Source organism: Streptomyces sp. MAR4 CNX-425 (assembly GCF_048656465.1).
Taxonomy (GTDB): Bacteria; Actinomycetota; Actinomycetes; order Streptomycetales; family Streptomycetaceae; genus Streptomyces.
The window spans coordinates 344,713-400,811 of sequence record NZ_JBMDLF010000004.1 but is presented as its reverse complement, the minus strand read 5'-3'; the positions used below and the strand labels follow the sequence as shown (position 1 = coordinate 400,811).

Genomic DNA, 56,099 nt, shown 5'->3' with positions numbered 1-56,099 from the left:
TCGCCGCGATGAGCAGTTCGCGGGCCGAGCCCTCGACGACGCTGCGCTCGACCGGCACGTCCGGGTACGCCGTCCCGGCCGCCGCCAGCGCCTCGGTCAGCACGCGCTCGCCCTCCGCGCCCGGTGCGGCCGGGGTTCCGGGCGCGCCCCGGCCGTCCGGCGGGTGCCGGGCCCACGCGCTGCTCACGTGCAGGGCGACGAGGCCGACCTGCCGCCGGGACGCCTCGGCGAAGGCGAAGCCGACCGCGTCGGCCCCGGCCGCGGAGCCGTCGACCGCCAGCAGCACCGGGCCGCCGGGGCCGGGGCCGCCGCCGCGTACGACCAGCACCGGGCAGTGGCCGTACGCGCACAGGTCGACGGCCGTGGAGCCGACGAGCAGCCGGGTGAAGGTGCCGAGCCCGCGGGTGCCGACCACCGCCAGCGGGGCCTTCTCCGACTCGTCGATCATGACCTGCGTCGTCTCGCCGGTGACGACCTCCCCGTCGGCGGGTACGTCCGGCGCCGCCTTCCGGGCGTGCGCCACGGCGTCGTCGACGATCTTCCTGGCCTCCCGGCGGAGTTCGTCGTCCCCCGGGAGCACCGCGGCGACGCCGGGGTAGACGCCGAAGGCCGGCCAGAGGAACGCGTGCACCACCCGCAGCCCGGACCCGCGCAGCTGCGCCTCCCGCGCGGCGGCCGCGACCGCCTCCAGGCTCCCCGCGGAGCCGTCCACACCCACGACGACCGGGGCACTCTCCATCCCGCCACTCTCCGTTCCGCGAGCCGCACACCTCCCGCGGGCGGGGCCGCGCCCGGGGTCCGTCTCCGAGCCTGTGCCACGCCCGCCGGACGCACCAGCGCTGCGCCCGCAGTCGGGTGAGAAGGTGAATCCTTTCCGGGCCCGCCGGTCTCCTATGTGTGTACTGCAGTCCGTGTACCGGCCGAAGGGGCCGGTGAAACCGGGAGGAGACATCCATGATGGTCGCCGGCCTCGTGGCGATGGGAGCCGTGCTCGTGGGCGCGTGCAGTTGGCATCTGGTACGGCGCGCCCGCGGCCGGAGCCGGCGAGCCCGGTGAACCGGCGCTTCCGCTGGCCCGACGAGCGGCTGGTCCGGGCCGCCCGGGACGGCGACGCCGCCTCGCTCGCCGACGTCGTCGTGCAGTCGCGGCCGCACGTGCGCAGGTTCGCCCTGTCGCTGTGCGCCACGCCGCAGGACGCGGAGGACGCGGCGCAGGAGGCGCTGATCGTCCTGTACCGGAAGATCGGCACGCTGCGGGCCACCGGTGCGCTCGCGTCGTGGATGTTCCGGATCGTACGCAACGAGTGCCTCCGGCAGGCGCGACTGCTTCTCCCGCGGCGCGACGACGCGTCGGCTGGACCGGAGGCGGCCGCGGAGCCGTCCGCCGAGGACGCGGTGCTGCACCGGCTGGAGGCGGAGCGGATCGCGGCGGCGGTCTGCGCCCTGCCCCGGGACCAGCGGGAGGTCCTGATCATGCGGGACGTGCACGGGCTGCCGGGCAAGGCGGTGGCCCGGGCGCTGGGGCTGAGCGGGGCGGCGATGAAGTCCCGGCTGCACAGGGCGCGCGCGGCGCTGCGGCACTCACTGACCACGGACGCCGGAGGAGGCACGCCCTCGTGAACACTGTGAACGCCGTGAAGCCGGTGACCGGCGGAGGCCGGCCCGCGGAGACCGCGCAACCCGCCCCGTCCGCCCCTCCCGCCATGTCGGGCCCTCCCGCCACGTCCGCCACGTCCGTCCCGCGCCAACTCGCGCGCGGCGCCCTCGGCTTCGGGCTGCTCGCCGGCTCGCTCGCCCTGCTGCCCGTCGCCGGCCCGGCCGCCCTGCTCGGCGTCCCGGCGGCCCTGGTCGTCTTCCGCGGCTGCCCCGCCTGCTGGCTCGCCGGCCTCGCGCAGAGCCTCTCCCGCGGCCGCCTCGAACGCCGCTGCACGGACGGCGCCTGCACCGTGGCCGGATCAGCCCGGCCGCGCCCGCCGGGCTGATCCGGCTACGGCGCCGCGTTCATCAGGTCCAGCGCGCTCTGCTGGCGGGCCGCGTCCGTCCGGTCGAGCGGGCCGTACCAGTGCAGCCCGTACTGGTCGAGGGCGTTGCGGTCGTCCGCGTACGCCCGGTCCGCCTGGCGCCGCAGGTAGCCGGTGTACGGGTGGTCGGGCAGGGCGGCGTTGAGTTTGCCCAGGCCGCGGACATGGGCGCCCTTGAACGACGGGCCGTCCGCGCCGCAGTCGCCCGGCTCGCAGGGGTCGCGCAGTACGCCGTCGGCGGTGTGCAGGGACGGGGCCGTGGTGGCGGCGTCGGCGAGGCGGCGGGCGGTCGTCAGGAGCGCGTCGTCGCCGGTGGCGCGGTGGAGTTCGGTGAGGGCGCCGAGCAGCACGCCCTGGTTGTACGACCAGACCGGCCGGCCGTTGTTACGGCAGGTGCCCAGGTCGATGCCGTCGTTGACCAGGGAGGATCCGTTGATCATGCCGGTGCCCCGGAACCAGCTCCAGCCGTCGCGCGCCCGCGCCAGATACGCGGTGTCGCCCGGGATCCGGTTGTGCAGGGCCGCGTTGAGGTGGATGTAGAGGGAGTTGGAGATGGCGTTCTTGTACGTCTTGTCCTGGCTCCACCACACGCCGCCGCCGCAGGTGCCGTCCCAGTACGCGGCCATGTGGTCGGCGTCGGCGCGGGCGGTGTCCAGGTAGCGGGGGTCGCCGGTCAGGTCGTACGCGGCGATCCACGCCAGGCCCCACCAGCCGGTGTCGTCGAGGTAGTCGTTGCGGAACCGGCCCTGGTGGGCGTCGAGTTGCCGGTCGTAGGTGTGCGCGATGGCGTACTCGTAGCTGCGCATGCCGCTGACGCGGATGTTGTCGATCACGGCGGTGAGCGCGTTGGCGGAGTTCCACCAGCCGGTGGTGGCGAAGAGGCCGGTGTCCCGGTCGTAGAAGGACATCTGGGCGGTGGCGGCGGCGGTTCTGCGGTCCCAGGCGTTCCAGGTGCTGCGGGCCCAGGGGGTGCAGGCGATGTCGGGGCGGTCGGCGGCCTTGCCGCAGGCGCGCAGCGCGCCGACGCCGCGGGCCGCCCAGTCGTCGACGTTGTACATCCCGGTGCGCCAGCCGCCCTGTCCGGCGGGGACGGCCGTGTGGCCGAGCCGGCTGCCGCCGGCCCAGGTGCGGCCGCCGTCGAAGGAGCGGTCGAGCCAGACCTCGTCGCCGGGGGCGCCGCCGTCGATCGTCGCCCAGCCCATCGCGCTGGCGTCGTCCACGTGCAGCGCGAGGGTGCGGGAGAAGAGGGTGGTGGAGACGGCGGTGCGGTCGGCGGTGGCCCGGGCGGGGTCGCGGGCGTCGCAGTAAACGTTGCAGATTTCCGCGGGGCGGGGCACGGCGGCGGGCGCCTGCCGCGCGACGGACGTGGGGGCGGGGACGGCGGCCAGTGAGCCGGCGGCCAGCGCGGCCGTCACCGTAATCGTCGCTAAGCGCTTCATATGCACCACGGTGGCTTGATGTCATGTTTACGTCAATGACTCCGGCCCCGGGTCTGGACCAATCGTCCGGGGAGTGGTGTCGTACGTCGTGAGCCTTCTCTTTATAACGTTGTAGAGAAACCGGAGGACACCGTGCCCACCCCCTTACGGCGACTACTCGTCTCCGCGGCCGCCCTCGCCCTCCTCGGCACCGGCCTCGCCGCCGCCCCGCCGGCCACGGCCGGCACCGCCGCCGACTGGACCCCCAAACCCCCGCCCATGACGACCCCGTGGACCGACGACGTCCCCGTCGACGCCCCGCTGCCCGAGTACCCGCGCCCGCAGCTCACCCGCCCCGACTGGGCCAACCTCAACGGCATCTGGGACTTCGCCGTCACCGGGCGCGACGCCGGGCCGCCCGGCTCGTACGACCAGCAGATCCGCGTCCCGTTCGTCGCGGAGTCCGCCCTCTCCGGCGTCCAGCGCCGGGTCACCGAGCACGACAAGCTCTGGTACCAGCGCACCTTCACCGTCCCCGCCGACTGGGCCGGCCGCCGCGTCGTGCTCAACTTCGGCGGCTCCGACTGGGAGACGACCGTCTTCGTCAACGGCCGGCAGGCCGGCGAGCCGCACCGCGGCGGCTTCGACGCCTTCAGCCGCGACATCACCGGCCTGCTCACCGCCGGCGAGAACACCCTCACCGTCTCGGTGTACGACCCGACCGAGGCCGGCGGCCAGGCGGTCGGCAAGCAGCGCCGCGACCACGACATCCTCCCGCACCCCGGCGGCGGCATCTTCTACACCGCCGCCTCCGGCATCTGGCAGACCGTCTGGCTGGAGCCCGTCGCGCCCGCGCACGTCACCCGGCTCGACCTGGTGCCCGACCTCGGCGACGACGCCCTCGACGTCACCGTCCACGGCGCCGGGCTCGCCGGGCACACCGCCCGCGTCACCGTCCTCGACGGCGACACCGTCGCCGGCACCGCCACCGGCCCGGCGGGCGGCACGTTCTCCGTACCCGTACCGGATCCGCACCTGTGGTCGCCGGACGACCCGTTCCTCTACGACGTGACCGTCGAACTCCTCGCCCCCGACGGCACCCCCGTCGACACCGTCGGCAGCTACACCGGCATGCGCTCCATCGGCCTCGCCGAGGTGAAGGGCGTCCGGCGCCCCGTGCTCAACGGCGAGTTCGTCTTCCAGACCGGCACCCTCGACCAGGGCTACTGGCCCGACGGCATCTACACCGCCCCCACCGACGAGGCGCTGAAGTACGACCTGCTGGCGATGAAGGACCTCGGCTTCAACATGGTCCGCAAGCACCTCAAGGTCGAGCCGCAGCGCTGGTTCTACTGGGCCGACCGGCTCGGGCTGCTCGTCTGGCAGGACATGCCGTCGATGGCCACCGGCAGGACGCCGAGCGCGCAGGCGCGCGTGCAGTGGGAGGCGGAGTACGACGCCGTCATCGACCAGCACCTCTCCTCCCCCGCGCTGGTGACCTGGGTGAACCAGAACGAGGGCTGGGGGCAGTACGACCAGGCGCGCATCGCCGACGAGGTCAAGGCCCGCGACCCGTCGCGGCTCGTCGACAACATGAGCGGCGTCAACTGCTGCGGCGCCGTCGACGGCGGCAACGGCGACCTCGTCGACCACCACGTCTACGTCGGCCCCGGCAACACCCCGCCCGGCGCCACCCGCGCCGCCGTCCTCGGCGAGTACGGCGGCCTCGGCTACCGGGTCCCCGGCCACGAGTGGTACCCCGGCGGCGGCTTCAGCTACGAGGACCAGCCGAGCCTCGCCGCGCTGAACGACCGGCTCACGGGGCTGCTGGACACCCTGCGCGAGCACTCCCTGCCCGCCGGGCTCTCGGCGGCGGTCTACACCGAGACCACCGACCTGGAGAACGAGGTCAACGGCCTGCTCACGTACGACCGGCAGGTGGTGAAGGTCGACGCCGCCCGCGTCCGGGCCGCGAACGAGGCGCTGATCGCCGCCTCCCGCGACCCGGCGACACCCGCGGCGCTGCCCCTCGGCGAGTACGTCTCGCTGCGGGTGACCACCCCCGGCCACACCGGCCGCTACCTGCGGCACACCGACGCCCTCGCCACCACCGAGGTGGTCACCCCGGCCAGCGGCGACCTGCTCAAGCAGGACGCCACCTGGAAGGTCGTACGCGGCCTCGGCAACCCGCTGTGCTACTCCTTCGAGTCCCGCAACTACCCCGGCGAGTACCTGCGCCACCGCGACTTCCGGGTGCGCCGCGAGGGCGGCGACGGCGTGCTGTTCCGCGAGGACGCCACGTTCTGTCCGGCGCCCGGCGGCGGCGGGGTGCGGCTGTCCTCGGCGAACCTGCCGGGCGCCTTCGTCCGCCACATCGACGCCGAGGTCTGGCTCGCCCGGCTGGGCGACGACCACGCCTGGGACAACCCGGCGACCTTCACCGAGGACACCACGTGGGCCGTGGAGGCACCCTGGGCGCCGTAGGGACGCCGCACGGACGCGCGGCCGGCCGGAGGGTTCCGCCCCTCCGGCCGGCCGCGACGGTGCCGGGGCGTCAGCTGATCTTCATCGTGGCCATCATGCCCATCGCGGAGTGGTCCAGCATGTGGCAGTGGTAGACGTACGAGCCCCGGTGGGCGTCGAACGTCGCCTGGACCTTGACGGTCTCGTTCGGGCGGAGGTTGACGGTGTCCTTCAGCCCGGCCTCGCCCGGGCCCGGGGCCCGGCCGTCCCGCTCCAGGACGCGGAACTGGACCAGGTGCATGTGGAAGTTGTGCCAGGCGAGCTGGTTGAGGTTCTTCACCGTCCAGACCTCGCTGGCGCCGAACCGGATCTGCTGGTCCACCCGGGACGGGTCGTAGAGCTTCTCGTCGATGTACGCGTGCGGGTCCGCCCGGCCGTCCTCGTCCATCCGCAGGGTGACGGTGCGCTCGGCGGTGGGCTGCGGCAGCGGGGGCAGCTCGCGCAGCACGGACGGGACGCTGCTGTTGTCCTCGGCGGTGCGGACGATGTCGAAGCGGAGGACCTGGCCGACGAGTTCGGGGTTGCCGAAGCCGCCGCTGTTCTTCAGCACGACGCTGCTGCCGACGGGGTAGCGGGAGAAGTCGATGACGACGTCGGCGCGCTCGGCGGCGGACAGCGGGAGGGTGGCGGTGGAGTGCGGGCGGGGCAGCAGCCCGCCGTCCGAGCCGATCTGGACCATCTCGCTGCCGTCCTCCAGGCCCAGCTCCATGTAGCGCTGGTTGGAGCAGTTGAGGAAGCGGATGCGGTACTTGCGGGCGGCGACCTCGACGTACGGGTACGCCTTGCCGTTGGCGAGCATCGTGGAGCGCTGCCGGTCGCTCATCGTGTAGTGCAGGCCGGTCTCGTCGATGTTGGCGTCCCGGACGGCGATGGGCAGGTCGTACTCGCCGGTGGGCAGCGGCAGCGACTCCTCGTGGTCGTCGGTGAGGAGGTACGAGCCGGACAGGCCGCGGTAGACGTTCTCGGACTCCAGGTGGTGTGCGTGGTCGTGGTACCAGAGCGAGGCGTGCGGCTGGTTGTTGGGGTAGAAGTACGTACGGTCCTGGCCCGGGGCGATGGTCTCCATCGGCTGACCGTCGTGCTCCTGGGCCACCTCCCCGCCGTGCAGGTGCACCGACGTGGGCACGTCCAGCCGGTTGCGCTGGTGGATCACGACGGGCCGGCCGCGGCGGGCCTTGATCAGCGGACCGGGGAAGGCGCCGTCGAACGTGAGCACCCGCGTCCGGATGCCGGGGAGTATCTCCGCCATCGCCGGCTTCATCGTCATCACGTAGACGTCCAGGCCGCCGACCGACGACACCGGCGACAGCACCCTGGGCAGCGGCATCGCCTGGGTGAAGGGGGTCGTGGCGAGCGCCCCGGTGTCCGCGGCCGGCTCCGCGCCGGCCCGCTCCGCGCCGACGGCCGGTGTCGCGGCCGTCGGGACCAAAGCGGCTCCGGTAACCCCCGTCGCCGTGGCCATACCAGCAGCGAGTACCCTGCGCCGACTCACCATGAAAAGTGCCTCCATCGAGCTGTGACTGTTGCGTCCCGGCATGCCGCCACCACGACGATGTGGCCCGCGGCGTGGGGGATGAGGGTCGTTGCGCACGGACGGTCCCGCACCGGGGTCGTGTCACCCGGTACGGGAAGGTCCGTACGGCCACCGTCGCGGGCCGGGACCGGGAGCCGTTGGCCTCGGCCCGCCACGGGTTCAGCGGGATCCGTTACGGATCGACGGGAGGTGTGAGCGACTCGCACCTCTCGGCGGCAGTATGGAACGCGCCCCTTGGTGCCGACTTGATTTCCTGGAGGGGGGATGGCCGCAACGCCCGTTGGAGACTGATTTATTCTTCAACTAAGTGAACGCAGGTCAGGGTACCCGGCGTTCACCTGCCGGCCTCACCGCCCGGCGGGCAGCCGCGGCGGCAGCGGGACCGCGGTCCCCGGCACCGGGCCGCCCTCGCTCAGCCCGAAGCGGCGGTGGAAGCGGCGCAGCGGGCCCGGGGCGTACCACGCGGAGCGGCCGAGGAGGCGCATCGCGGCGGGCACCAGGACCCCCCGGACGGCGACCGCGTCGATGAGGATGGCCAGACCGCTGCCGAGGCCGAACATCTGCATGAAGCTGATCTGCGCGGTGCCGAACGCGAAGAAGCTGACCGCGAGCAGACAGGCCGCGGCGCTGACGATGCGCCCGGTGTGGCCGAGGCCGTCGGCCACGGCGGTCCCGGTGTCCGCGCCCTGCTCGTGCAGCTCCTTGATCCGGCTGGTGACGAAGACCTCGTAGTCCATGGACAGGCCGAAGGCAATGCAGAACATGAGCATCGTCATCGACACCTCCATCGGCTGCGGGGTGAAGCCGAAGACCGAGGACAGGTTGCCGTCCTGGAACATCCACGTCATCACGCCCAGGGTCGCGCCCAGGCTGACCAGGTTCAGGACGAGCGCGCGGAGCGGCTGCACCACGCTGCCGGTGAAGAGGAAGAGCAGCGCGAACGTGGTGAGCGCGACGAGCGCGACGGCGAGCGGCAGCCGGCCTGCGAGGGAGTCCTTGGAGTCCACCAGCGCCGCGGCGGTCCCGCCGACCTGCGGTGCGGTCCCGGCGGGGGGTGCGACCGCGCGTACGTCCCCGACGAGCTCCTGGCCGGCGTCCGTCTTCGGCGCCGCCTCGCCGATCACGCTGAGCTGCTGCGCCTCCGGGCTGCCGAGGGCGGCGTTGCCCGCGCCCGCGGGCTCGCCCGCCGCGTACGTCCCGGTGGCGGCCTCGACGCGGACGACGCCGTCGAGGGCGGAGAGCTCACGCGCGTACGAGGTCAGCGGGGCCTCGGCGACGGTGTCGTCGATGACGACGTGCACGGCCGCGTCGTCGTTGCCCGCGAAGTCCTCCCGCAGCACCGTGGCGACCTGCCTGCTCTCGGAGTCCTCGGGCAGCACCCGCTCGTCCGGCGTGCCGAAGGTGATGCCCAGCAGCGGGCTCGCCGCCAGCAGCAGCACCGCGAGCACCGGCAGCGCCGTGATCCCGGGCCGCCGCATGACGGTACGGGCCAGCCGCCCCCACAGCGGCGAACCGCTGTCGCCGCGCCCGGGCTTCGCCCACGGCAGCCGGCCGCTGTTGACGCGGTGGCCGAGCACGGCGAGCAGCGCCGGCATGACGAACAGCGTGCCGAGCGCCGCGATCGCGACGACGCCGACCCCGGCGTAGCCGAACGACCGCAGGAAGTACTGCGGGAAGATCATCAGCGCCGCGAGCGCCGCGGCCACCGTGGCGGCGGAGAACATCACCGTACGGCCCGCGGTGTGCACCGTCGTGCGGACGGCGTCGGGGACGGACGCGCCCGCGCCGAGCTGCTCGCGGAACCGGCTGACCATCAGCAGCGCGTAGTCGATGCCCAGCCCGAGGCCCAGGGCCGTGGTGAGGTTGACCGCGGAGACCGAGACGTCGGTGACGCTGCCCAGGACGAAGAGCTGCGCGAACGTGCCCACGATGGCGAGGAGCGCGATGGCCAGCGGCAGCAGCGCCGCGACCACGCTGCCGAAAACGAACAGCAGCAGGAGCAGCGTCAGCGTCACGGCGATCGACTCGGCGAGGACGAGGTCCTTCCCCACCTGCGCGGACAGCTCGGTGTCGACGGCGCTGCCACCGCCGGCCCGGACGTCGAGGCCGCCGTCCCGCTCCCCGGTGAAGGCGTCGACGATGCCCTCGGCGTTCTCCGCGCGCTCCGTCTCCTCGCCCTCGACGTGCGCGAGCACCAGGGCCTCGCCGCGGTCCTCGGAGCGCAGGGCCGGGTTGGCGTCGTCCCAGTACGAGACGACGTTCGTCACGCGCCCGTCCGCCTTCAGCTCGGCCACCAGCTCGCGGCCGCCCGTCGCGACCGGCCGGGCGTCGACGTCCACGCCGTCGTCCGTGGCCGTGACGAGCAGGACGAGGTTCGTCTCCCCGCCGAACCTGTCGTCGATGATCTCGCTCGCCCGCGAGGACTGGGAGGACGGGTCGTCGTAGCCGCCTCCCTTCAGCTTGCCGAAGGCCCCCGCGCCGACGGCGCCCATGAGGACGACCGCGACGGCGGCGACGACGAGTACCAGCCGGGACCGGCGGATCGCCAGTTCGGCTATGCGGTTGAACACGGGGTTCTCCTTTGAGTACTTACTGTGAAATGTCGCCGCAACCGGCAGGGGGCCGGCCCTGGTTGACGCGGGGGGTGACGGGGAGGGGGCCGGCGCGCACGACGGTAGCCAGACGGCGGAGAATTTGGCAGTGTTAAGTTTTTCTGACAAGGAGCAAGGAAGGGAGAAGGCCGTGCCCGTGCCCGCATCCGTGACCGGGTCCGAGGACGAACGCCGGACGCCCCCGCCGTCGCTGCGCGAGCGGCGCCGGGCGGCCGCGGTCCGGGAGATCGTGGAGGCCGCCGAGGCGCACATCGCCGCGAACGGCCCGGCGGCGCTGTCGCTGCGCGCGGTCGCGCGGGGGCTGGGGATGACGGTGCAGGCGCTGTACCACTACTTCCCGAGCCGGGACGCGCTGCTGACGACGCTCATCGCCAAGACGTACGACGACCTGGTGGCGACGGTGCAGAACGCGGTGGCCGAGGCCGGGACGGCGGGGCCGGACGGGTCAGCGGACGGGGCGAGCTTCATCGCCGCGACCGAGGGCTACCGCCGCTGGGCCGTGGCCCACCCGGAGCGGTTCCAGCTGATCTACGGCACGCCCCTGCGGCACTACGCGGCCCCCGTCGAGGGCCCGACGACGCAGGCCGTGCGCCGGATGAGCGCCGTCTTCGAGCACGAGCTGTTCGGCGCGTACACGAGGGAGCAGCTCGCCGCGGCCGACGTCCCGGCGCTCTCCCCCGAACTCCACGCCTACCTGGCACGGCTGCGCCCCGGCGAGGACCCGCGGGGCCTGCCGCCCGCGGCGCTCGCGCTGCTGATGAGCTACTGGGGGCACTTGCACGGGCTGGTGGTGCTGGAGGTGTTCGGGCACACCTCGTTCCTCGGCGAGCACCGGGCGGAGCTGTTCCGCATGTCGATGCGGAACCTGCTGGCGGACGTCCGGCGCCGCGTCCCGGCGGCCCCGTAGCCCGGGCGGCGGACCCGTGGGCCCGCGGCCCTCCGGCGGGGGCGCACCGCGGGGATCAGGCCGCGGACTCCCCCTCGATGCGCGCCCGGTCGGCGGCCAGCTCGGCCCGCAGGCGCTCCGCCTCCTCGTGCTCCCCCGCCGCTTCGAGGTGGCCGGCCTGGTGGTCGCGCGCGGCCAGGGCTTCGGGGTGGTCCGGACCCCCGACCCGGGTCCAGTCGGCCGCGACCCCGGCCAGCAGCCGGGCCGCCTCGGCGTGCTCCCCCGCCTCCCCGAGGTAATGGGCACTGCAGTGGCGCGCCCTCAAGGTGTCGACGCTGTCGGGCCCCAGGACGCGGGCCCAGTCGGCCGCGACCCCGGCCATCAACCGCGCCGCCTCGGCGTACTCGCCCCCTTCGCCCAGCTCCCACCCGTGGTGGTGGCGGACCTGGACGGCGTCGCGGTGGTCGGGGCCCTGGACGCGGGCACGGTCGGCGACCAGGTCGGCGTACAGCCGTGCCGCGTCCAGGTGCTGTCCCGTCCCGCCGAGATGACCGGCGTGGCGTTCACGCGCGCTCAGGGTGTCGAGGTGGTCGGGCCCCAGGACACGCGCGCGGTCGGCGGCCAGCCCCGCGTACGCGCGGGCGGCCTCCCCGTACCGCCCGGCCTCACCGAGCTGACCGGCGTGGCGCTCGCGCGTGTGCAGGGTGTCCAGGTGGTCCGGGCCCAGGACGCGGGCCTGGTCGGCGGCCAGCTCCGCGTACGCGCGGGCGGCCTCCCCGTGCTCCCCCGCCTCCCCGAGGTGGCGGGCGCGGGCCCCGCGGGCGGCCAGGGTCTCGGAGTGGTCGGGGCCCAGCAGCCGGGCCTGGTCGGGGATGAGCGCGGCGAGCAGGCGGGCGGCCTCCGCGCGGTCGCCCGCCTCCCCCAGGTAGTGCGCGTGCAGCAGGCGGGCGACCAGGGTTTTGACGTGGTCGGGGCCGTGCACCCGGAGCCGGTCGTCGAGGAGGACGGAGAAGAGGCGCGCGGCCTGCGCGTAGTCCCCCGTCTCGGCGGTGTTGAGGGCCTGGAGGTGGCGGGCGAGCAGCGTGTCGGCGTGGTCGGGGCCCAGCAGGCGTATGTGGTCCGCGACGACGTCGGTCAGCAGCCGGACGGCTTCCTCCTGGCGCCCGATGTTCCCGAGGGCCTCGGCGTACTGCCGGCGGGCGAGCAGGGTGTTGATGTCGTCGGCGCCGCGTTGCCGTTCGAGCGCCGGGACGACGTCGGTCAGTATCTCCGCGGCCTCCGCGTACCGCCTCGTGTCCATGAGCGCCGAGGCGTGCTGCTGGCGGGTGTTGACGACGTCGGGGTGGTCGGGCCCCTGCGCCCGGATGCGGTCCGCGACGAGGGCGGCGAGCAGCCGCTCGGCCTCCTCGTAGTCGCCCTTCTTCGTGGCCCGGAGCGCGTGCCACTGGCGGCGGTTCAGGGCGCGGGGCCGGTCGGCCCTGGGTGTGCGGCGGCGGCCGGAGGCGGGCGGGGGGGCCGGCCGGGGGGCCTCCTCGGCCGGCTGCGTGGGGGTGTAGGGCGGGGGCGCGGTCATCGTCGGCGCCTCGTGCGGCGGCGGGGCGGTGCCGGACTCCGTCCCGCCCGCCGTGTCGCGCTCGGTGCCGCGCGCGGTGGACGGTGTCGCACGGGCCCGGATGAGGGCGGTCACGGCCTCGGGCCAGGGCGACGCGGCGGGGAAGCCGGCGTCCGGATCCCAGTCCGCGGCGATCAGGCCGAGGAGTTCGGCGGGGGTGGGCCGGTCGTCCGGGTTCTTGGCCAGGCAGGCGGTGACCAGGGTGCGTATCCGCCCGGGCACCGCGTCCAGCCGCGGCTCGGCGGTGACGACCCGGTGCAGGATGCCCAGCGGCGCGCCGCGGCCGAACGGTTCGACGCCGCCCGCGGCGTACGCCAGCACGGCGCCGCAGGAGAAGACGTCGCCGGCCTGCCGGACCTCGCCGTCCCCGGCCTGCTCCGGGGACATGAACCCCGGCGTGCCGATGGTCGCGCCGGTCCCGGTGAGCACGGTGCCGTCCAGGGCCCGGGAGATCCCGAAGTCGATCACCCGCGGGCCGTCCGCGGCCAGCAGGACGTTCGAGGGCGTGAGGTCGCGGTGGAGCAGCCCCTCGGCGTGGATGGCCTGCAACGCCTCGGCCAGCCCGGCCGCCAGGGGCCACACCGAGTCCTCCGGCAGCGGCCCGGCGGCGGCCACGGCCTCGGCGAGGGAGGGGCCGGGCACGTAGAGCGTGGCGATCCACGGCGGGTCGTCCTCCGGGCCGGCCGCCATCACCGGCGCGGTGTACGCGCCGCTGACGGACCGCGCGGCGGCGACCTCACGCCGGAACCGGTCCCGGAACTGCGGCTGCCGCGCGAGGTGGGCGTGCACCACCTTCACCGCGGCCGCCCGCCCGCCGGGCGACCGGGCGAGGAACACCTCGCCCATGCCGCCGGCGCCGAGGCGGCCGCGTAGCACGAAGTCACCCACCCGGGCGGGGTCGTCAGCCGCCAGCGGCTCCACGGCGCTCCTCCTTCCGTGCCGGGGCCCACATCCGCCGGCACTTACAGGTCCCTACCCAATCACCTGGCCGGCGGGAGCAGTTGCCGGAGGCACGGAAGACGCGGGTACCGGAGGAGGGGACAGACCGGAAAAAGGCGGAACGGGCCCGGTGGGTGGCCTGCGTGCGGGCGCCGTCCCGGGGACCCGTCCCGGGCGGCGGCGGTACGGTACGGGCGGAGCCGGAGGCGGCCGGAAGGGGCGGGGCATCGTGGGGCGGACGCGGCGGGGTGTGGCCGGGGTGGTGCTGGCCGTCGTCGCCGGGCTGGCCGGGCCCGCCGCCTGCACCGGCGGCGACGGGGACGTGTACCGGCGCGGGGGCGAAGACGCGAAGGCATCGGGCCGCCCGTCGCCCTCGCCCGATCCGCTGCCGCGCACGCCTCCGCCGCCGGCGCCCCAGGTCGCCCGGAGCGCCGAGGAGGTGTGCGACTTCACGGAGCCCTTCGAGGCGGGCAAGGTGAAGGCGTACCTTCCCGGCGGCCCGGCCTACAAGGGCCCGGGGCCGCATCCGGCCGTGCTGTTCAAGGACACCCTCGCCGTCGACGAGAGCGAGCCGCCGCAGCTGCCGGGCGACTGGGCGGCGGACTTCGCGAGCGGCGGCGCCCGGCTGGTGGTCTGCCAGTACGACGACGGGGACCACCCGAGCCGCAAGGTCGGCACCTGCACCTACCTCGGCGGCGCGAACGTCGCCGGCGACGGCGAGGTCGACGTCCTGAGCGCGCGTTACGTCTACCGGGTCTTCGAGGCCCGCACCGGCGAGCTGGTCACGAAGTTCACCCTCGACGGCACCACGAGCCCCGAGCGGACCTGCCCCGACGAAGCCCTCTATCCGGCCGACGACTTCCAGCTCGTCACCAGCGGGGCCCTCGCCGACAGGCTCCGCCCGTTCGTCGAGGGCCGCCGCTGACGCGCGCCGGCGCCCGCGACCGCCGCGCCGCCCTCCGGGCGTACGCGACGGCCGCGGTGGTTCCGTACGCGATCAGGCCGTCAGGACAGCAGCCGCTTCCACACCGCCGGGGTGAGCTCCCGGCTCGCCGGCGCCCGCTTTCCGCGGCCGAGCAGCGCCTCCAGCGCCTTCGCGACCTCGCCGCTCGTCCCGGCGCGCCCGCGCGGCGCGATCAGCGGCCAGATGTCCGCGCCCAGGTACCCGGTCTCGTCGGCGCGCCGGTGGAACTCCGCCGAGCACGAGTGCCGGTCGACGCCGCTCACCGCGGCGAGCTTCGCCACGGCGGCCTTCGTCGCGGGGCCGAACAGCCCGTCGGCGGGCAGCCCGGTGAACCCGCGGGCGCGCAGCAGGTGCTGTGCGGCGCGCACCGCCGCGCCGCGGTCGCCGGGCCGCAGCAGCGGCCAGACGGCGGTGCGGTCCGGGGCCGGTACGCCGAGCGTCTCCGCCACCGCTTCGCGCAGCTCCGGCAGCCGCCCGTAGAGCACGTCGCCGGGGCACTCGGTGGAGTTGAAGTCGCGGTGGCCCATGATGTTCTCCACCGGCCGCCCGTACTGCCCGGCGATCCAGGCGACCATCGCGACGAGCGAGTCCCACAGCGCGGCGGGGACGTCGACGTCGGTGTAGAGGCCCTCGTTCTCGATGCCGACGACCTCGCTGTTGTGGCCGCCGACGTTGGCGCCCTGCACGTGCCGGGTGCCGCCGCGCACGACGTCCAGGCTCTCGTGGCGGCCTTCGAGCTGGTAACCGCCGCGGCTGATGGTGAACTGCTGGCCGGTGTCGCCCCAGCCGCGCCCGTCCATGTGGAAGTCCTGGATGGACCGGCAGATTTCCATGGCGTGTTCGAGCGAGTAATCCTCGCTGTTGCCGGGTTCGGCGGTGTGGTGGACGACGATGTACGTCGGCACGTGGTCGAGGACGACGATGTCGATTTCCGGCGGCCGGGCGCCCCATTCCGCGGTGGTGTAGATGCGCGGCTCGGGAGCCGCGAGCGCCCGGGCACCGCGGCCCGCGGCGGTGGCCGCGGCTGTGCCCGCGGCTGGAGCAGCGGGCGCGGAGGTGGCCGCTGACCTGGGCGCGGCGTGTGCGAGGCCGGCCGCGCCGAGCCCGAGCGCGCCGGCCGCGGTGGCGGTCAGCCCGCCGCGGAGCAGCGCGCGGCGGTCGAAACCCGGATGTGCTGCCATCCTGGTCTCCTTCTTCCTGTGGGGGGTGGATGTGAAAATCATAAGGGGTCGGGACATGCGCACGACAACCCCCGGGTAAACAACGACCCGTTATTCGCCGGGGAATTGGGGGGCGACGACTCCCCGCACCAATGGGCCGACCAATGAAAGCGACGATACGCGAATAGTGATTATCTCCGGCGCCGCCTCGCCGGACGCGGGGTAGCCTCTCGCACGACGTGTCGAGGAGGTCCGGTGGTACGGGAACAGGCAGGCCGGGTGCTCGGGGGCAACCTGCGCGCGCTGCGGGCCCGGGCGGGGCTCACCCTCTCCGGGCTGGCGCGCGCCTCCGGCATAGCCAAGGGCACGCTGTCGCAGCTGGAGTCCGGGGCCGGGAACCCCACCATCGAGACGGTGTTCAGTTTGTCGAACGCCCTCGGGGTCCCGGTGTCGTCGCTGCTCACCGAGCGCGCGGACCCGGAGGTGCTGCTCGTGCGCTCGGCCGGGCTCGACGTGCTCAGCAGCGACGCGGTCGACCTGCGGATGCTGCGCCGCATGGACCTTACCGACACCGTCGTCGAGCTGTACGACCAGCGGGTGCGCCCCGGCGCCGTGCAGCACTCCGCCGGCCACCCCGGGCGCGAGCACGTCGTCGTCGTGTCCGGGCGGCTCCGGGTGGGCCCGCCGGAGGCGCCGTACGAGCTGGGCCCCGGCGACTACGTCTGCTTCCCGGCGGCCGGCCCGCACGTCTACGAGACCGCCGGCGGCCCGGTGCTCTCGGTGCTGATGCTGGAGTACCCGGCCGCCGCGCACCCCGTGCCGCCGGTCGCCTCGTGCGCCGTCCCGGCGCCGCGGCAGCACGCGCCGCACGCCCCCGGCCCGGAGGCTTGACCCCCGATCGGCGCCCTCCATACGCTCGTTGGCGTTCGTTCTAATGAACGGAGGTGGGCGGCAGGTGGCGTACCGGGTGGCATACGACGTCGCGGTCGTGGGCGCCGGCGTGATCGGCGCCGCCTGCGCCGAGGCGCTGACCGCCGCCGGGCTCTCGGTGACCGTGCTGGACCGCGGCGCGCCCGCGAGCGGCACCACCGCCGCCGGGGAGGGCAACGTCCTGGTCTCCGACAAGGCGCCGGGCCCCGAACTGGCCCTCGCCCGCGACTCCCGCCGCCGCTGGCCCCGGTTGCTCGCCGGGCTGCGCGACCTGCTCGGCCCGCGCCGCGCGGCGGCGGAGTGGGAGGCCAAGGGCGGACTGGTCGTCGCCACCGCCCCCGCCGCGGCCGGCCCGCTCGCGGACTTCGCCGCCGCCCAGCGCGCCGCCGGCGTCCACGCGGAGCCGGTGAGCCCCGCCGGGACCGGCGCGCTGGAGCCGCACCTCACCGACGCCGTCACGGCGGCCGTGCACTACCCGGAGGACGGCCAGCTCCAGCCGGTGCTGGCGACGACGGCCCTGCTGGCGGCGGTACGGGCCCGCGGCGGCCGGGTGCGGCCCGGCGTCACCGCGCTGGGGGTCGCCGTGGGCGCCGCGGGCGCGGTCACCGGGGTGCGCACCGACCGGGGCACGGTGGAGTGCGGCGCCGTGGTCAACGCCTGCGGGCCGTGGGCCGGGCGCTTCGCCGCGGCGGCGGGGGCGCCGGTGGCGGTGCTGCCGCGGCGCGGCATGGTGCTCGTCACCGCCGCGCTGCCGGCGGGCACGGTGCGGCACAAGGTCTACGACGCCGACTACGTCGGCGCGGTCGCCGGCGGCGGCGCCGACCTGCGGACGTCGACGGTGGTGGAGGCGACGCGGGCCGGGACGGTGCTCGTCGGCTCCAGCCGCGAGCGGGTCGGGTTCGACGAGACGGTGCGGGTGGCGGTGCTGCGGGAGCTGGCGCGCAAGGCGGCCGGGCTGTTCCCGGTCCTCGCCGGGGTGCGGGTGATCCGCGCGTACGGCGGCTTCCGCCCGTACGTGCCGGACCACCTGCCGGTGATCGGCGAGGACCCCCGCCGCCCCGGACTCTGGCACGCGACGGGGCACGAGGGCGCGGGCATCGGCCTGGCGGCGGGCACCGGGCGGCTGCTGGCGGACCTGCTCACCGGCGGCACGCCGGAGGTGGACGCGGCGCCGTTCCGGGTGGACCGGCCGGGCGTCATGCGGGAGGCGGCGGCGGATGAGCGGGCGTAGGGGACGGCGGCGGAGGGCGGCCGCCCCGGCGGCCGGTTCGGGTACGGACCACGCGGGCGGCCCCCGCGACGGCGGCCCGGTGACCGTACGGGTCGACGGGGAGGAGCACGTCACGGCCTCCGGAAGGACCGTCGCCGGGCTGCTGCTGGCGCTCGGCCGGGTCTCCTGGCGGACCACCCGCGGCGCCGGGCGGCCCCGCGGCGTCTTCTGCGGCATCGGGGCCTGCCACGACTGCCTCGTCGTGGTCAACGGCGCACCCGACGTCCGCGCCTGCCGGCGGCTCGTCCGCGGCGGCGACGACATCCGCACCCAGGACGGCGCGGAGCTGCCCGCCGTGACCGGCGACGGGGCCGGTCCGCCCGGCACCGGTTCCCCGGCAGGCCACCCCACCGCGAACCCCACCGGGCACGGCCCCACCGGCACCCACCGCCCGCCTGACCCACACCGCCCCGCCGACCAGGCTGGCGCCGCAGGCACCCCCGTCGTCGTCATCGGCGCCGGCCCCGCCGGGATGGCCGCCGCGGGGGCCGCCGCGCGGCTCGGCGCCGACGTGCTGCTCGTCGACTCCGGCCCCGCGCTCGGCGGCCAGTACCACCGGCAGGACTCCCGCGCCGCCGGCGACCGGTTCACGCTGCCGCCCGGGGTGGCGCACCTGCCGCACTCGGTGGTCTGGGCGCTGGAGCCGGTGCCGGGCGGCGGGCACCGGGTGCACATCCGCACCGGGCCCGCCGACGGCCCCGGCCGCACCGGGCGCGCCGTCGAGACGCCCGCGCTGGTGCTGGCCACCGGGGCGTACGACCGGGCGCTGCCGTTCCCCGGCTGGGACCTGCCCGGCGTCTTCACCGCCGGCGCCGCGCAGGCGCTCGCCAAGGGGCAGGGCGTGCGCGTCGGGGCGCGCGTCCTGCTGGCCGGCACCGGGCCGTTCCTGCTGCCGGTCGCCGCCTCGCTGACCGCCGTCGGGGCGGAGGTCGCCGGGGTGCTGGAGGCCGCGGAGCCGGTCACCGCCTGGCTGCGCCGGCCCGCCGACGTCCTCGCCGGACGCCGCAAGTCCGGCGAACTCGCCGGCTACGCCGCGCTGCTGGCCCGCCACCGCATCCCGTACCGGCGCCGCGCCGCCGTCGTCGCCGCGCACGGCGCCGGCCGCGTCGAGGCGGTCACCACCGCCCGGCTCGACGCCGGCTGGCGCGTCGTGCCCGGCAGCGAGCGCCGGGTGGCGGTCGACGCGGTGTGCGTCGGCTTCGGCTTCGTCCCGCAGCTGGAGTTGGCGGTCGCCGCCGGCTGCGCGCTCGACGGCGGGTTCGTCGCCGTCGACGCCGCGCAGGCGACCTCCGTGCCGGGGGTGTTCGCGGCGGGCGAGCTGACCGGCGTCGGCGGCGCGGACCTCGCCGCCGCGGAGGGCGAGGTCGCCGGCACCGCCGCGGCCCGGCTGCTGGGCGCGCGTCCGGCGCCCCCGGTGGCGGCGCTGCGCCGGGTACGGGCCGGGCGCGGGTTCGCCGCCGCGCTGGCGCGGGTGTACCCGGTGCCGGACGGGTGGCGTACCTGGCTGCGCGAGGACACCCCCGTCTGCCGGTGCGAGGAGGTGCCCTACGGCGAGCTGTGCCGCTCGGTCGAGGAGCGCGAGGCGCTCGGCGTACGTGCCGTGAAGCTGGTCAGCAGGGCCGGGCTCGGCCCGTGCCAGGGGCGGGTCTGCGGCCCCGCCGTCGCCTGCCTGACCGGCGCGGACGCCGCGGCGTTCGCGCGCCGCCCGATCGCGGCCCCGGTCCGGCTGGGCGAGCTGGCGGACCCGCCGTGACCGCCCCGTACCGCCGCGGCCGTGCCGCCGGCCACCGCCACGCCGAGGAGACGCCCATGCCGTACGCCCCGACCGACGCCCCCCGTCCCACCGGCCCCGCGGGGGTGTGACATGCGCGCCTCCCGCTACTTCACCGCCGTCGACTCGCACACCGAGGGCATGCCGACCCGGGTGGTCACCGGCGGCGTCGGGGTCGTTCCCGGCGCCACCATGGCCGAGCGGCGCGCGTACTTCGCCGAGCACCTGGACGACGTCCGGCGGCTGCTCGTGAACGAGCCGCGCGGGCACGCCGCGATGAGCGGCGCGATCCTCCAGCCGCCGACCCGCCCGGACGCCGACTACGGCGTGCTCTACATCGAGGTCTCCGGCCTGCTGCCGATGTGCGGCCACGGCACCATCGGCGTCGCCACGGTGCTGGTGGAGACCGGGATGGTGCCGGTCACGGAGCCGGTCACGCGGGTCCGGCTGGACACGCCCGCGGGGCCGGTGACCGCCGAGGTGGCGGTCTCGGGCGGGCGGGCGGAGTCGGTGACGTTCCGCAACGTGCCGTCGTTCGCGCTGGAGCTGGACGCCGCGGTGGAGGTGCCGGGGCTGGGGCGGGTCACGTACGACATGGCGTACGGCGGCAACTTCTACGCGATCCTGCCCGCCGACAGCCTCGGCATCCCGTTCGCGAAGGCGGAGAAGCAGCGGATGCTGGACGTGGGCCTGGCGATCATGGCGGCGGTCAACGAGCAGCGGCGGCCGGTGCACCCGGCCGACCCCGGCATCGCGGGCTGCAAGCACGTCCAGCTGACGGCCCCGCCCGCCGGCGGCGGCGCGGACGCGCGCAACGCGATGGTCATCCACCCGGGCTGGTTCGACCGCTCCCCGTGCGGTACGGGCACGTCGGCGCGGATGGCGCAGCTGTACGCGCGCGGGGAACTGGCGCTGGGCGCGGACTTCGTCAACGAGTCGCTGCTCGGCACGCTGTTCACCGGGCGGCTGGAGGAGGAGACCGCGGTCGGCGGGGTGCGCGCGCAGATCCCCGCGGTGACGGGCCGGGCGTGGATCACGGGCATGGGCCAGTACCTGCTCGACCCCGAGGACCCGTTCCCCGCGGGCTTCACGCTCTAGCTGTGCTGTCCCGGGACGTTGGTGCGGACCCGGCCGCCGCCGTTACCTGCGCACGTGGAAGCGCAGCATGGTGACCCCGCCCGACTGGATGTTGCTGAACGGCTCCAGGTCGATACGGTCGGGGCCTGGCGGCGTGAAGGGGACGCCGTCGCCGAGCAGCACCGGCAGCACGTACACCAGGATCTCGTCGACGAGGCCGCGCCGCAGGCACTGGGCGGCCACGTCGGCGCCGAGGATCTCCAGGTTCTTCTCGCCGGCGGCGCGGCGTGCCGTGGTCACGGCCTCCTCGACGTCGCAGGTGAGGAAGGTGACGTGGGGATCCGGCTCGTCGGGCGGGCGGTGGGTGAGGACGAACTGCGCCCCGCCGTCGTAGTCCGGGTTCCCGCCGGACATGCCCTTGCCGACCTCGTACGTGCGCCGGCCGATGAGCATGGCGCCCGTGGCCGCCATGACCTCCGGGAACGTCGCCGACGTCAGGTGCTCGAAGATCCAGTCCATCGTGTCGCCGGGACCGGCGATGAACCCGTCCAGGGACATCGCCCGGTTCACGACGACCTTGCCGGTGCTCGCCTCACTCATGCGTCTTCTCCAGACAGGTGGATGGCCGCGGGATCGCATCCTAGGTTCGGTGACTGACATCCGTTCCGGGAGGGCTCCCGGGCGGCGCGTCGTACGGTGCCGGTCGTGACGCCCGGACCGCCGGGCGCATGACGCGGAGGAGCGAGGCATGACACGGCGGTGGAAGCTCGGCGCGGCGGCGACGGCGGGCGCGGCGCTGCTGCTCGCGGGGTGCACGCCCTCGGACTACAGCGAGATCGTCACGTTCACCGACGAGCACGGCCGGGTGTGCACGGGCTCGGTGGTCGTGGACCAGGAGCAGAGCGAGGGCGACGACTACGAGATCACCGGCCTCGACTGCGAGTACCCGCCCGCGGGCCGCACCCCCGGCCCGGAGACGTACCGTCCCCTGCCGTCGCGCGACTAGGGCCGCCGTCGGGCCGCGCCCGGCCGCGGCCCGCCTACCGGATCGGCGCCCGCCGGGCAACCGCCCGGCGGGATGTCGGCGCGGGGGCATAAACTCGCCCGATGAGTTCCACCGAGGCGCTTGAGGTCCTCAGCAAGGTCTTCGGCTACGAGTCGTTCCGCGAGGGCCAGCAGGAGATCATCGACCACGTCGTAGGCGGCGGCGACGCCCTCGTGCTGATGCCCACGGGCGGCGGCAAGTCCCTGTGCTACCAGATCCCGGCGCTCGTGCGCCCCGGCACGGGCGTGGTGATCTCGCCGCTGATCGCCCTCATGCAGGACCAGGTCGACGCGCTGCGCGCCCTCGGTGTCCGCGCCGGCTTCCTCAACTCCACCCAGGATCCCGACGAGCGCCGGATGGTGGAGGCCGAGTTCCTCGCCGGCGAGATCGACCTGCTCTACCTGGCGCCCGAGCGGCTGCGGGTGGAGTCCACGCTGCGGCTGCTCGACCGCGGCACGGTCGCGCTGTTCGCCATCGACGAGGCGCACTGCGTCGCGCAGTGGGGGCACGACTTCCGGCCCGACTACCTCGCGCTGTCCGCGCTGTCCGAGCGCTGGCCCGACGTGCCGCGCATCGCGCTGACCGCGACGGCGACCAAGGCCACGCACGCGGAGATCGCCGGCCGGCTCCAGCTGGAGCAGGCGCGGCACTTCGTGGCCAGCTTCGACCGGCCCAACATCCAGTACCGCATCGTGCCCAAGCGCGAGCCGAAGAAGCAGCTCCTGGAGCTGCTGCGCGGCGAGCACGAGGGCGACGCGGGGATCGTCTACTGCCTGTCGCGCAAGTCCGTCGAGGACACCGCGGAGTTCCTCGTACGGAACGGGATCGAGGCGCTGCCGTACCACGCCGGCCTGCCGGCGGCGACCCGCGCCGCGCACCAGTCGCGGTTCCTGCGCGAGGACGGCGTGGCGATCGTCGCGACGATCGCGTTCGGCATGGGCATCGACAAGCCCGACGTGCGCTACGTCGCGCATCTGGACCTGCCGAAGTCCGTCGAGGGCTACTACCAGGAGACCGGCCGCGCCGGCCGCGACGGCCTGCCGTCAACGGCGTGGCTGGCGTACGGGCTGCAGGACGTGGTGCAGCAGCGCAAGCTCATCGACGGCTCCGAGGGCGACGACGCGCACCGGCGGCGGGCGAGCGCGCACCTCGACGCGATGCTGGCGCTCTGCGAGAGCGTCGACTGCCGGCGTTCGCAGCTCCTCGCGTACTTCGGCCAGAGCGGGTCCCCCTGCGGCAACTGCGACACGTGCCTGACCCCGCCGGAGTCGTGGGACGGCACGGTCGCCGCGCAGAAGCTGCTGTCGACGGTGGTGCGGCTGCGCCGCGAGCGGCGGCAGAAGTTCGGCGCCGGCCAGATCGTCGACATCCTGATGGGCCGCAAGACGGCCAAGGTCATCCAGCACGACCACGACACCCTGTCCGTCTTCGGCGTCGGCGACGACCTCGCGGAGCACGAGTGGCGGGGCGTCGTACGGCAGTTGCTCGCCAAGGGGCTGCTGGCGGTCGAGGGCGACTACGGCACGCTGGTGCTCACCGAGGACGCCGACGACGTGCTGTACCGGGGCCGCAAGGTGCCGCTGCGCACCGAGCCCAAGCGGGCGGCGAAGGCGGCGAAGGCGAAGGGCTCCGGGTCGCAGCGGGCCGAGGCCGTCGACCTGCCCGCGGAGGCGGCGTCGCTGTTCGAGCGGCTGCGCGCGTGGCGTGCCGCGACGGCGAAGGAGCAGGGCGTGCCCGCGTACGTGATCTTCCACGACGCGACGCTGCGGCAGATCGCCACCGAGCGCCCGGGGTCGCTCGGCGCGCTGGGGTCGGTCAGCGGGGTCGGCGAGAACAAGCTGGCGAAGTACGGCGACGCGATCCTGGAGACGGTCGCGGAGGACGACGCGGGGTAGCGGGTCGGGCGGTCGGCGCGGGAGCGCGCCCGCACGCAGAACCGGCCCCGGCGGGCAGCGCGGGGCCGCCCGCCGGGGCCGGGGCGAGACGCGCGGGACGGGGACCCCGTACGAGACGGGACCGCGCGTCTCGGGCAACCGGGCCCGCAGCCGTCATGCGGAGCCGTCAGACGTTCCAGGGCATCTCCAGGCCGAACTTGTACAGGTACACGGCGAGGAGCACCCCGCAGATCACCAGGCCGACGGCGGTGAGGATGGCGTTGCGCCGGCGGACCTTCGGGTCGAGCGCGCGCTGCGCGGCCTCGGTGACCTTCCGCTTCGTCCAGCGCAGGACTATCTGCGCCCACACGAACTCCGTCGCCCACACGGCCATGCCCGCGAAGATCACCAGCCAGCCGGGGCCGGGCAGCGGGAGGAGGATGATGCCGCCGATGACGATGGCCAGGCCCACGATGAAGACGCCGACCTGCCAGCTCAGGTGGAGCGCGCGCGAGCGCTGGATGAAGTGCGGTGCCCTCGACCCCCACGCCTGGTGCTCCGGCGCCGCCTCCTCCTGGGGCTCGTCCAGCTTCGCCACCGGAGCGTCGGTGTCGGCCTTCTCCATCGTCCCATCCCCCTGATCGCCACGCTCGACATCCATGAGCACACGTTACGGGGTGCGCCGCCCCCGGCCGTCCACCCGATGGACCGTCATGCCGGGGCCGTCTCCTCCCCAGGGCGTACACCACCCGCGCAGCCGAGAGGCGCCGGCCGGGCCGGTGCGGGTGTGGACGAGATCGTAGACGCCGGGGCCGCCGCGGGGGACGTCCGGGTCGGGGTTCGCCGACCGCCCGCGCCCGGTACGCCGGGCTCTCGGCCGCCGGAGCTGCGCGGCGCCGGGGTGCGCGGCGAGGACGACCTGATGATCACCGGGGACGGCGCGCGGCCGACGTCGGGCGCGCGGCCGTGCGCCCGGACGCCGCCGAGGAGCGGAGGGGAGCCCGGCGGGTTGAGGCGGCGGGACCGCGCGGGCGGCGCCGCCGCTAGGAGCGGCCGTGCCGCACCGTGCCCCGCCGCCCGCCACCGGACAGGGCCGTCTCGGCGCGGAGGGCCTGCAAGGTGTCCAGCTCGCGGTCGATGTCGCGACGCTTGGCCCGGAGCCGCTCGATCTCCTGCGCGAGCAGCTGCTCCATGACGCCGGTGCGCTCCTCGGGCGGCGCCTCCAGGCAGGGGAGCACCTCGTGGACGGTGGTGCTGCCGAGGCCGGCGGCGTACAGGTGCTGGATCATGACGACCCGCTCGGTCATGGAGCCGTCGAAGTCGCGCCACCCGCCGGGGGTGCGCCGGGAGCGGATGAGCCCCTGCTCCTCGTAGTACCGCAGGGACCGGGTACTGACGCCGGTCGCCGCCGCCAGCTCGCCGATGCGCATGGGCCCTCCTCGCACTGTCCGCCGGGTCTCCATTCTTGCAGTTGACACCGGTGTGAACTGTCACGCTCCCGGGACCGCAGCCAACGGACGAAAGGACACCCGCCGTGCACTGGCTCTATCTCGGCACCGCCGTGGTCTTCGAGATCGCCGTCGCCGTCTCCGCCGGCCGGGCCCGGGGGTTCACCCGGCCCGGCTGGACCACCGCCACCCTGCTCAGCGGCGGCGCCGCCACCTACCTGCTCAGCCGGGCGCTGCTGACCTTCGACGTCGGCGTCGGCTACGCGCTGTGGACCTCCGCGGCCGGCGTCGGGATCGTCGTCCTCGGCGCCCTCCACCTCGGCCAGCGCCCCGACCGGCGCACGTGCGCCGGCATCGCCGTCGTCATCGCCGGCGTCGTCGGCCTCCAGCTCAGCGGTGCCGCGTGACCGCCCGCAGCGAGCGGGCCCGGGCGTGGCCCGTCCTCCTCCTCGCCGGCGCCTTCGAGGTCGGCTACGCCCTCTCTGTGGGCGGCAGCGAGGGCTTCACCGTGCTCTCCTGGTCCCTTGTCGCCGTCGTCTTCTTCCTGCTGACGCTCTACGCCCTGAGCGTCGCCCTGCGCACGATCGACGTGGGCGTCGGCTACGCCGTCTGGGCCGGGATCGGCGCCGTCGGAGCCGCGCTGCTCGGCCCGGTCTTCTTCGACGAGACCCTCACCCCGGTCCGGGCTTTCTGGCTCGCCGTGATCATCGCCGGTGTCGTCTGGCTCAAGCTCGCGGACCGCCCCGGAGCACCCGCGGACGGCACCTGAGTGATCGAGTCCTGGGTGATCGATGACGACAGCCCGGCCCCGGGCGGGCGCGAGCGGACCCGCCCTATGCTTCCCCCATGCAGCAGCCTGGGCCCCTGGCGATCGTCGAGGACCTGGTTGCGGCGTTCCCGCACCAGCTTGCCAAAGACGTTCGCGCGGTCTCGGCGGTCATGCCGACGGCCCGGATCGCCCCCGTGTCACCGTTCTCGGTGGAGGTGGGCGGCCAGGCCGTCGCCATTCCGTACCGGATCTATCAGGATGAGCCGCCCGTCGACGTGGTGCGCACGCTGACGGCAGTGCGGCAGACGATCCTGCACTGCCTGTACTCACGGCACAGCGACGGGCTGGTCCGCCAGCGTCACGTCGAACGCATCGCCGGTTCCGACGAACCGTGGGTGGTGCCGTTCGTGGTGCAGTTGGCCGGCGAGTACGTCTTGGAGATCTTGGAGTGCATCCGGCACGGCCTTGCCGGCCTGCCCTCCAAGCGGCCTGCCCAGCGGCTGGCGTACGGAGACTTCATCGCGCGGAATCCGTGGTTCTTCGCGAGGACCGAGCGCCGGGTGGTGAGCTACTGGTCCTGCTATTACCGGTGGAGGTTTCCCGTGTTCGGCACGTACCCGGGCCGTCATCTGCTGGAGCTGCTGCGGGCCGCCGCAGTCGACCGCACGGGCAGGCCGTGGCCCCGCCACACGCCGCCGGCCCCTCGGAGGTGAAGCCCGTCGCCGTCACCCGGTGAGTGCGAGGTTGTGCCGGTGCACGATGCCGACCACCGCGTGAGGGACGCCGTCGCCCTTCAGTCGGCAGCACCGCACCGGCGGGCGGCGCCGCACGCAGAGCGCGAACGCGCCCACCGCACCGCTCCCCCGGGGTGCGCGGCCCGGCGTCCGGACGCGAAGGCGGCATGAGGAACGATTGTTCTGTTGGAGGACATCGTTGCCGTCGACAGGAGCTGGTCACCGTGTCCCTTGCCGGGGTCGACCTGAACTTGCTTCTCGCCCTCGACGCCCTGCTCAGCGAGTGCAACGTCACGCGGGCCGCCGAGCGCCTGTCCGTCGGCCAGCCCGCCATGAGCGCGTCCCTGGCCCGTCTGCGCCGGCACTTCAACGACCCGCTGCTGGTCAAGGTGGGCCGTCGGATGGTGCCGACTCCGCTCGCGGAGTCGCTGGTGCGCCCGGTCCACGACGCGATCTCGGCGACCGAGGCCGTCATGGGCACCGCGGAGACCTTCGACCCGGCCACCGGCCGGCGGACGTTCCGGATCATCGCCAGCGACTACGTGCTGTACATGCTCTTGCAGCCGCTGTTCACCTGCCTGGCCACCGAGGCGCCGCACGTCCAGGTCACCGTGCTGCCGCTCCAGCCGGACTTCGCCGACCAACTGCGACGCGGCCACGCCGACCTGCTCGTCGCCCCCGCCGCGATCGTCGGACAGCCCGTGTTTCCGCACCGCCCGCTGTTCACCGACCGTTTCGTGCTGGCCTGCGACCGGGCCAACCCGGATGTCGGCGACGAGGTGTCGCCCGCCGAGTTCAGCCGGTTGCGCTATCTCTCCTACGGCGTCGCCCCCTGGCAGACCCTGGCCGAAAGGGAACTGGACGAACTGGGCATTCCCCGCCGGGTCGAGGTACGGGCGCAGTGCATCGTGTTGGTGCCGTTCCTGCTCACCGGGACTCGTCTGGTCAGCCTGGTCCCCGAGCGGGTGGCCCGGAGCGTCGGAGATCCGACCAGGTTGCGCGTGCTGGAACCACCGGCACCGCTGCACCCGATCGTCCAGGCGATGTACTGGACACCGCGGCACACCGAGGACCCGGCACACCGCTGGCTCCGCGGCCGGCTCGCCGGCCTGGCGGCGGAGTTGCAGGAGCCGCCGCGGGCACGCCGCACCCGGCGGTCCCCCCGGTAAGACATCGACGGTGTCGATGCCATGTATGGACAACAACCGTTTCCAGATGCGCGGCCGTTCGGCTTACTTTGACGGTTCACACGACCGCATACGGGCGGCCATTGTTCGTCGAGGACGCCCAACGTGGAGAGCACCACAGCAGTTCGCCGTCGGCAGCTTCGGGACAGCCGGCCGACGTCCCTGTGCCGGTGCCGTGCTGCCGGGCCGCACACGGCGGCGCGAGACGGCTGAGCGGCATCGCACGAACGACGCCGCGTGGACGTCTGCGCGGCCCGGCTCCGCCTGCGGATGCCGCACGAGACGTCGATGAAGTCCAAGCGCGTGTCGAGGGGGGCTGCACCGGGCATGGTCGATCTGCGACTGCTGGGTTCTGTTGAGCTGCGGGGCGAGGCAGGTGACGGCATCGGCCTCGGCGCACCGCAGCAACGTTGCCTGCTGGCCGTGCTGGCGATGTCGCCGGGCCGCACGGTGACCATGGATTCCCTCGTCGACCGCGTCTGGGACCGACGGGCGCCGCACCACGTCCGCGACGTCGTCTACACCTACGTCTCCCGCCTCCGCCGTGTCTTCCGCCAGGCCGGTGCGCCCACCGCCGTGCGTCGCGCCGACGGCGGATACCTGCTGGACATCCCGGCCGACCAGGTGGACCTGCACCGTGGCCGGGCCCTGGCCCGCCGGGCACGGGACGAGGGCGGGCACCCGGCCGTGGAACTGCTGCGCGAGGCGACCGGGCTGTGGCGGGGCACCCCGCTGACCGGTGTGCCCGGCGACTGGGCGGCCCGGACCCGGGCCGGGCTGGTACAGGAACGCGTCACCCTGCTCACCGAACGCTTCGGCGCCGAGCTGGAGACGGGCCGGCGGGCCGAGGTGGTCGAGGAGCTGTCCGGCGCCGTCGTCGAACACCCCCTGGCCGAGCCCTTGACGGCCCTCCTCATGCGCGCCCTGTCCAGTGCCGGCCGCCAGGCCGATGCCCTCGCCGCGTACGAGGCGATCCGGCGCCGTCTCCGGGAGGAGCTCGGCGAGGAGCCCGGCTCCGTCCTGCGCGAGCTGCATCTGCGCATTCTGCGCCGCGATCCGGAGCTGGACCGGCACGACGCGCCTCGGTCGCAGCCGCTTAGGGCCGCCGTCGGCACCGTGGACCGGCCCGCTGTGCGACCGGCCCAACTGCCACCGGACGTGACCGGCTTCGCCGGGCGGGACGAGGAGATGGGCTGCCTCGACTCGCTGTCGAACGCCGCCACGGAGACGGCGTCGACCTGCGTCGTGGTGGGGACCGCCGGGATCGGCAAGACCACCCTGGCGGTGCACTGGGCCCACGGGGCGGCCGGCCGCTTCCCGGACGGCCAGCTGTACGTGAACCTGCGCGGCTTCGACCCCTCGGGCACGGCGGTGGAGCCGGATCAGGCGCTGCGCGGCTTCCTGGAGGCGTTCGGGGTGCGCGAGGAGCAGTTCCCCTCGGGCACGGACGGGCTCTCCGCCCTCTTCCGCAGTCTGCTGGCGGACCAGCGGGTGCTGATGGTGCTGGACAACGCCCGCGACCTGGAGCAGATACGGCCGCTGCTGCCCGCCGCCCCGGGGTGTCTGACCCTGGTGACCAGCCGTCACCAACTCCCCGGCCTCCTCACCGCAGGCGCGACGCAGCTCGGTCTGCAACTGTTCGGGCCCGGCGAGGCGCGGCAGTTGCTCGTGCACCGGCTCGGCCCGGACCGCCTGGACGACGATCCGGGCGCGGTCGACGAGATCGTCGCGCGCTGCGCGGGCCTGCCGCTGGCCCTGGCCGTCGTCGCCGCCCACGCCGCGGCCCGCCCCGGCTTTCCCCTGCGCGCGCTGACGGCGGAGCTGTGTGACGAGGACGGGCTGCCGGCGCTGTACGGCGGGGACGCCGCCACCGACATCCGCGCGGTCTTCTCCTGGTCCTACCACGCCCTCAGCCCCGAGGCGGCGCGCGTCTTCCGGCTGACCGGCCTGCACGCGGGCCCCGACCTCGGCCTCGGCGCGGCGGCCCACCTGGCCGGGCTGCCGCGCCCGCGCACCCGGGCGCTGCTCGCCGAGCTGACCCGGGCCAGCCTGCTCTCCGAGCACGCGCCGGGCCGCTTCAGCAGCCACGACCTGCTCCGCACCTACGCGGCGGAGCTGGCCGGCCACCACGACTCCGCGCCGGCGCGGCACGCCGCCCTGACCCGGATCCTGGACTACTACCTCCACTCCGCCCACACCGCCTGCCTGGCGACCGGCATCCACCTCTACATGGAGACGCCCGGTCCGCCGCTGCCCGCGACGACGCCCGAACGCTTCACCGACGCGGCCCGGGCGGTGGAGTGGTTCACCGCCGAACGCCGCGCGCTGGCCGCGGCGGTGGGACTCGCCGCACGGAGCGGCCTCGACGCCTACGCGGTCCAGCTGAGCCGACGGCTGTGCACCTACCTCGACCGCCAGGGCCACTGGCACGAACAGACGGAACTCCTGGACTCCGCGACGCAGGCGGCCGCGCGCCTGGGCGACCCCGTGGAGGAGGCACGCGGCCTTGCGGACCTCGCCCGCTCGTGCATTCGGTCCGAGCGCTTCGAGCAGGCCCACCACCATCTGAAGCAGGCCCTCGTGCTGTTCGAGGAGAACAAGGACACGCGCGGCCGGGCCCGTGTTCACAACTACTGCGCCTACCTCCACGAACTGCACGGCGCATACGACGAGGCGCTGCGTCACTCGCTGCGCGTGCTCGAACTCGAACGCGCCGCCGGGAATCCGTCCGGGGTGGCCCGCGCGCTCAACTCCGTCGGCTGGCGCCACGTCCTGCGCGGCGACCACGGGCAGGCGCTCGCCTACCTCCGCGAGGCACTCGCGCTCCAGAAGGGGTGCGACGACCGCTACGGCGCCGCCCTGACCCTGGACAGCCTGGGGCTGGCCTACCACCACATGGGGGACTGGCAGCGGGCGACCGACTACTACCAGCGGGCGCTGCGGCTGCTCCAGTCGCCTGCGGCGGCCGACCGCCTGACGGCGGCCACCACACTGGCGCGCCTCGGCGACACCCACCGCAGCGCGGGAGAGCCCGCAGCGGCGCGCGACGCCTGGCAGCGCGCCCTGCGCATCTTCGACGAGTTGCGGCACCCGGGGGCGGAACAGCTCCGGGCCCGGCTGGTGCGGATCGAGGCGCTGCCGGTACCGCCGGGCTCGGCGGGCTGAGAAACCCCGCACGCGGCGGCCGTCCGCCCGCCTCGCCCTCCGGGACGCGGTCCCGACGGCCGCCGGGCCGGTACGGCGGGCCATCCGCCGTACCGGCCCGGGGCCGGGAAACCTCTCACCGGTGGATCACTGGGGAAGCAGGTCCACCGAGTCGATCTTGTTGTTCCAGGTCCGGTCGGCGTCGAAGTGCGGAACCCTGCTGAGGGCGGGGGTGGCGAACCGGGCCTCGATGCCGATCCCCTCGCCACCGTCGTCGAAGTACGTGTCGGAGCTGCGGGCGTTGTAGAGGGCGTTTGCCCGGTTGCGGAAGCCGACGTCCCGCAGGTCGTGATGGCCCGCCTTCTTGAACTGCACCTTCCTCCCGCCGAAGTCCGAGGCGTCCCAGAGGCAGAAGTAGCCCTTCGCGCACTCGCCGACGCCGAACGTGCCCGCCTCCTGCGGCGACGCGGCCCGTTCCGTTCCCGCCGCGGCACCCCCGGCGTTGTCGTCGTCGTGGCAGACGAACCCGCCGTCGTCCTGCTCCACGCAGGTATCGGCACCCTCCCAGCCCAGCGAGAGGTCGATCGTCCTGCCCTCGTACTCGGCGAGCGCCCCCCGCGAGTCCTCCCGCGCGTCCTCCTGCGCGTCCAGGCGAGGCCGCGGCGGGGGGACCCATCCGCCGCCGGGGAACCCGCTCGGGGGCGGGAAGTCGTCGTTGTGCAGACGGATCTTGTCGATCTTGTTGTTCCACGTGCCGGAGGGCCGGTACGTCATGTGCGACATTACCGGGGTGGCGACCGTGCCGTAGGGGATCATGGCGCAGCCGCAGTCGACGTCGAACATGTACGTGGCCCAGTGCAGCCGCCGGTTGTTGTACATGCTGTTCGCCTGGTTGCGGAAGCCGAGGCGGTCGAGGTAGAAGGTCTTGGCCCTCAGGAACTGCACCTTCCTGCCCTGGAAGTACTGGTTGTCCCACAGGCAGAAGTACCCGTTGCCGCAGGAGGCCGCCCCGGCCAGCGGCCCGGCCTCGTCCCGCGGTTCCAGCCCCTGCGCGGCGCGGTGGGCGTTGTCGTCGTCGTAGCAGACGAACCCGCCGTCGTCCTGCTCCACGCAGGTCTCCGCGCCGTCCCAGCCCAGCGACAGGTCGATCGTCCTGCCGTCGTATTCGGCGAGCACCCCGCCCGTTTCCGGGGCCAGGCGCAGCCCTGTGTCCGTTCCCGTGCCGGCGCTCCCGCCGCTGTCCGCCGTGGCGGGCGTGAGCGCACCGGCCAGGAGGACCGGGACGACGCCGACGAGCGCGAGCAGGCGCAGCAGCCGCCCGCGTCCCGTCCGGTCTGCCCCGTCCCCTGTCCGGGCCGAACTTCGAGATGTGCTCCGCATCCGTCCTCTTCTCTCACCGTGTCCTGCGGTCTGTCGGAAGAATCCTCCGCGGCCCGCCCGGACCGCGGGGTTCGCCCGGCGGACCGAATTTTCGGCACGTTCCGCCCCGGGGACGATGGACGGCTGCCCTCCGCCCCGTCGGTTCCAGTGAGTTCCTGTCAAGACGGGTGGGCGATCCTCGAACCCGGTCCGGGCGCATGCGGGCAGCCGTTCGCGTCCGTACCGGCGGACACCGCGGAACCTGGGGGGCCAGTGATACGTGTCGGCATCGTCACCGATCGCCAGTTGGAGGCCAGGGGGGTCCGCGCCATGCTGGCGGACGACCGGGGGATCTGCGCCGTCGCCGAGAGAGGGGCCGGCGAGGAGACCCTGCTGGTGCGGCACACCCGGGTGGACGTGCTGGTCGTCTGCAGCGCCACCGCGAGAGCCGCGCTGTGCTCGCTGCGGCGTACGGCCGCCGTGGTGACGCGGCGGCCGGCCGTCGTGACCGTGCTCGCGCAGGGCACGGCCGATGACGTACGAAGCCTGCTCGCCTCCGGCGCCAGGGGGGTCCTCCGCTCCGGAAGCGCCGCGGAGCACCTGCCCTGGGCGGTGCACGCGGCGTCGCGCGGCGCGGTGGCGCTGGACCCGGTCTTCGCGACGGCGGTGGTGGCCGCCTACGTCGAACCCGTCCGCGCCGGGCTCCAGCAGGACGCGGCGAGGAGAAGGCTGGCGGCGCTCAGCCGCCGGGAAGGCGAGGTGCTGAGGCTGGCGGCACAGGGACTGGACAGCCGGGACATCGCCGTGCAACTCGGCGTCGCACGGGTGACGGTGAAAGCCCACCTGCGGAACGCGTACGCCAGGCTCGGGGTCACCGGGCGCCTTCAGGCAGCGCGCATCGCCTGGGAGGCGGAGCCGGAGGATCGGAGGCCCGTCCTGGACCTCGGCGGGGCCGTCCCACCTCGCCGGGGTGACGCGGGGGGCGCAGACATCAGGGCTGCTCACCGGACGTACAGGGCGGGAGACTTCGCCGCCGGGCCGCCGGTCCACCCCGGCTGCCTCCGCACGCGCCCCTGACGGCCCGGGTCAGCGGTCCGCCGCCGGCAGGCCCAGCTCCCGCGCGGAGATGAATCGCGAGCCCGTGGCGTCCAGCCCGGTGCCGGAGCCGGGCAGCAGCCACAGGCCGCGCAGGCCGCGCCCGCGCTCGGTCTGGGCGACGACGTCCAGGTGGCCGTCGCCGTCCGCGTCGAGCAGCGGCGGGCGGGACTGGAAGCGGACGCGGGAGCGGCGCCGCTCGGACGCGCCGTGGATGCCGGGGGTGTCCAGGCCGACGGACTGGGGGCGGGCCGCGGGGGCGCGGGCGACGTCGGGGACGAGATAGACCAGCCCCTGCTGGGTGTCGGCGTGCGGCGAGGCGACGACGAGGTCAGGCCTGCCGTCGCCGGTGACGTCGCCGACCGCGCGGCCCTCCGCGTCGCCGACCTCGACGCCCGGGATCGTCCTGGTCGAGGGCGCCCCGGTGCCGGGATCCTGGTTCACGGAGAGGGTCAGTGTCCGCTCGGAGCCGTTCATGGCGGCGCTGACGAGCTCGTCGTCCCCGTCGCCGTCGGCGTCGGCGGGCACCCCCGCGTACCCCTCGCCGGTCCTGGAGCGCTGCGTCAAGGAGAGCCCGCGTGGCCCGCCGTGGAAGTGGTGCACGGCCAGGACGGTGGTGTCGCCGTCGCCCTCGCTGTCGGGGTCGGTCCACCGGAACCACACCGTCAGCTCGTCGCGCCCGTCGCCGTCGTAGTCGCCGGCGACCGCCTTGTACGGGGCGGAGTCCGCGGGCCGCTTCCCGTCGAGCCGCTGCGTGCGGGCGGGTCTCCCCCCGCGGTCGAAGGGCCCGTACGAGACGGTGCCCCCCGACGGCGTACCGGTGCCGTCGTACGCGGCGAGCCGGTAGACATCCGCGGCGCCGTCGCCGTCGAAGTCGCCCACGCGGCCCGCCTCCCAGTCGAGGGTCTCCCGGCCCACCACGACTGCCGTCCCGCCGGGCAGCCGCGTCGGCCTGGTCACGCCGCGCGGGCCGCCCCACAGCGCGTACTGCTGCCCGGTCTCCAGCGTGACCAAGAGGTCGGTGAAGCCGTCCCCGTCGAGGTCGCCGCGCGCGAACCGCGCCCACGGCACGCCGGTCACCCGCTGCCCGGGCAGCTCGGCCCGCAGCGTGCTCCGGGTGCGCGGGTCGAGCCCGTGCGCGGAGCCGTAGACGACGGCGATGCGGTCCGGGCCGACGGCGACCGCGGCGTCGTCGTAGCCGTCGCCGTTGAGGTCGCCGGGCCGCGGCTGCCGCGCGGGTTCACCGGCGGCGGGCCGGGCCCCCTGCCCGGCCACGGCCAGCGTGCCGGACGCGGGCGCGGAGGAGGAGGACGGCGGGGCGCCGTCGCCGCCGGCGCCGGTGCAGGAGGCGACCAGCAGCGCGGCCGCAGCAGCGCCGGCCCGGCGCGCGCCGGGTATGCGTGACCACATGGCGGTCGACCCTACGAGGTTCCGGCGCCGCTCGCCGACGCCGACGACGGGCCGCTCGCACGACCGCTGTCCGGCCACGTCCGCCGTTTGGTTTCCGTCAAGGTTTCGCAGGAGGGCCGTCGGACAGAGTCGTCGCGGCCACCCGATCCGCTCGATGTTCCCGGGCGATTGCGGTGGTCGCGGAGCGGACGACGTGCCCGAGGTGCGGGGCAGTCGTCCGCACCGCCTCACATCATCCGGGACGCGGGTGGGACAGGACAGTCGGACAACGTCGGGAAGGGCACAGATGCCACCAGGGGCCGGGCTGCCCGGCGGGGCCGGAGCAGCAGAACACCGTGGCCGGCTGCTCCGCCTCGCGCGGGCGCGCAGGATGCTGATCGCCGTCGGCGTCGCCGTCGCCGTGCTCGGCGGCGGGCTCGGCGCCTGGGCCGCCGGCGCCGGGCCCTTCGAGGACCCGCGCCACTGCTGGGGTGCCTGGCAGGACCGCGGTGAAGGCGGCTTCTTCAGCGGCCACGGCAGCCGCAGCGGCACCGACGACCCGCCGACACCCGAGCGGCCGCGCGGCACCTGCACGGTCGTCCGCACCATCGCCTCGGTGGAGCAGACGCTGAAGGTCACGTACGGTCCCGCGCCCGAGGACCCGGCGGAGCGGATGGAGTGGCTGGGCGACGCCCTGTTCCCCGACGCCGTACCGCTGCCCGACGGGCTTCCCGGCGTGGTCGACGCGGGCAACGGCCTGCTCGTGCTGCCCGAGCGGTGCGACACCGCCGACGGCCGGCCGACCGCCGTCAGGATGGAGGGCACCGACGGGCGGGAGCAGGATTACGGGACACCGCACTCGCTGGATCTGGGCGGCACCCGTGAGGCCGCCGTCCTGCTGACGGCCGCCGCCAACCGCGGCATGGAACTGGCCGGCTGCGCCGACGGGGAGCCGCTGCGCACCACCTCCCCGGTGCTCACGCTGCCACCCGGCGACGAGAGCGGCCCCCACGAGAGAACCTGCGGGATCCCGGGCCTGGGCATCCAGGGCTCGGAGGCTCTGCTGCGACGGCTCCGGCCGCAGGTGGGGACGGTCACCCGGCAGCTTCAGACCTGCTCGGTGACGGACCCGCCCCGCTTCACCGGCAAGCCCCGGCGCAAGGAGCGGCTGCACCTCGGTCTGGCGATGATCGCCGAGCCCCGGCTGGCGGCACTCGCCGGGGACGCGGCCGGTGCCGGCGCCCCGGCCCGCGGCTGGCGGGGTACCGGTGCGTTCACCACCGGCCACGCGCTGGTCCGGGCCGAGTGCGCCGGCCGCCCCACCACGTTCCTGATGCTCACGGAGACCGACGCCGGGACCGGGGCCCGGCCGGACTACTTCACCGCCTTCACCGACGCCGTGACGCAGCGCCTGGGTTGCGCTCCGCTCGCCCCGGGGAGGACCGGCCGATGACCGACGCACCACGGCCGGAGCCGGACACCGGGGCCGGGCCCCCCACGGACGACGAGGCCGGGGTGGCGACACCGGCCGCCGCACCGCCCCGCCGCCGGCGGCACCTCCGCCGCCTGCTGCGCGGCCGCCTGCGCCCCGCGCTGGCCGCCGCGGTCGCCGGGGCCGTGCTCGCCGGCACCGCCGTCGCCTGGCAGGCCGGCGCCGGGCCGTTCGCCGAGGACCGGGTGTGCTGGGACGCGCTGGAGCGGGACTCGCTGTCCCCGATCATCGACGACCCGGACGAACTCGACGCCGCCGAACTCCCCCCGGTCGGCGGGCGCACGCCCGGCGACGGGCGCCAGGCCGTCTGCCGGCTCTCCCACGATGGCGAGAGGATGACGGAGACGCTGTTCACGGCGCGCCTGCACGAACTCGGCGGCGACCGCAACGGCGCGTCCGGGAAGTGGGCCGAAGAGTTTCTGAGCGGTCGCATGTCGCCGCTGGGCGGCGGCCTGCTGGGCATGGCCTCCGACGAACGGGCCTGGCTGGCCATCCCGGACGGCTGCCTGGGCCCGCCCCGGGTCGAGGGACCGACCGTCGTCGACGTGAGCGGGCCGTTCCTGAGTCGGGGCGGGAAGGTGGACACCGGCAGGCGCGACGCCCTGGCACGTATCGTCGTCGACCTGGTCAACGCCGTCGGCTCCGACCTCGGCTGCGGCGGTACCATCGCCGACCCGGTGGCCGGCATGCCGCGGCCGCCGCGGTACACGGACCACGAGTCCGGCGCCTTCTGCGGCGTCGACGGCCTGCGGGCGCCGCCGGGCCGGCGGGACGACGACTCCCGGTTCCTGGTCACACCGGGGCACGGCCCCGTACGCACCTGCGACCAGTACCAGCTCGACCACGAGCGCGACCTCCGGCTGACGACGGTCGAGGACCCCCGGCTGGCCCGGATCTACAGAGACGAGCTGCGGCACGGCGGCGCACGGATCGACGGCGGCGCGGACTACGGGAGCCTCGACGAGTACGCCGGCGTGTTCGGAGCCACGTGCCAGACGGGCCGGGTCGTCTTCCTCGTCCGGGCCGAGGGCTCCGACGACCACGCGAACCAGGTCCGCGAGCTCCTCCCGCGGTACGTGGAGGCCGAGGCGCGACGCCTGGGCTGTGGCTCCCCGACGCTGCGGCTTCCTCCGGACCCCACCTGATCCGGGCCTCCCGTCGCCCGGGCCCCGGCGACCGCCGGGGCCCGGGCGACGCCGACGCGTGCCCCCGACCGGTCGGTCCCGGCGCCGCCAACCGGAGAGGGAAGCGGCGCCGGGACCGACGCTCGTGGCGCCGACCGATGCACCCCGACGGGGGGCGGGGAGAAAGGTCCGGCCACTCCTGTCGATTCTGCACAGCGAGCCTGGTGCGCAGCCTTGACGTCGCCCAAACGATCGTCCCCGAGCAGTCGGCCGGGAAGGCCGCGCCAGGCCGATACGGGCGGGACAGCCCCTAGCCCTCGCGGCGGCCGGCCGCCCACAGGGTGCGGACGTGCCCGAGGTGGCGGGCCATCAGCTCCTGGGCCGCCGCGGCGTCGCCGGCGATCATCAGGTCGAGGAGGGTGAGGTGCTCCTCCGCGGAGTCGGCGAGCGCGCCGGCGCGGTCGAGGTCGGTCAGGCCGTACAGCCGGGAGCGGTCGCGCAGTTCGGCGACGACGGTGACCAGGTGGTCGTTGCCGGCGAGCGCGAGCAGGCCGAGGTGGAAGCGGCGGTCGGCCTCCAGGTAGCCGATGAGGTCGTGGTCGCGGGTGGCCCGGACGATGTCCTCGGCGAGCGGACGGAGCGACTCCAGCTGCTCCGCGGTGGCCAGTCCGGTCACCCGGCCGACGGTGGGGATCTCGATCAGCTCGCGGATCTCGGTGTAGTTGTCGAGGTCGGTCTCGGTCATCTCGGTGATGCGGAAGCCCTTGTTGCGCACGGCTTCCACCAGGCCCTCGCGGGCGAGGTCGAGCATGGCCTCGCGCACGGGCGTGGCCGAGACGCCGAACTCCGCGGCCAGGGCGGGCGCGGAGTAGATGGCGCCGGGCCGCAGCTCGCCCGCGATGAGCGCGGCGCGCAGCGCGTTGGCGACCTGGTCGCGCAGGTGCTTCTGCACCGAGATGAGCCTGCCGCGCTTCGCCTCAGCCATGGCGCTCCCTCCGCGGGCGGCGGGGGCCCGCGGTGCGATGTGACATTTTTGGATCGTATCGCGCCCGCCTGCCCGCCCCGGCGGCCGGGAACCGGGGCGGAGGGGACGCGGGTCAGCGCAGGCCCTCGGCGAGCAGCTTCTCGGTGGCGGCCCGTACGGTCGCCGCCTGGTCGTCCGGCAGCGGCGAGCGCGGCGGGCGGCAGGGCCCGCCGGGCAGCCCGGCGACGTCCATGGACAGCTTGATCGCCTGCACGAACTGGGGCCTGGAGTCCCAGCGCAGCAGGGGGTGCAGCGCCCGGTAGAGCGGCTTGGCCGCCGCCAGGTCGCCGGCGGTGGCGGCGCGGTAGAGGGTGGCGCAGGCGGCGGGCAGCGCGTTGGGGAACCCGGCGATCCAGCCGGCGGCGCCGGCGACGGCCAGTTCCAGCAGCACGTCGTCCGCGCCGGTCAGCAGGTCGAGACCGGGCGCCAGTTCGGCGATCTCGTACGCGCGCCGGACGTCGCCGGTGAACTCCTTGACGGCGACGATGCTCTCCTCCCCGTGCAGGGCGGCCAGCAGCGCGGGGGTGAGGTCGGTGCGGGTGTCGTACGGGTTGTTGTACGCCACCACCGGCAGGCCGGCCCGGGCCACCTCGGCGTAGTGCGCGCGCACGGCCGCCTCGTCCGCCCGGTAGGCGGTGGGCGGCAGCAGCAGGACGGAGCCGGCCCCCGCCTCGGCCGCCCGCTCGGCCCAGCGGCGGGCCTCGGCGCTGCCGTACGCCGCCGCGCCCGCCATGACCCGGTCGCCGTCGCCCGCCGCCGCCACGGCCGTGTGCACCAGGCGGGTGCGCTCGTCGTCGGTGAGGGTCTGGTACTCGCCGAGGGAGCCGTTGACCACGACCCCGTCGCAGCCGGCGTCGAGGAGCCGGCGGACGTGGGCGGCGTACGCGTCGAAGTCGACGCTGAGGTCGGGGCGCAGCGGGAGCGCGGTGGCGACCATGAGGCCGCGCCAGGGGCGGGACCGGTCCTGCGGGGCAGAGGTCATGGGCTCCTCCGGGTGGATCGTCGCGGCGGCGGGCGGGCCGCGGCGGCGCGGGCCCGCGGGGGAACAGTACAATGTCACATGGCCGTTGACCAGCGGCCCGGCCGCCGGTGGCCGTCCGTCCTCAGCGATGCCGCCGCCACGCGCTGCCGCGCCGCAGGCCGTGCAGCTCGATGGCCAGCGGGGTGGCGGTGAAGACCGAGGAGTACGTGCCCGCGGCGATGCCGATCAGGAGCGCGAGCGCGAAGTCCGTGAGGGCGCCGCCGCCCAGCAGCGCCAGCGCGGCGAGGATGAAGACCGCCCCCATGCCGGTGTTCACGGTGCGCGGCACGGTCTGCAGGATCGCGCCGTTCGCGGCGGCCCGGAACGGCTTCGTACGCTCCCGGGCAACGACTTCGCGGACGCGGTCGTACAGGACCACGGAGTCGTTGACGGAGTAGCCGATGACCGTGAGCAGGGCGGCGAGGAAGACCCCGTCGATGGGCTTGCCCAGCCAGGCGAAGACACCGACGAGGATGACCGCGTCGTGCACCAGCGCCGCCACCGCGGAGCCCGCGTAGGTCCAGCGGAACCGTACGGCGAGATAGACCAGTTGCGCGGCCAGGGCGACACCCAGCGCGATGAGTGCGCCGGTGCGCAGCTCCTCGCCCAGGCTCGGGCCGATCATCTCGTCGCGGACCTTCTCCGCGCCGCCGCCCAGCTCGGCCACCGCGGCGGTGACCTCGGCGGCCTCGTCGTTCGACAGCTTCTCGGTACGGACCGACAGCTCACCGTCGCCCGAGGTGTTCACGACGGCGCGCGGCTGCCCCGCGTCGGCCAGCGCCTCGCGGGCGCGGTCGGCGTCGACGGGCTGCGCGGTGGAGTACTCGATGAGCCGGCCGCCCGTGAACTCGACGCCGAAGTCCAGCCCGCGGACCACGATGCCGCTGCCGGCCAGCAGGAGGGCGACGCCCGACAGGGCCAGCCACCGCCGGGAGTGCCGCATCAGCTGCGGGTCGCGCCGGACGAGCCAGGCCCGTACCCGGCCCTGGCGGGCGATGCCGGACCGGCCGGGGCGTACCCGCAGGGCGCGGCGGCCGGCGGCGTACTCGGCGAGGGCCCGCGTGACCACCAGCGCGCTGAACATCGACGCCAGCACGCCGATGGCGAGCGTGACGCCGAAGCCGCGCACCGGCCCGGAGGCCAGGAAGAACAGCAGGCCGGCGGCGATGAGCGTGGTCACGTTGGAGTCGGCGATGGCGCTTACCGCCTTCCGGAACCCGGCGGCCAGCGCCGTCCGGACGCTGGGCCGCCGGCGGACGGCGTACTCCTCCCGCGCCCGCTCGAAGACCAGCACGTTCGCGTCCACCGCCATGCCGATGGCGAGCACGAAGCCGGCGAGCCCGGGCAGCGTCAGGGTGGCGCCGAGGGCGGCCAGCGCGGCGTACGAGACGAGCGCGTAGCAGGCGAGGGCGACGGTGGCCAGGAAGCCGAGCAGCCGGTAGACGAGGACGAGGAACAGCGACGTCAGGGCGGCGCCGATGACCGCGGCCCAGGCGCTGGCGGAGATGGCCTCGGCGCCGAGGGTCGGGCCGACGGTGCGCTGTTCGACGGTCTCCAGCGGCACGGGCAGGGCACCGCCGTTGACGAGCAGGGCCAGCTCGCGGGCCTCGTCGCGGTCGAAGTCGCCGGTGATCTGGGTGGACCCGCCGGTGATGCCCGTCCGGCAGCCGACGCCCGGGTCGACCTGGGGCGACGAGATGACCTTGCCGTCCAGGACGATGGCGATGCGCCGCGCCGGGTCGCCGGGCGGCGCGCACGCGGCGTCGCCGGTCAGCCCGGCCCACCGCTTGCCGCCCCCGCCGTCGAAGCCGACGGTGACGAACCAGCCGCGGGCCTGCTGGGTGTCGAAGAGCGCCTCGGCCTCGCCGACGTCGGCGCCGGTGAGCGCGGCGGGGCCCAGGCGCAGCTGCCGGCCGGTCTCGTCGGGGAGGACCTGCCCGCCGCTCTGGTCCCGCTCCGGTTTCTGCTTCTGCTGCTGCTTCTCCTTCTTCTGCTGCTGCGGGTCGGCGGGGCCGAGGACGGGGTGGAAGGTGAGCTGGGCGGTACGGCCGAGGACCCCGGCCGCCTCCCGCGGATCCTCGACACCGGGCAGCTCCACGATGATCCGCTTCTCACCGGAGCGGGTCAGGTTCGGTTCGGTGACGCCGAGGGCGTCGACGCGGTTCCGCAGCACTTCGAGGGTGTGGTCGGTGGTGTCCGCGCCGGCCTCGACGGCCGCCGAGTCGCGGGCCTCCAGGACGATCTGCGTGCCGCCGCGCAGGTCGAGCCCGAGGCGTACGGGCACGAGGACGGCGACGGTGACGGACAGGGCGACGACGGCGAGGGCCAGCACGGCCCGCACGCGGGTAGCGCGTGTCACAGGGTTTGCTCCAGCCAGGCAGGGCGCGGCGGCCCGCGCGCACGGGGGTGCCGCGCCGGGTGGATAAGGGGTGGTGTCAGCTGCCTGGAGCTGCGGGCGGAGCCCGTCCCGTACGCGGTGCGGGGCTGAAGCCGGGGAGGGGGCCGCCCTCGGACCCGTCCGGGGCGGGGCGCGCGGCGGGCCGCGGGATCTCGTGCGGAGGCCGGGGCGCGACGGCGAACGGCGCGGTGGGCCGCTCCGCGGCGGCGCCGCGGTGCCCGTGCTGCGGCGCGGCGCGGTCCTCGGGCCCGGCGCCCGGTCCGCCGGCGAGGTGCTGGTCGGCGCCCGGGGCGGCGGGCCCGGCCGCGTCGGCGGCGGCACCGTACGACGACAGCCCGCCGTACACCGCCCCGCCGTCCTGCCCGGCGCCGGCCCCGAGCACGCCGGCGACGGCGAGCACGACGGCGACGACCACGCCCCGCCAGCGGGCGCCTGCCCGGGGGCCGCGGGCGACCGCGGGGGCGGAGCTGCTCATGCGCGGTCTCCTCGGTCGCCTGGCAGGGGGCCCGCACCGAGCGGGCACACAGGAACGCACCAGGCTACCCAGACTCCCCCGGTAAGGACAGCCGGGAGCGGCCCTCCGCACGGCTCCGGGGTACGGACCGGCAGGGAACCCGGTCACCCGGCCGGGGAACCACGGCGGACCCCGCCGTCAGAGGTCGCCCGGCCGCGGCTGCGCCGGGGCGCCGGCCGCGTCCATCAGGAGGGCGTGCGTCTCGTGGACCCCGGCCGCGCCCCTGGCCGGGACCCGGCAGCTGACCTGCACGATGCCGCTGGGCAGCACCGTGAACTCCGGCGGCTCCGCGTCCTTCGGCAGCTCCCGTACGAACCGGTCGACCCGGATCCGCTGCCCCTCCGTCAGATCCGACTTCGCCAGGCTGCCGACCGCCCCCTGGAGAAACCGGATCAGCCGGGCGGCGTCGTCGGGGTTCCGCGTGGTCAGCCGGAGCCAGGAGGAGTCGGCGAAGGTGAGCCGGACGTCGGCCTCCAGCTCGCTGTACGGCATCCGCCGCAGCTCCGCGACCGCGTCGCGCGGCACCTCCCACAGCACGTCCGCGGGGCCGACCGTCGCCTCGGTGGTGCCGAGGAACACCAGCCGCCGGTCGGTGAGCGCGAGGTGCGTGCGGTACGCCTCCGGGCGCCGCGCCGGGTCGAGCTGCCAGGGCGCGCCGCGCGCCACGGTGCCGGGGTCGGCGAACATGACGGGGAAGTCGTCGACCTCGTTCTCCGGGTCGTCGGGCCGGCCGCGTGCCGACGGGCTGCCGAAGGGCGAACCGGCGCCGCCGAGGGCGTTCGAGACGACGTTCAGGACGGCCGGGATGCCGATGCCCAGCACCCGGCCGGTGCGCCGCGCCGCCCGCTCCCCCGCCGGCCGCAGGGAGAACTCCGGGCCCTCGGGCCAGCCCGCCTCCTCCGCCAGCTCGCCCTGGATGTCGCGGCGCCGGGTGTCCCGGAACCAGCGCGCGCCCGCGACCCGCGGCGCCACGCCGGCGGCGAAGTCCGTCCGCGCCCGGCACTGGAGCGTCTCGTCCCGGTCCGGATACCAGTCCATGCCGTCAGCCTCCCTCCGCGTCCTTCACCTCGGGGAAGGCCACGGACTTGACGATCTCCGCCATCAGCTCGCTGAGGTTGTCCCACTGGTTCATCGCGCTGGTGTCGAGCGTGAACACCGCGGTGTACGGGCCGGTGGGGAACGGCACGTAGACCTGGATCTGACCGGTGATCAGCTGTGCGTCCTCGCCGGTCCCGGTGTACTCCCCGTCGATCGTGAGCGCCTTGACGGTGACCACGGCGACGGCCGGGCCGCAGGGCAGGTCGAGCCAGCGCACGTCGTGCTTGGGCCGGCGGCCGAAGACCTCGCGCAGGCCCAGCGCCGCCGCCTCGGGGTCGGCGTGGTCCGACTCCAGCGCGGCGACGGTGAGGGAGCAGTGCGCGACGCCGCCCTCCTCGTCGTCGTAGATGCCGATCCCGGTGAAGCAGACGCCGTTGCCCGCCATCGCCTCCAGCACGGGCACGTAGACGGCGCCCATCGCCTCCCAGAGCTGCTCGTCGCCCCGGGGGTAGATGTCCCGTACGAGGTCGGCGGCGGCCTCGGCGCGCTCGGCGGGGTCGAGGGTGAGGGAGACGGAGTGCATGCCCTCCGGGACGTGGAACCCCAGGGGCGGCGGCCGGACGCCGGCCGCCTCGTCGTACGCCGTGTCCGCGGTCCTGTTCGGGCTGCTCACGCCGTTCACCTCGCCGCGGCCGCGTTGCTGAAGGCGTCGCCGAAGCCGAAGTCGCGCTCCGCCAGCCCATGAATCTTGTATCCGGTCAGCGCGCTCTTGATGCCCGCGTCGATGCCGCGGCCCAGGTTGGACATGGGGGCGATCAGCTCGTCGGCCTTGATCAGCGGCTTGGCGACGAGGTTGAGCCCCTGGGTGCCGAGCCACTGGCCCATGCGGACGTTCTGGTACGCGCTCTCCGCCGCCAGCCGCATCCGGCTGCCGCCCTTGATCAGCGGGAAGGACTTCAGCGGCCCGAAGAGGACGAACGTCTTCCCCATCCCGGTCACCCCCCGGTACGCGCCGCCCAGCTTGGCCGCGCGCGCCACCGCGTTGGTGCCCTTCGCGAGCTGGGCGCCGCCGATCACGCCCTTCACGCCCGGGATGATGCCCAGCGCGTCGATGCCGATGTCCATCCAGCTGACGTCGGCGCCCGCGGCCATGGCGGTGAGGTGGGTGACGAGCGCGAGGGCGCTGGTGGCCATCGCGGCGACGGCGAAGATGGCGCCGATGGGCTCGAACGGCGCGGTGATGATGGCCAGGACGCCGAGGATGCCGCTGAGGGTGCTCAGCAGGTCGCCGATGGCCTTGATGAAGTCGGCGTGCTCCTGGACCCAGTCGACGGCGTCGCCGAAGGCGTCGGCGATCCCGCCCGTGATCTTGTCGAACAGCCCCGGCTCGTCGGGGGCCATGTCGCTCGCGCCGTCGAGGTCGTCGGTGATCCGCTCGGCGGCGGCGTGGTAGCGGTCCCGGAGCTCCTCGGCGCGGTCGATGACGCGCTGCAACGCGCTGTCGGCGTCGGAGGCGGCCTCCTCCTTGCGCTCCTTGTCCTTCTCGGCGCGCTTCTCCTCGCGTTCGCCGTCGCTGTCCTCCACGGCGCCGGTGGCGGTGGTGAGCGCCAGCTTGGCGTCCTCGGCCTCCTGCTGCCTGCGCTTCGCCTCGCGTTCGAGGTCGGCGGCCTCCTCCTGGAAGTCCCGCAGCTGGTTCGACCAGCGCTGCAGCGCGTAGGACGCCTTCTCGAAGGAGTCGCGGGCCTCGCGCAGCTTGGGGGTGACGTCGTCCGACACGTAGTCGGAGAAGGCGACGGCGGCCTTGCCCTTCCAGGCGCCGCACGAGATCCGCTCCAGGTCGAAGACGGTGTCGCGCAGCTCGCCGGCGACGCCCCCGATCCGCTTGGCGAGGCTCGTGGTGCGGTGCACGTCGCCGGGGGCCGGGTCGAAGCCGAGGGTGGGAAAGCTGCGCGAGGGCTCGGGCGGCGCCATGGTCAGCCGCCCTCCGCCTTGGTCAGCGTCTCCATGAGGTCCTTGTCGAGCGCGTCGAACTTCGTGGCGATCTCGTCGATCATCTCCACGGTGGCGGCGGTGGTCTCGCCGATCCGGGTGATGCCGTACTTCCACTCGTCGGCGAAGTCGTGGACCTCGCCGACCAGCTTCTCGGCGCCCACGGCGTCGCCGTCGGCGCCGCCGACCACCTTCCGGACGTTCTCCATGCGATCGGTGATCGTGCTGAATGTCTTTCTGAGGTCCTCCATGACGGTGCCTCGGATGACCAGATCGCCCAACGTGAACGCCCCTCGGAAATAACGAAGTTGATCGAAGGCGGTCAGTTTAGGGCGCGGAACAGCCGCGCGTGGCCGGGGTCGGCACTCACAGCGAACTCACAGGATCACGCCCGCGCGGCGCGCCTCACGGGCCCGGCACCGCCGTGCCGGGCCCGGTCCCGGGCCGGTCCGTCAGCTCCCGGCGAGGCGTCGGCGGCGGACCAGCACCGCGCCGGTCACGCCGGCCGCCCCGGCGACGGCGAGGGCGCCGGCCCCGGCCGCGAGCGGCGCGCCGCCCGGCCCGGCGACGGTGCCGGCGGCAGCGGCGGTGTCGGCGGCGGCGGTGTCGGCGGCGGTGGTGCCGGTGCCGGCGGTCGTCCGCGGGCCGCCGGCTCCGGGGGTGAAGCCGCCGGCGTAGCCGCGCTTGTCGTACGCGGACCCGGGCATCTTGTCGGCGTACCGCTGGTGCACCAGCCGCTGGTAGCGCGCCAGGCCGGTGCCCCGGGCGCCGACGGAGGCGCGGGCCTCCTCGTTCAGCGGGGCCACCCGGCCGTCCGCCACCCGGTACCAGGCGTTCAGCTGCGGCTCGCGGAAGACCACCGAGCCGGCGCCAGCGCGGGCCGCGTAGTCCGTCTCGTCGCTTCCGGTGGCGATGTTGACGACCCGCCACCGGCCGGAGATCCGGGCCGTCCACACCGAGGCGGTGTCCCCGTCGGCGTCGACCGCCTCGGAGGCGGCGTACTCCATCGTGGCCACCGGGGTGCGGGCGCCCGGGTCCGCGGTGACGAAGGCGGGGTTGAGCGCGTACACCGGGACGGCCTCGCCGACCAGGCGGGGGTCGGCCGCCTCGGCGGCCCTCGCCTCCTCGGCGGGGCTGAGCCCGCCCTCCCGGTTCGGCGGCAGGCCCTCGCGGGCGAAGAAGGTCTCCAGCACCTCCAGGGTGGCCTCGGACCCGGCGGCCCGGTGGGCGGCGGAGAGCTGGGCCGCGCTCGGGGTACCGGTCACCGCGGGGGCGGGGGCGGGGGCAGGGTCCGCGCGGTCGGCGACGGGCGCGGGTGCGGCGGTGACGGGTGCGGCGGTGGCCAGCAGGCCCAGGCCGAGGAGAGCGGCGCCCGGGAGGGCGGTCAGCGGGGCGGCGCGGCGGCGGGCCGGCCGGGCGGTGTGGCGGCGTCGGGGTCCCATGCCGGGCTCACGCTCCTATGCCGTAGAGGGAGTGGGTCCAGAAGAAGGAGCCGTTGTTGACGTAGTAGCGGTACGTGGCCCAGTTGTAGCGGTCGCTCGACGGCCACGGGTCGCCCCAGTACACCCAGTCGCGGCTCACGTCGTAGCCGTAGACCGTCAGCATGTGGCCGCCGCCGGACTGCCACTGGATGCGCGACAGCACCGGCCGGTCCGCGTCGATCTCGCGGGTGATCGTGTCGTAGTACAGGTAGCCGTTGACGTACCGGCCCGGGTTGATGCCCATCCGGTCGAACGCCCGCTGGTCGTTGCCGAGGGTGGCCTGCCAGTTGGGGCACGAGCTGTTCATCGCCCGGCCGAAGGCGAGGTTGCAGAACTGGTTCTGCGAGTAGTCGTGGCCGTAGAACTCCGCGACGGTGTCGCCGGCCGCGGCCCAGCACCAGTTGCTCATCCGCTGGGCCTGCATGGTGACGTTCAGCCGGCGCCAGGTCCACTCCGCCCGGGTGCCGGTGGCACCGGCCGGGCCGGATGCGGTGCCGCCGGCCGCAGGGCGGGCCGTGGCGGCGGACGGCGGCGCGGACGGCGCGGACGCCGCCGACGCCGCCGCGGGGGTCAGCAGCCCGACGCTCGCGGCGAGCGCGAGCGCCACGGCCCGGCGTCGCCGTGTCCGTGGGGACCGGGACAGGCGCATGGGTTGGCCTCCTTGCGGGAGAGGGGAACGGCCCGCGGGTGGCGGGGCGTTCACCGGTGGACCGCCGGCCGGACGGTGGGGGTGCGGGGACCGCCGCGACCGGCGGCTGGCGGATGTGAGAATCCGGGCCCGCGCCCGCCCGGACAAGGCGGCGGACCACCCGGCCGGGACCGTGGTGAACGAGGTGTGAACGGCTGTGAACGCCCGCGCGCCGCGCCGGCGGCCCCGCCGCCCGGTCGGGCGGCGGCACCGGGCCCGGCCGACCGGGAATCGTCCCGCCCGACCGGGTGCCTTCGGCCGCCGGGTGTGTGAATATCCACTCCAGGCACGCACGTCCAGGCGACGGCGGAGGTGGTGCGTGATGCCTTCCGTGCACCCCCGCGGCGCGGTGGACGGCGACCCACCGGACGAGGCCCTGGCCGAGGCGCTGCGCAGCGGCCCCTTCCACCTCGCGCTACGGGCCGCCGTCCGGCGCCGCGGCCTCGCCCTGCACCGCATCCAGCGCCGGCTGGCCGAGCAGGGCCTCCACGTGAGCGTGACCAGCCTCAGTTACTGGCAGCGCGGCGAGCGGGTGCCCGCGCGCACCGAGTCCGTGCGGGTGGTCCGGGCGCTGGAGCAGATCCTCGACGTCGTCCCCGGCGCCCTCGTCCGGCTGCTGGAGCCGGCGCCCGGCGGGGCCGCCGGCGGCGCCCGGGCGCACCGCCGGTACCGGGAGCTGATCGGCCCGGCCGCGGCGGTGCGCCACCTGCTCGACCAGCTCGACTGCCGTACCGAGGACCGGCTGCACACGGTGAGCCAGTTCGAGCAGGTGCACGTCGGCCACCGGCGCGAGCTGCGGCAGCGCGAGATCCAGCAGTGCGTACGCGCCCACCGGGGCGACGTCGACCGCTACGTCTCCATCTACGAGGGCGACCCCGGCTGCGACGTCACGCGGATGCGGATCGAACCGCTGGACAACTGCCGCCTCGGCCGGGTGCGCAGCGCCCCGGCCGCGTCCCTGCTCGCGGCCGAGCTGGTCTTCGACCGGCCGCTGGCCCTCGGGGAGACCCAGCCGTTCCGCTACCGCATCACCGACGGCACGGGCGGCGAGTGCACCGAGTACGTCCGCGGCTTCCGCTACCCGGTGGGCCACTACCTGCTCCAGGTCTCCTTCGCCGCGCCCACGCTCCCGGTCCGCTGCTACCGGTTCGGCCGCCGGGCCCCGGGCGCGCCCCGCCGCCGCGTGGTGCAGGTCCCACTCAACGGCTACCACAGCGCGCACCTGGCGGAGCAGGAGCTCGGCCCGGGCATCGTGGGGCTCGGCTGGGAGTGGGACTGACGGCGGCCGGGGCGGCTCAGCGGCCGCGGCGGTGGCGGGTCCGCAGCCGGAAGATCACCAGGCCGGCGGCGGTGAACCCGGCCGCCCAGAGCAGGCCGAGGCCGAGGTGCGACCACAGCGCGCTGTGGTCGAAGGCCCCGGCGACGGCGAACTGCATCGGGCCGAAGGACGGAAACCACTGCAGGACCGGCTCGTTGGCCAGCGGGTTGCCGAGCGGGTTCTGCAGGAAGGTGTCCAGCAGCCCGCCCATGATGATCAGGAAGAAGCCCTCCAGGTCGTTCTTGACCAGCACGCCGAGCAGCAGCCCGAAGGCGCCGTAGGTGAGCGCCATGACGGTGAAGCCGGCCAGGATCGCCGCCCAGCCGGCCGCGCCGGGCCGCCAGAAGACGAGCAGCACCACCGCGGTGTACGCCGCGACCGCGGCGCTGACCAGGCCGATGGCGAGGGACTTGGCGCCGACCAGACGGGACTGGCGGTAGCCGGCGAAGACCAGCCGGCGGTCGAAGACCAGGGTCCGGCGCACGGCGTCGAAGACCGCGAAGCCCGTGATCATGGTGAGGGCGTTGAGCCCGGCGCTGATCAGCGTCAGGTCGGCGGCGTCGACGACGAGCGTGTCCCTGGTGGCGAAGAGCCTGAAGTGCAGCGGTTTGTCCTCCCCCGCGGCCATCGCGCGCATGGCGAGGAACCAGACGGGGACGAAGGCCACCAGCAGCAGCGCCGCCATCCGGTTGCGCATCTGGTTGCGCAGGGAGAAGCGCAGCGCGGTGGGGAACTGCCGGTAGCCGGCGGCGGCCGCCGGCGCGTCAGGCGTGGACACGTGCGTCCTCCGAGGTACGGGTGCGGGGGTGGATGCGGCCGTCGGCGAGTTCGGCGAGCTGGTCGAACCGCTCCTGCTCGAACACGAGATGGGTGATCACCACGATCGCCTTGCCGCGGTCGCGGAGGTCCTGGACGAGATCCCAGAAGTGCAGGTACGTCTCCCAGTCGAAGCCCTGGTACGGCTCGTCGAGCAGCAGCACGTCGGGGTCGTGGAGGAGGGCGAGGGCGAGGTTGAGCTTCTGCCGGGTGCCGCCCGACATCTCGGCCACCGAGGTGTCGAGGTACCGCTCGCTGTTCAGCGCGCGGAGCAGCTCAAGACCGCGGTCGACGCCGGACAGCCGGTAGGCGGCGGCGAAGTAGCGCAGGTGCTGCGCCGCGGTCAGGCTGTGGCTGAGCACCGGCTCCTGCGGGCAGTAGCCGAGCCGGCCGCGGACGTCGACCTCGCCCCGGTCCGGCGGCCGGATGCCGGCCAGCGCGGTCAGCAGCGTGGACTTGCCGGCACCGTTCTCCCCGACGACGGCGGCCAGTTCACCGCGCCGTACGGTGAGGTCGGCGCCGCGGAGCACGCGGTGCTTGCCGTACGCCTGGTGCACGTTCCGCGCCCGAAGCGCGACTTCTGCCTCCACGGTCATGCCGTCTCCTCCATGTCCCGGTCCGTCCGTTCGCGCTGCCCGTCGTGCTCCTCCCGCCCCTCCTGTCCCTCCCGTCCCGCCACCGGCGCCGCCAGAAGTCCGCCGCCGTAGATCGCGAGCATCTCCGGCGCCCACCGGTCGACGCCCTCCACCGACAGCGGGTCCGTGCCCAGCACCTCGGTCAGCTGGTCGCGCAGCAGGAACACCGCGAGGTCGTTGGCGAGCAGGAACGCGGTACGCACCTGCGGATCCCGGCCGCGCGTGGCCACCCCGGCCGCCGCCAGCCCGTCCAGGGTCCGGCGGCTCACCTCGAACAGGCTGCGGAACAGCGACCGCGACGCCTCGCCGCCGCTCAGCAGCAGCCGCCGCAGGTAGGCCGCCAGGGGCGAGCCGGCGGGCAGGTGCCGCAGCAGCGCCTCGGACAGCGTCCCGCCCGCCCCGGGGTCGGTGAGCACCGCCGCCCCGTCGTCCGTCAGCTCGCCGAAGAGCGCCTCGAAGGTCTCGACCACGTATGTGTCGACCTCCCGGCGCAGCCCTTCCTTGCCGCCGTAGTGGTGCACCACGAGGGCCGGCGACACCCCGGCGGCGGCGGCGACCTGGCGGACACTCACCGCGTCCGGATCGCGCTCGGCGAAGAGCCGCAGGGCCTCGTCACGTATGACGACACGGGTGGTGCGGTCGTCGGAGACTGAACGCATGCACAGGATACTAAACGCTCGTTCAGCACGGGGCAAACCGCGACCCGCCGGGACGTCCCAGGACCGTCTCATCGCCGCCCGCGCCGGTGCAGGTCACCGCGTCCCGTTTCCCGGGATGTCCCCGGCGGGGCGGCGGCGCTGGGTCCGCGGCGGCGACCGCTGCGACCGTTTCGTACGGGCCCCGCAGCCGGCGGGCCCCTCCCGTCCACCCCGCAGAAAGCGAGGCCCGTCCCATGGGTGCAGAGGTCAAACTCACCCCCGAAGAGGTCGACCGCGTCAAGGGCGTCATCGCCCAGGCGTACGGCGAGATGACCGAGGTCGCCCGCGGCATCGGCGGCCAGAGCGGCAACCTGCACATGGCCTACACCGGCGCCGGCACCGCCACCGGCGTCCAGAACTACGAGAACCTCGGCAAGGCCGGCGAGGCGCTGGGCAACGCCCTCGACCGGCTCTCCCAGGACCTCGGCGTGACCGCGGCCGTCGGCCGCGAGACCGACGACGCCGCGCACGGCGCCCTCGGCCGGGTCGTCGCCCCGCACGTCAACCCCGACGCGGCCGTCGCCGGCGGCATCTGACCCGGCCCCCTACCCCGACCCGACCCGAAACGCGAAGGAGCAGCGACCCATGACGCACCCCGGCACCATCCACTTCCGCAACGAGGGCCTGGACACCCTCCAGTCCCAGACCAGGGGCCACCAGGAGCAGTACGTCGAGATCTGGAACCAGGTCCGCAACGAGCTGATGGGCCTCGTCAGCCGCGGCGAGGTCGACGCCCAGGTCGGCGGCGTCCTCCAGGAGCGCGACGCGGCGTTCCGCCGCGAGGCCGCCGGCTACGACGAGAGCGTCACCTCGCAGAACGGCGCGATCCGCCAGGTCCAGGACATCGGCAACGAGGGCGGCGCCCGCATGGTCCGTACCGCGGCCGGCGGCGCCTGACCGCGATCCCCAGATCGGGAGACACACCACATGGTCATCATGAACATCAGGGCGCTGGACACCACGGGGAACCGCGCGGCCCCCGACGGGTTCCGGTCCATGGTGCGGCGGTTCGCGGGGATCGCCGCCGACGAGGCGATGTTCGGCCGGGTGCCGAACGCCGGCGCCGCCGCCCAGGCGCTCCGCGGCGCCGCCCTCGTCATGCTCCGGGAGCTGAACAACGCCGGCGGGGACGTCGACGACATCCGCGGCAGCGCCCAGTCCGCCGCCGCCGTCGGCAGGGGCTCCGACGACGCGGCCCGGCGCGCGCTCGTACGGGCCCGGGCGGACGCCCTCGACCGCTTCCACGGCTGGACCGCCCCACCCAGCGCCAAGCTCCCCGACCCCGCCGGACCGGGCAGGTGACGGGCGATGACCGCCGACGAGGAGTTCGAGGCCGCGGTCAGCGGGATCCGCAGCGCGCAGCACACCGCGATCCGGATCGCCGCCGGGACGTGGCTGGCGCTGGCGAGCGCCGCCGCCGAGGAGAGCGGGACGCTGGACGGCATCGTGACCGGCGCCGCCGCCGAGGAGGGCGCCGGGCTGCTGGAGCTGGCGGACCGGCTCCGGTCGGCCCGCTCGTTCGCGGACGGCGCCGCCTCGGTCGCCCGGCGGATCGCCGACCAGCTGCTGCGCGCCGCGCAGCGCTCGGCGCAGGCCACGGAGCGCGCCGAGGACCTGGAGCACCGGATCGGCGAGATCCGGGCACAGCAGGCCGCGCGCAGCGCCGCGGTCCCGGACAGCAGGGGCACCATCCAGGCCGACGAGAACGCCGAAGCGGACAAGCGGCGGCTGGCCGCCGAGGCGCGGGCCGAACTGAACGGGCTGGGCGCGGTGTTCGCCGAGGTCATCGGCGGCGACGCGCCGCCGGCGCCGGGCGGCGGCGCCGGCTCGGGCCAGGCGCCCGGCGCGGGGGCGGGCGGCGTGACGGGAGCCGGCGCGGGCGGCGCGGCGGGGGACGCCGCGGGCGGCGGCGCGGCGGAAGCCGTGCCCGTCACGGCGCCCAACGGCGCGTTGGTCGGTGCGGGCGAGTACCCGTACGCGCACGTGCTCGGGCCGCAGAGCGGGGACTTCGCCGGATGGGTGCAGAGCCCCACCACCGGTTTCCTCGTGGACCCGGCGACGGGCCGGGAGTTCGACCCCGTGGCCGGCCGCTGGATCGACCCGGTCACCGGGCAGCCGTTCGGCGCGGTGACCGAGTACGCCACCCGGCTGTCGGGCCTGACCGACGGCCCGGGCGCGGTCGCCCCGGCCGGCGGACCGGCCGACCGGGACGCCCTGGCCGGCGGCGCGGCCGCCGCGGGGCTGGCGGGCCTGTACGGCGGGATCATGCCGCCGGGCGTGGGCCACACCGGTCCGGCGCGCGGGCAACTCCTGCGGCAGGCCGTCGCCAACCTCGGCCACCGGGCCCGGGTGGCGACCGGCTTCGCGATGCGCGAGGCGGCGCTGCCCGGCGGACGCCCGTTCACGCCGCCGCCGGCGCCGGGCGCCGCGCCGCGCGGAGCGCCACCCCGGCAGGGCGCCCGGGTGCCGCCGGCCCCGGCGGGCCCACGCGGCCCGCTCCCCGCGGGCCGGGGTGCGCCGCCGGCCGCACGCCCCCTCGGCCCCGTCCCGGCGCCGCCACCGGCCCCGGGCGCGAGCCGGGCCGCGGGCCCGGGCCGGGCGGCGGGAGCGGGCCGGGCGGCGGGAGCGGCGCGCGTTCCGGGTGCGGGCCGCGCACCGGCAACAGGACCGGCGCCGGGCGCGCACCGCACCCCGGGAACGGGCCGCACCACCGGAACGGGCCGCGTACCAGGCGCGGGCGGCGGGCCCGGAACGAGTCGGGCACCGACGTCGGCGGGCCCGGCCGGGCGTGGGACGCCGGCTCCGGGCGTACGGGGCGCCACGCCGCCGCCCGCCGCGGGAACCACCGGCAGCGCCCAACGGGGTGCCCCCGCCGGACGGGGCGGGACCCGCTCCCCGCTCACCGAGTCCCGCCGCACGTGGGCGGCGGGCACGCCGGACGCGGGCGCGGCCGCCCGCCACGGACTGACCGCCCGCCCCGGCGCCGTCCCCCCGCCCCCGGCCGCCTCCGCCGCCCGGGGCCGCCCCGCCGACGGCCGGGAAAGCCGGCCCGTACCGACCGAGTCGACCGAGAACCCCGACGTCTGGGCGCCCCGCCGGGACGCCACCCGCGGCGTGCTCGGCGAAGAGCCGGCCCAGCCGACCCGAGAGGAGCGGACACCGTGACCGCAGACGGCCTGGAATACCTCCCCGAGGGCTTCCGCGACGGCGCCCGGCGCAACGCGGACACCGCCGACGCCGCGGAGGGCACGCGCCGCTACCTCGGCAACGTCCCGATCAGCACGGGCGCGTACGGCGGAGCCGCCGCCTTCCCCGCAGCACTGACCGACACCCGCGACACCCAGGCCCGCAGCATCGGCCGCGCGGCCGAGGGCCGCAACGGCATGGCCGCCGCGGACAACCAGGTCGCCGCCACCGGCGACGACATGGACACCGGCGCTGCGCAGGCCCTCGGCGGCGTGCCTGTCAGGACTGTGGACACGAGCGTCGTGGACGGCCTGTAGCGGGCCCGCGGCAGGACGAAGGAGTCGCCATGGTTGCGTACCGCCAGTTCACCTGGCAGGACGTGGAGGCCAAGGGCAAGCAGCCCTGGACGATGCAGCAGAAGTTCTCCGCGGAGGTCGACACCGAGGCAATGGCGGAGAGCGCGGCAGCCTACGCCCGCGCTTCGGGCGAGGCGAAGACCGTCGACGACCTCGCCGAGAAGGCCACCCGGATCTCGCAGGACGCCGGCAACCTGAACGGGGCACCGCTGGTCAAGAACGGCCGCTTCCAGGAAACCCACGAGGCCCTGCGCCGCGGTGGCGACGAGATTGACCGGGTGGTCACGTACATCATGCGCGGCATGAACCGCGCGATCGACGCGGAGAAGGAGTGCCACACCCACGTCGGCCGGATCAACCGGATGCTGGATATCCACCAGCGACGAGGTGTCAACGAGTGGAACGCTGCCGCGAAGGCGTTCAACGAAGCGGCCCGCAACCACAACGGAGCGGGCGAGCCGTCCGTGGCCTGGGGCGGCAAGAACTACTCCGCACCACAGGTACTGGCCGACGAGATCAGAAACAAACACCTCACCAACGCGCACAGGGACGCGGGCCACGCCAGTGACAAGATCTGGGAGGAGATCAACGCCTACCGCGGCAAGATGACCGATCTCGCCGCCGAACTGGCAAAGCTGGGCTACGAACTGGCCAACGGGCCATTCAAAGCCTTCGCCACCCCGGAAATGGCGCGGTATACCGCGTGGAAGCTCCAGCAGGCGATGCGGAACAAGAAACGCAACGCCGAGGAGATAGAGCGGTACACGGCGGGACTTCGATCCATCGCGGAACGCATCTACGGTGATCCGTTCCTACCTCGGGAGAAAAACTCACCGCGCTTGACCGCGGAGGAGTTGGCGTACCTCAAACAATTCTTCCACGGGCTCGACGCAGGGACGCTGAGCACGTTAGGGAACTGGCATGACGCCAGCAATTCAGGCATATGGGCGAGGACGAATGTCGCCAATGGAATCATGATGATGATGAACGATGAAATAGGCGGCATCCATCAGGCCGGCGGGCAGCCGTTGAACCGGAACGAGATCCCGGCGTCGGTGCGCAACTTCGTCTACGACTACGAGAACAACCTCGTCGATGCGAAGAACCGGGAAGAACTCGGGAAGTGGCTGTCCGACTTCAACGGCTTCGGTAACCTCATGGAGGGAGCGACCGTCCGGTCCGACACGCACTTTTCCAAGGACCTGGCGCACGCTGCGCTGGATGTCGAGACGAAGATCCAGGGCCGGTTCCCGGAACCCGGTCCGGACGGAGAACCCGTCATCAACAGCGGCAGCAGCGGGCTGCTCACGGCGGCCTCGCTGAACACAACGGCAGCCGCCGATCTGCTCAACGACAAAGCGTTCCGGCAAGGACTGCTGTCCAGTGCGTGGCAAGACAGCTCCGGCGCGGGAGCGTTGGTGGCGAGCGGCACCGAGGTGCCACCGGGCGTGGATCCCAACAGCGACACGGGGCGGAAGTACTGGCAAGCAGCGCACGGGGTGCTGGCGTACGTCGGCGACAATCCCGCGGGGCCTCTTCCGATCCTTGGCCGTGTCCACGA

50 protein-coding genes (2 of these 50 only partly in view) are annotated in these 56,099 nt (G+C 74.9%); 26 read left to right on the top strand and 24 right to left on the bottom strand.

The genetic code is table 11. The features are described from left to right. Positions 1-739, bottom strand: the 5' portion of a protein-coding gene (locus tag ACHZ99_RS14760) for a universal stress protein (protein WP_420305009.1). Its footprint begins 137 nt before the window's first position; the window shows 739 of its 876 coding nt (coding positions 1-739); the start codon lies at positions 737-739; its stop codon lies off the left edge, out of view. A gap of 415 nt (positions 740-1,154) precedes the next feature. Between ACHZ99_RS14760 and ACHZ99_RS14755 the strand changes: the two genes are divergently transcribed. Further along, entirely contained in the window at positions 1,155-1,619 is a 465-nt protein-coding gene (locus ACHZ99_RS14755) for an RNA polymerase sigma factor (RefSeq protein WP_420305208.1), read from the top strand. Further along, positions 1,616-1,981, top strand: a complete 366-nt coding sequence (locus ACHZ99_RS14750) for a hypothetical protein (RefSeq protein ID WP_420305008.1) — start codon at positions 1,616-1,618, stop codon at positions 1,979-1,981. The genes ACHZ99_RS14755 and ACHZ99_RS14750 overlap by 4 nt, the downstream gene beginning before the upstream one ends. Positions 1,982-1,986: 5 nt before the next feature. Here ACHZ99_RS14750 and ACHZ99_RS14745 read toward each other — a convergent pair whose 3' ends face one another. Next, positions 1,987-3,459, bottom strand: a complete 1,473-nt coding sequence (locus ACHZ99_RS14745) for a glycoside hydrolase family 76 protein (protein ID WP_420305007.1) — start codon at positions 3,457-3,459, stop codon at positions 1,987-1,989. Between the two features lie 132 nt (positions 3,460-3,591). Here ACHZ99_RS14745 and ACHZ99_RS14740 point away from each other — a divergent pair, with 132 nt between their 5' ends. After that, complete coding sequence (locus ACHZ99_RS14740) at positions 3,592-5,922, top strand: AbfB domain-containing protein (protein WP_420305006.1); 2,331 nt, start codon at positions 3,592-3,594, stop codon at positions 5,920-5,922. A gap of 70 nt (positions 5,923-5,992) precedes the next feature. On the opposite strand, the gene ACHZ99_RS14735 is transcribed toward ACHZ99_RS14740, so the two are convergent. Beyond that, complete coding sequence (locus tag ACHZ99_RS14735) at positions 5,993-7,456, bottom strand: multicopper oxidase family protein (RefSeq protein WP_420305005.1); 1,464 nt, start codon at positions 7,454-7,456, stop codon at positions 5,993-5,995. A 386-nt stretch (positions 7,457-7,842) separates the two neighbouring features. Further along, complete coding sequence (locus tag ACHZ99_RS14730) at positions 7,843-10,065, bottom strand: MMPL family transporter (protein ID WP_420305004.1); 2,223 nt, start codon at positions 10,063-10,065, stop codon at positions 7,843-7,845. A 172-nt stretch (positions 10,066-10,237) separates the two neighbouring features. On the opposite strand from ACHZ99_RS14730, the gene ACHZ99_RS14725 reads away from it, so the two are divergent. Continuing rightward, entirely contained in the window at positions 10,238-11,014 is a 777-nt protein-coding gene (locus tag ACHZ99_RS14725) for a TetR/AcrR family transcriptional regulator (protein ID WP_420305003.1), read from the top strand. A 55-nt stretch (positions 11,015-11,069) separates the two neighbouring features. Here the strand turns inward: ACHZ99_RS14725 and ACHZ99_RS14720 are convergent, their stop codons facing one another. After that, entirely contained in the window at positions 11,070-13,526 is a 2,457-nt protein-coding gene (locus tag ACHZ99_RS14720) for a protein kinase domain-containing protein (protein ID WP_420305002.1), read from the bottom strand. A 247-nt stretch (positions 13,527-13,773) separates the two neighbouring features. Here ACHZ99_RS14720 and ACHZ99_RS14715 point away from each other — a divergent pair, with 247 nt between their 5' ends. Next, positions 13,774-14,469 carry a hypothetical protein gene (locus ACHZ99_RS14715; RefSeq protein WP_420305001.1) on the top strand — a complete coding sequence of 232 codons (696 nt, stop codon included), beginning with the start codon at positions 13,774-13,776 and terminating at the stop codon, positions 14,467-14,469. A gap of 80 nt (positions 14,470-14,549) precedes the next feature. On the opposite strand, the gene ACHZ99_RS14710 is transcribed toward ACHZ99_RS14715, so the two are convergent. Beyond that, positions 14,550-15,689: an N-acetylmuramoyl-L-alanine amidase gene (locus ACHZ99_RS14710; protein ID WP_420305000.1), complete on the bottom strand. Its 1,140-nt coding sequence runs from the start codon at positions 15,687-15,689 to the stop codon at positions 14,550-14,552. A 234-nt stretch (positions 15,690-15,923) separates the two neighbouring features. Between ACHZ99_RS14710 and ACHZ99_RS14705 the strand changes: the two genes are divergently transcribed. The 4 genes from ACHZ99_RS14705 to ACHZ99_RS14690 all read left to right on the top strand — a co-directional run bounded on the left by ACHZ99_RS14705 (position 15,924) and on the right by ACHZ99_RS14690 (position 20,737). After that, entirely contained in the window at positions 15,924-16,559 is a 636-nt protein-coding gene (locus ACHZ99_RS14705) for a helix-turn-helix domain-containing protein (RefSeq protein WP_420304999.1), read from the top strand. 76 nt (positions 16,560-16,635) lie between these two features. Next, the gene (locus tag ACHZ99_RS14700) at positions 16,636-17,829 is read left to right on the top strand and encodes an NAD(P)/FAD-dependent oxidoreductase (protein ID WP_420304998.1); all 1,194 of its coding nucleotides are present in this window, start codon (positions 16,636-16,638) and stop codon (positions 17,827-17,829) included. After that, entirely contained in the window at positions 17,816-19,621 is a 1,806-nt protein-coding gene (locus ACHZ99_RS14695) for an FAD-dependent oxidoreductase (protein WP_420304997.1), read from the top strand. Before ACHZ99_RS14700 ends, ACHZ99_RS14695 begins: the two co-directional genes overlap by 14 nt. A gap of 111 nt (positions 19,622-19,732) precedes the next feature. Next, complete coding sequence (locus ACHZ99_RS14690) at positions 19,733-20,737, top strand: proline racemase family protein (RefSeq protein ID WP_420304996.1); 1,005 nt, start codon at positions 19,733-19,735, stop codon at positions 20,735-20,737. A gap of 42 nt (positions 20,738-20,779) precedes the next feature. Here ACHZ99_RS14690 and ACHZ99_RS14685 read toward each other — a convergent pair whose 3' ends face one another. Then, on the bottom strand, positions 20,780-21,316 hold the full coding sequence (locus ACHZ99_RS14685; RefSeq protein WP_420304995.1) for a dihydrofolate reductase family protein: 537 nt from the start codon (positions 21,314-21,316) through the stop codon (positions 20,780-20,782). 148 nt (positions 21,317-21,464) lie between these two features. Between ACHZ99_RS14685 and ACHZ99_RS14680 the strand changes: the two genes are divergently transcribed. Then, on the top strand, positions 21,465-21,722 hold the full coding sequence (locus ACHZ99_RS14680) for a hypothetical protein (protein WP_420304994.1): 258 nt from the start codon (positions 21,465-21,467) through the stop codon (positions 21,720-21,722). 101 nt (positions 21,723-21,823) lie between these two features. Further along, on the top strand, positions 21,824-23,656 hold the full coding sequence (recQ, locus tag ACHZ99_RS14675; RefSeq protein WP_420304993.1) for a DNA helicase RecQ: 1,833 nt from the start codon (positions 21,824-21,826) through the stop codon (positions 23,654-23,656). 166 nt (positions 23,657-23,822) lie between these two features. Here recQ and ACHZ99_RS14670 read toward each other — a convergent pair whose 3' ends face one another. Next, positions 23,823-24,296, bottom strand: coding sequence for a TIGR02611 family protein (locus ACHZ99_RS14670; RefSeq protein ID WP_420304992.1), 474 nt, complete (start codon positions 24,294-24,296; stop codon positions 23,823-23,825). 382 nt (positions 24,297-24,678) lie between these two features. Then, positions 24,679-25,065, bottom strand: a complete 387-nt coding sequence (locus ACHZ99_RS14665) for a MerR family DNA-binding transcriptional regulator (protein ID WP_420304991.1) — start codon at positions 25,063-25,065, stop codon at positions 24,679-24,681. Between the two features lie 104 nt (positions 25,066-25,169). Between ACHZ99_RS14665 and ACHZ99_RS14660 the strand changes: the two genes are divergently transcribed. From ACHZ99_RS14660 to ACHZ99_RS14640, 5 genes are all read left to right on the top strand, one after another. Beyond that, positions 25,170-25,490, top strand: a complete 321-nt coding sequence (locus ACHZ99_RS14660; RefSeq protein WP_420304990.1) for a DMT family transporter — start codon at positions 25,170-25,172, stop codon at positions 25,488-25,490. Further along, entirely contained in the window at positions 25,487-25,852 is a 366-nt protein-coding gene (locus tag ACHZ99_RS14655; protein ID WP_420304989.1) for a DMT family transporter, read from the top strand. Before ACHZ99_RS14660 ends, ACHZ99_RS14655 begins: the two co-directional genes overlap by 4 nt. Before the next feature lie 77 nt (positions 25,853-25,929). Then, complete coding sequence (locus tag ACHZ99_RS14650) at positions 25,930-26,565, top strand: hypothetical protein (protein ID WP_420304988.1); 636 nt, start codon at positions 25,930-25,932, stop codon at positions 26,563-26,565. A 245-nt stretch (positions 26,566-26,810) separates the two neighbouring features. After that, positions 26,811-27,755: a LysR family transcriptional regulator gene (locus tag ACHZ99_RS14645; RefSeq protein ID WP_420304987.1), complete on the top strand. Its 945-nt coding sequence runs from the start codon at positions 26,811-26,813 to the stop codon at positions 27,753-27,755. Positions 27,756-28,100: 345 nt separating this feature from the next. After that, positions 28,101-30,938, top strand: coding sequence for an AfsR/SARP family transcriptional regulator (locus ACHZ99_RS14640; RefSeq protein ID WP_420304986.1), 2,838 nt, complete (start codon positions 28,101-28,103; stop codon positions 30,936-30,938). Between the two features lie 126 nt (positions 30,939-31,064). Here ACHZ99_RS14640 and ACHZ99_RS14635 read toward each other — a convergent pair whose 3' ends face one another. Next, a complete protein-coding gene (locus ACHZ99_RS14635) occupies positions 31,065-32,297 on the bottom strand; it encodes a peptidase inhibitor family I36 protein (RefSeq protein ID WP_420304985.1) in 1,233 nt (410 codons plus the stop codon). 309 nt (positions 32,298-32,606) lie between these two features. Here ACHZ99_RS14635 and ACHZ99_RS14630 point away from each other — a divergent pair, with 309 nt between their 5' ends. Further along, on the top strand, positions 32,607-33,353 hold the full coding sequence (locus ACHZ99_RS14630) for a LuxR C-terminal-related transcriptional regulator (RefSeq protein WP_420304984.1): 747 nt from the start codon (positions 32,607-32,609) through the stop codon (positions 33,351-33,353). 9 nt (positions 33,354-33,362) lie between these two features. On the opposite strand, the gene ACHZ99_RS14625 is transcribed toward ACHZ99_RS14630, so the two are convergent. Further along, complete coding sequence (locus tag ACHZ99_RS14625) at positions 33,363-34,781, bottom strand: FG-GAP and VCBS repeat-containing protein (RefSeq protein ID WP_420304983.1); 1,419 nt, start codon at positions 34,779-34,781, stop codon at positions 33,363-33,365. A gap of 286 nt (positions 34,782-35,067) precedes the next feature. Here ACHZ99_RS14625 and ACHZ99_RS14620 point away from each other — a divergent pair, with 286 nt between their 5' ends. Together ACHZ99_RS14620 and ACHZ99_RS14615 are read left to right on the top strand one after the other, a co-directional pair. Next, positions 35,068-36,213 (top strand): hypothetical protein, encoded by a 1,146-nt coding sequence (locus ACHZ99_RS14620; RefSeq protein WP_420304982.1) that lies wholly within the window; start codon positions 35,068-35,070, stop codon positions 36,211-36,213. Then, complete coding sequence (locus tag ACHZ99_RS14615; RefSeq protein ID WP_420304981.1) at positions 36,210-37,397, top strand: hypothetical protein; 1,188 nt, start codon at positions 36,210-36,212, stop codon at positions 37,395-37,397. Before ACHZ99_RS14620 ends, ACHZ99_RS14615 begins: the two co-directional genes overlap by 4 nt. Before the next feature lie 289 nt (positions 37,398-37,686). Here ACHZ99_RS14615 and ACHZ99_RS14610 read toward each other — a convergent pair whose 3' ends face one another. The 10 genes from ACHZ99_RS14610 to ACHZ99_RS14565 form a co-directional block, all read right to left on the bottom strand. Then, entirely contained in the window at positions 37,687-38,361 is a 675-nt protein-coding gene (locus ACHZ99_RS14610; protein ID WP_420304980.1) for a GntR family transcriptional regulator, read from the bottom strand. Between the two features lie 112 nt (positions 38,362-38,473). Continuing rightward, positions 38,474-39,382 carry a dihydrodipicolinate synthase family protein gene (locus ACHZ99_RS14605; protein ID WP_420304979.1) on the bottom strand — a complete coding sequence of 303 codons (909 nt, stop codon included), beginning with the start codon at positions 39,380-39,382 and terminating at the stop codon, positions 38,474-38,476. A gap of 121 nt (positions 39,383-39,503) precedes the next feature. After that, on the bottom strand, positions 39,504-41,780 hold the full coding sequence (gene secD, locus ACHZ99_RS14600) for a protein translocase subunit SecD (RefSeq protein ID WP_420304978.1): 2,277 nt from the start codon (positions 41,778-41,780) through the stop codon (positions 39,504-39,506). 76 nt (positions 41,781-41,856) lie between these two features. After that, the gene (locus ACHZ99_RS14595; RefSeq protein ID WP_420304977.1) at positions 41,857-42,294 is read right to left on the bottom strand and encodes a hypothetical protein; all 438 of its coding nucleotides are present in this window, start codon (positions 42,292-42,294) and stop codon (positions 41,857-41,859) included. Between the two features lie 177 nt (positions 42,295-42,471). Continuing rightward, positions 42,472-43,371, bottom strand: coding sequence for a hypothetical protein (locus tag ACHZ99_RS14590; RefSeq protein WP_420304976.1), 900 nt, complete (start codon positions 43,369-43,371; stop codon positions 42,472-42,474). A gap of 4 nt (positions 43,372-43,375) precedes the next feature. Further along, entirely contained in the window at positions 43,376-44,044 is a 669-nt protein-coding gene (locus ACHZ99_RS14585; RefSeq protein WP_420304975.1) for a hypothetical protein, read from the bottom strand. Between the two features lie 5 nt (positions 44,045-44,049). Continuing rightward, on the bottom strand, positions 44,050-45,342 hold the full coding sequence (locus tag ACHZ99_RS14580; protein WP_420304974.1) for a putative T7SS-secreted protein: 1,293 nt from the start codon (positions 45,340-45,342) through the stop codon (positions 44,050-44,052). Between the two features lie 2 nt (positions 45,343-45,344). After that, on the bottom strand, positions 45,345-45,611 hold the full coding sequence (locus ACHZ99_RS14575; protein WP_420304973.1) for a hypothetical protein: 267 nt from the start codon (positions 45,609-45,611) through the stop codon (positions 45,345-45,347). Positions 45,612-45,812: 201 nt separating this feature from the next. Continuing rightward, positions 45,813-46,802, bottom strand: coding sequence for a hypothetical protein (locus ACHZ99_RS14570; protein WP_420304972.1), 990 nt, complete (start codon positions 46,800-46,802; stop codon positions 45,813-45,815). A 7-nt stretch (positions 46,803-46,809) separates the two neighbouring features. Next, a complete protein-coding gene (locus ACHZ99_RS14565) occupies positions 46,810-47,490 on the bottom strand; it encodes a papain-like cysteine protease family protein (protein WP_420304971.1) in 681 nt (226 codons plus the stop codon). A 361-nt stretch (positions 47,491-47,851) separates the two neighbouring features. On the opposite strand from ACHZ99_RS14565, the gene ACHZ99_RS14560 reads away from it, so the two are divergent. Then, positions 47,852-48,808 carry a hypothetical protein gene (locus ACHZ99_RS14560; RefSeq protein WP_420304970.1) on the top strand — a complete coding sequence of 319 codons (957 nt, stop codon included), beginning with the start codon at positions 47,852-47,854 and terminating at the stop codon, positions 48,806-48,808. A gap of 16 nt (positions 48,809-48,824) precedes the next feature. On the opposite strand, the gene ACHZ99_RS14555 is transcribed toward ACHZ99_RS14560, so the two are convergent. From ACHZ99_RS14555 to ACHZ99_RS14545, 3 genes are read right to left on the bottom strand one after another with little or no spacing between them, the layout of a single operon-like run. Beyond that, positions 48,825-49,625 (bottom strand): hypothetical protein, encoded by an 801-nt coding sequence (locus ACHZ99_RS14555; protein ID WP_420304969.1) that lies wholly within the window; start codon positions 49,623-49,625, stop codon positions 48,825-48,827. Then, entirely contained in the window at positions 49,612-50,259 is a 648-nt protein-coding gene (locus ACHZ99_RS14550; RefSeq protein ID WP_420304968.1) for an ABC transporter ATP-binding protein, read from the bottom strand. The genes ACHZ99_RS14555 and ACHZ99_RS14550 overlap by 14 nt, the downstream gene beginning before the upstream one ends. Continuing rightward, entirely contained in the window at positions 50,256-50,957 is a 702-nt protein-coding gene (locus tag ACHZ99_RS14545; protein ID WP_420304967.1) for a TetR/AcrR family transcriptional regulator, read from the bottom strand. Before ACHZ99_RS14545 ends, ACHZ99_RS14550 begins: the two co-directional genes overlap by 4 nt. A gap of 233 nt (positions 50,958-51,190) precedes the next feature. Between ACHZ99_RS14545 and ACHZ99_RS14540 the strand changes: the two genes are divergently transcribed. The 6 genes in view from ACHZ99_RS14540 to ACHZ99_RS14515 are tightly spaced (at most 49 nt apart) and all read left to right on the top strand, a layout consistent with a single transcriptional unit that may run on beyond the window. Next, positions 51,191-51,532, top strand: a complete 342-nt coding sequence (locus tag ACHZ99_RS14540; RefSeq protein WP_420304966.1) for a hypothetical protein — start codon at positions 51,191-51,193, stop codon at positions 51,530-51,532. Between the two features lie 49 nt (positions 51,533-51,581). Then, positions 51,582-51,893: a hypothetical protein gene (locus ACHZ99_RS14535; RefSeq protein ID WP_420304965.1), complete on the top strand. Its 312-nt coding sequence runs from the start codon at positions 51,582-51,584 to the stop codon at positions 51,891-51,893. Positions 51,894-51,923: 30 nt separating this feature from the next. After that, positions 51,924-52,298 carry a hypothetical protein gene (locus tag ACHZ99_RS14530; protein ID WP_420304964.1) on the top strand — a complete coding sequence of 125 codons (375 nt, stop codon included), beginning with the start codon at positions 51,924-51,926 and terminating at the stop codon, positions 52,296-52,298. 6 nt (positions 52,299-52,304) lie between these two features. Then, entirely contained in the window at positions 52,305-54,161 is a 1,857-nt protein-coding gene (locus ACHZ99_RS14525) for a hypothetical protein (RefSeq protein ID WP_420304963.1), read from the top strand. After that, complete coding sequence (locus ACHZ99_RS14520) at positions 54,158-54,499, top strand: hypothetical protein (RefSeq protein WP_420304962.1); 342 nt, start codon at positions 54,158-54,160, stop codon at positions 54,497-54,499. Before ACHZ99_RS14525 ends, ACHZ99_RS14520 begins: the two co-directional genes overlap by 4 nt. A 29-nt stretch (positions 54,500-54,528) precedes the next feature. Then, positions 54,529-56,099, top strand: partial view of a hypothetical protein gene (locus ACHZ99_RS14515; RefSeq protein ID WP_420304961.1) — the 5' portion only. It continues 727 nt past the right edge of the window; only the first 1,571 of its 2,298 coding nucleotides appear in the window; the start codon lies at positions 54,529-54,531; the stop codon falls past the right edge of the window.

Bases quoted from the DNA above. Each gene is read 5' to 3' on its own strand.
- ACHZ99_RS14745 (WP_420305007.1), bottom strand. From the start codon at position 3,459: ATGAAGCGCTTAGCGACGATTACGGTGACGGCCGCGCTGGCCGCCGGC.
- ACHZ99_RS14735 (WP_420305005.1), bottom strand. From the start codon at position 7,456: ATGGTGAGTCGGCGCAGGGTACTCGCTGCTGGTATGGCCACGGCGACG.
- ACHZ99_RS14710 (WP_420305000.1), bottom strand. From the start codon at position 15,689: ATGGCAGCACATCCGGGTTTCGACCGCCGCGCGCTGCTCCGCGGCGGG.
- ACHZ99_RS14695 (WP_420304997.1), top strand. From the start codon at position 17,816: ATGAGCGGGCGTAGGGGACGGCGGCGGAGGGCGGCCGCCCCGGCGGCC.
- ACHZ99_RS14690 (WP_420304996.1), top strand. From the start codon at position 19,733: ATGCGCGCCTCCCGCTACTTCACCGCCGTCGACTCGCACACCGAGGGC.
- ACHZ99_RS14685 (WP_420304995.1), bottom strand. From the start codon at position 21,316: ATGAGTGAGGCGAGCACCGGCAAGGTCGTCGTGAACCGGGCGATGTCC.
- ACHZ99_RS14680 (WP_420304994.1), top strand. From the start codon at position 21,465: ATGACACGGCGGTGGAAGCTCGGCGCGGCGGCGACGGCGGGCGCGGCG.
- recQ (WP_420304993.1), top strand. From the start codon at position 21,824: ATGAGTTCCACCGAGGCGCTTGAGGTCCTCAGCAAGGTCTTCGGCTAC.
- ACHZ99_RS14670 (WP_420304992.1), bottom strand. From the start codon at position 24,296: ATGGATGTCGAGCGTGGCGATCAGGGGGATGGGACGATGGAGAAGGCC.
- ACHZ99_RS14665 (WP_420304991.1), bottom strand. From the start codon at position 25,065: ATGCGCATCGGCGAGCTGGCGGCGGCGACCGGCGTCAGTACCCGGTCC.
- ACHZ99_RS14650 (WP_420304988.1), top strand. From the start codon at position 25,930: ATGCAGCAGCCTGGGCCCCTGGCGATCGTCGAGGACCTGGTTGCGGCG.
- ACHZ99_RS14640 (WP_420304986.1), top strand. From the start codon at position 28,101: ATGGTCGATCTGCGACTGCTGGGTTCTGTTGAGCTGCGGGGCGAGGCA.
- ACHZ99_RS14635 (WP_420304985.1), bottom strand. From the start codon at position 32,297: ATGCGGAGCACATCTCGAAGTTCGGCCCGGACAGGGGACGGGGCAGAC.
- ACHZ99_RS14630 (WP_420304984.1), top strand. From the start codon at position 32,607: ATGCTGGCGGACGACCGGGGGATCTGCGCCGTCGCCGAGAGAGGGGCC.
- ACHZ99_RS14625 (WP_420304983.1), bottom strand. From the start codon at position 34,781: ATGTGGTCACGCATACCCGGCGCGCGCCGGGCCGGCGCTGCTGCGGCC.
- ACHZ99_RS14620 (WP_420304982.1), top strand. From the start codon at position 35,068: ATGCCACCAGGGGCCGGGCTGCCCGGCGGGGCCGGAGCAGCAGAACAC.
- ACHZ99_RS14615 (WP_420304981.1), top strand. From the start codon at position 36,210: ATGACCGACGCACCACGGCCGGAGCCGGACACCGGGGCCGGGCCCCCC.
- ACHZ99_RS14610 (WP_420304980.1), bottom strand. From the start codon at position 38,361: ATGGCTGAGGCGAAGCGCGGCAGGCTCATCTCGGTGCAGAAGCACCTG.
- ACHZ99_RS14605 (WP_420304979.1), bottom strand. From the start codon at position 39,382: ATGACCTCTGCCCCGCAGGACCGGTCCCGCCCCTGGCGCGGCCTCATG.
- ACHZ99_RS14595 (WP_420304977.1), bottom strand. From the start codon at position 42,294: ATGAGCAGCTCCGCCCCCGCGGTCGCCCGCGGCCCCCGGGCAGGCGCC.
- ACHZ99_RS14590 (WP_420304976.1), bottom strand. From the start codon at position 43,371: ATGGACTGGTATCCGGACCGGGACGAGACGCTCCAGTGCCGGGCGCGG.
- ACHZ99_RS14580 (WP_420304974.1), bottom strand. From the start codon at position 45,342: ATGGCGCCGCCCGAGCCCTCGCGCAGCTTTCCCACCCTCGGCTTCGAC.
- ACHZ99_RS14575 (WP_420304973.1), bottom strand. From the start codon at position 45,611: ATGGAGGACCTCAGAAAGACATTCAGCACGATCACCGATCGCATGGAG.
- ACHZ99_RS14570 (WP_420304972.1), bottom strand. From the start codon at position 46,802: ATGGGACCCCGACGCCGCCACACCGCCCGGCCGGCCCGCCGCCGCGCC.
- ACHZ99_RS14565 (WP_420304971.1), bottom strand. From the start codon at position 47,490: ATGCGCCTGTCCCGGTCCCCACGGACACGGCGACGCCGGGCCGTGGCG.
- ACHZ99_RS14560 (WP_420304970.1), top strand. From the start codon at position 47,852: ATGCCTTCCGTGCACCCCCGCGGCGCGGTGGACGGCGACCCACCGGAC.
- ACHZ99_RS14550 (WP_420304968.1), bottom strand. From the start codon at position 50,259: ATGACCGTGGAGGCAGAAGTCGCGCTTCGGGCGCGGAACGTGCACCAG.
- ACHZ99_RS14545 (WP_420304967.1), bottom strand. From the start codon at position 50,957: ATGCGTTCAGTCTCCGACGACCGCACCACCCGTGTCGTCATACGTGAC.
- ACHZ99_RS14540 (WP_420304966.1), top strand. From the start codon at position 51,191: ATGGGTGCAGAGGTCAAACTCACCCCCGAAGAGGTCGACCGCGTCAAG.
- ACHZ99_RS14535 (WP_420304965.1), top strand. From the start codon at position 51,582: ATGACGCACCCCGGCACCATCCACTTCCGCAACGAGGGCCTGGACACC.
- ACHZ99_RS14530 (WP_420304964.1), top strand. From the start codon at position 51,924: ATGGTCATCATGAACATCAGGGCGCTGGACACCACGGGGAACCGCGCG.
- ACHZ99_RS14525 (WP_420304963.1), top strand. From the start codon at position 52,305: ATGACCGCCGACGAGGAGTTCGAGGCCGCGGTCAGCGGGATCCGCAGC.